The sequence below is a fragment of the Noviherbaspirillum sp. Root189 genome (assembly GCF_001428545.1).
Lineage (GTDB): Bacteria > Pseudomonadota > Gammaproteobacteria > Burkholderiales > Burkholderiaceae_D > Noviherbaspirillum.
The window spans coordinates 1-57671 of sequence record NZ_LMHZ01000004.1 but is presented as its reverse complement, the minus strand read 5'-3'; the positions used below and the strand labels follow the sequence as shown (position 1 = coordinate 57671).

The 57671-nt window shown below is 55.9% G+C and carries 51 protein-coding genes, 4 tRNA genes and 1 pseudogene (1 of these 56 running past the window's edge); 34 read left to right on the top strand and 22 right to left on the bottom strand.

The features are described from left to right. On the bottom strand, positions 1–272 hold the beginning of the coding sequence (locus tag ASE07_RS03275; protein WP_057289376.1) for a RecQ family ATP-dependent DNA helicase. The gene continues 1465 nt to the left of window position 1, outside the view; 272 of the gene's 1737 nt are visible here — the first part of the coding sequence; its start codon is at positions 270–272; the stop codon falls past the left edge of the window. A gap of 318 nt (positions 273–590) precedes the next feature. Between ASE07_RS03275 and ASE07_RS03270 the strand changes: the two genes are divergently transcribed. Further along, positions 591–794: a cold-shock protein gene (locus ASE07_RS03270; RefSeq protein ID WP_057289375.1), complete on the top strand. Its 204-nt coding sequence runs from the start codon at positions 591–593 to the stop codon at positions 792–794. A 118-nt stretch (positions 795–912) separates the two neighbouring features. Here ASE07_RS03270 and ASE07_RS03265 read toward each other — a convergent pair whose 3' ends face one another. After that, complete coding sequence (locus tag ASE07_RS03265; protein ID WP_057289374.1) at positions 913–1818, bottom strand: LysR family transcriptional regulator; 906 nt, start codon at positions 1816–1818, stop codon at positions 913–915. Between the two features lie 111 nt (positions 1819–1929). Between ASE07_RS03265 and ASE07_RS03260 the strand changes: the two genes are divergently transcribed. The 3 genes from ASE07_RS03260 to ASE07_RS03250 are packed head-to-tail and all read left to right on the top strand — an operon-like array spanning position 1930 to position 3865. Further along, positions 1930–2694, top strand: coding sequence for a haloacid dehalogenase type II (locus tag ASE07_RS03260; RefSeq protein WP_156396349.1), 765 nt, complete (start codon positions 1930–1932; stop codon positions 2692–2694). Continuing rightward, a complete protein-coding gene (locus ASE07_RS03255) occupies positions 2691–3449 on the top strand; it encodes a sulfite exporter TauE/SafE family protein (protein ID WP_057289373.1) in 759 nt (252 codons plus the stop codon). The genes ASE07_RS03260 and ASE07_RS03255 overlap by 4 nt, the downstream gene beginning before the upstream one ends. Before the next feature lie 44 nt (positions 3450–3493). Further along, complete coding sequence (locus ASE07_RS03250; RefSeq protein WP_057289372.1) at positions 3494–3865, top strand: hypothetical protein; 372 nt, start codon at positions 3494–3496, stop codon at positions 3863–3865. A gap of 78 nt (positions 3866–3943) precedes the next feature. Here the strand turns inward: ASE07_RS03250 and ASE07_RS03245 are convergent, their stop codons facing one another. Beyond that, positions 3944–4543 carry a MarC family protein gene (locus ASE07_RS03245; RefSeq protein ID WP_057289371.1) on the bottom strand — a complete coding sequence of 200 codons (600 nt, stop codon included), beginning with the start codon at positions 4541–4543 and terminating at the stop codon, positions 3944–3946. 95 nt (positions 4544–4638) lie between these two features. Here ASE07_RS03245 and ASE07_RS03240 point away from each other — a divergent pair, with 95 nt between their 5' ends. Then, entirely contained in the window at positions 4639–6894 is a 2256-nt protein-coding gene (locus ASE07_RS03240) for a xanthine dehydrogenase family protein molybdopterin-binding subunit (RefSeq protein ID WP_057289370.1), read from the top strand. A gap of 203 nt (positions 6895–7097) precedes the next feature. Here ASE07_RS03240 and ASE07_RS03235 read toward each other — a convergent pair whose 3' ends face one another. After that, positions 7098–7532: a thioredoxin family protein gene (locus ASE07_RS03235; protein WP_057289369.1), complete on the bottom strand. Its 435-nt coding sequence runs from the start codon at positions 7530–7532 to the stop codon at positions 7098–7100. Positions 7533–7624: 92 nt separating this feature from the next. After that, a complete protein-coding gene (locus tag ASE07_RS03230) occupies positions 7625–7822 on the bottom strand; it encodes a YjfB family protein (RefSeq protein WP_057289368.1) in 198 nt (65 codons plus the stop codon). 78 nt (positions 7823–7900) lie between these two features. Between ASE07_RS03230 and tsaB the strand changes: the two genes are divergently transcribed. Genes tsaB through ASE07_RS03210 form a run of 4 tightly spaced genes read left to right on the top strand, consistent with a single transcriptional unit; the run spans position 7901 to position 10884 of the window. Continuing rightward, positions 7901–8599 carry a tRNA (adenosine(37)-N6)-threonylcarbamoyltransferase complex dimerization subunit type 1 TsaB gene (gene tsaB / locus ASE07_RS03225; RefSeq protein ID WP_057289451.1) on the top strand — a complete coding sequence of 233 codons (699 nt, stop codon included), beginning with the start codon at positions 7901–7903 and terminating at the stop codon, positions 8597–8599. Further along, positions 8596–9087: a ribosomal protein S18-alanine N-acetyltransferase gene (rimI, locus tag ASE07_RS03220; protein ID WP_057289367.1), complete on the top strand. Its 492-nt coding sequence runs from the start codon at positions 8596–8598 to the stop codon at positions 9085–9087. The genes tsaB and rimI overlap by 4 nt, the downstream gene beginning before the upstream one ends. Beyond that, positions 9084–9926: a uracil-DNA glycosylase gene (locus ASE07_RS03215; protein WP_057289366.1), complete on the top strand. Its 843-nt coding sequence runs from the start codon at positions 9084–9086 to the stop codon at positions 9924–9926. Before rimI ends, ASE07_RS03215 begins: the two co-directional genes overlap by 4 nt. Next, positions 9910–10884, top strand: a complete 975-nt coding sequence (locus ASE07_RS03210) for a DUF1853 family protein (protein WP_057289365.1) — start codon at positions 9910–9912, stop codon at positions 10882–10884. The genes ASE07_RS03215 and ASE07_RS03210 overlap by 17 nt, the downstream gene beginning before the upstream one ends. A gap of 53 nt (positions 10885–10937) precedes the next feature. On the opposite strand, the gene lplT is transcribed toward ASE07_RS03210, so the two are convergent. Next, positions 10938–12200, bottom strand: coding sequence for a lysophospholipid transporter LplT (lplT, locus tag ASE07_RS03205; RefSeq protein ID WP_057289450.1), 1263 nt, complete (start codon positions 12198–12200; stop codon positions 10938–10940). A gap of 170 nt (positions 12201–12370) precedes the next feature. Here lplT and alr point away from each other — a divergent pair, with 170 nt between their 5' ends. Together alr and radA are read left to right on the top strand one after the other, a co-directional pair. Beyond that, positions 12371–13447 (top strand): alanine racemase, encoded by a 1077-nt coding sequence (gene alr, locus ASE07_RS03200; protein WP_057289364.1) that lies wholly within the window; start codon positions 12371–12373, stop codon positions 13445–13447. A gap of 37 nt (positions 13448–13484) precedes the next feature. After that, positions 13485–14855, top strand: coding sequence for a DNA repair protein RadA (gene radA / locus ASE07_RS03195; RefSeq protein WP_057289363.1), 1371 nt, complete (start codon positions 13485–13487; stop codon positions 14853–14855). Between the two features lie 99 nt (positions 14856–14954). Here the strand turns inward: radA and hpnE are convergent, their stop codons facing one another. Genes hpnE through hpnC form a run of 3 tightly spaced genes read right to left on the bottom strand, consistent with a single transcriptional unit; the run spans position 14955 to position 17972 of the window. Further along, a complete protein-coding gene (gene hpnE, locus ASE07_RS03190) occupies positions 14955–16259 on the bottom strand; it encodes a hydroxysqualene dehydroxylase HpnE (protein ID WP_057289362.1) in 1305 nt (434 codons plus the stop codon). Further along, positions 16259–17092 carry a presqualene diphosphate synthase HpnD gene (gene hpnD, locus ASE07_RS03185; RefSeq protein WP_057289361.1) on the bottom strand — a complete coding sequence of 278 codons (834 nt, stop codon included), beginning with the start codon at positions 17090–17092 and terminating at the stop codon, positions 16259–16261. Before hpnD ends, hpnE begins: the two co-directional genes overlap by 1 nt. 37 nt (positions 17093–17129) lie before the next feature. Then, positions 17130–17972 carry a squalene synthase HpnC gene (hpnC, locus tag ASE07_RS03180; protein ID WP_057289360.1) on the bottom strand — a complete coding sequence of 281 codons (843 nt, stop codon included), beginning with the start codon at positions 17970–17972 and terminating at the stop codon, positions 17130–17132. Positions 17973–18119: 147 nt separating this feature from the next. Between hpnC and ASE07_RS03175 the strand changes: the two genes are divergently transcribed. The 11 genes from ASE07_RS03175 (at position 18120) to ASE07_RS03125 (ending at position 32035) form a co-directional block, all read left to right on the top strand. Further along, positions 18120–19325 (top strand): efflux RND transporter periplasmic adaptor subunit, encoded by a 1206-nt coding sequence (locus tag ASE07_RS03175; protein ID WP_327196037.1) that lies wholly within the window; start codon positions 18120–18122, stop codon positions 19323–19325. Continuing rightward, complete coding sequence (locus ASE07_RS03170; protein ID WP_057289359.1) at positions 19322–22426, top strand: efflux RND transporter permease subunit; 3105 nt, start codon at positions 19322–19324, stop codon at positions 22424–22426. The genes ASE07_RS03175 and ASE07_RS03170 overlap by 4 nt, the downstream gene beginning before the upstream one ends. Before the next feature lie 203 nt (positions 22427–22629). Beyond that, positions 22630–22716, top strand: a tRNA-Leu gene (locus tag ASE07_RS03165). Between the two features lie 28 nt (positions 22717–22744). Beyond that, entirely contained in the window at positions 22745–24094 is a 1350-nt protein-coding gene (gene tig, locus ASE07_RS03160) for a trigger factor (RefSeq protein ID WP_057289358.1), read from the top strand. Between the two features lie 73 nt (positions 24095–24167). Then, entirely contained in the window at positions 24168–24794 is a 627-nt protein-coding gene (gene clpP / locus ASE07_RS03155) for an ATP-dependent Clp endopeptidase proteolytic subunit ClpP (RefSeq protein WP_057289357.1), read from the top strand. A gap of 163 nt (positions 24795–24957) precedes the next feature. Then, positions 24958–26226, top strand: coding sequence for an ATP-dependent Clp protease ATP-binding subunit ClpX (clpX, locus tag ASE07_RS03150; RefSeq protein WP_057289356.1), 1269 nt, complete (start codon positions 24958–24960; stop codon positions 26224–26226). A gap of 245 nt (positions 26227–26471) precedes the next feature. Continuing rightward, positions 26472–28886 (top strand): endopeptidase La, encoded by a 2415-nt coding sequence (lon, locus tag ASE07_RS03145; RefSeq protein WP_057289355.1) that lies wholly within the window; start codon positions 26472–26474, stop codon positions 28884–28886. A gap of 279 nt (positions 28887–29165) precedes the next feature. After that, positions 29166–29438 (top strand): HU family DNA-binding protein, encoded by a 273-nt coding sequence (locus tag ASE07_RS03140; RefSeq protein ID WP_057289354.1) that lies wholly within the window; start codon positions 29166–29168, stop codon positions 29436–29438. Between the two features lie 326 nt (positions 29439–29764). After that, a tRNA-Val gene (locus tag ASE07_RS03135) sits at positions 29765–29840 on the top strand. Between the two features lie 27 nt (positions 29841–29867). Continuing rightward, a tRNA-Asp gene (locus ASE07_RS03130) sits at positions 29868–29944 on the top strand. Positions 29945–30106: 162 nt separating this feature from the next. Further along, positions 30107–32035, top strand: a complete 1929-nt coding sequence (locus ASE07_RS03125) for a SurA N-terminal domain-containing protein (protein WP_057289448.1) — start codon at positions 30107–30109, stop codon at positions 32033–32035. Between the two features lie 92 nt (positions 32036–32127). Here the strand turns inward: ASE07_RS03125 and ASE07_RS03120 are convergent, their stop codons facing one another. After that, complete coding sequence (locus tag ASE07_RS03120; RefSeq protein ID WP_235548335.1) at positions 32128–32778, bottom strand: arylesterase; 651 nt, start codon at positions 32776–32778, stop codon at positions 32128–32130. Between ASE07_RS03120 and ASE07_RS03115 the strand changes: the two genes are divergently transcribed. Next, the gene (locus ASE07_RS03115) at positions 32777–33460 is read left to right on the top strand and encodes an ABC transporter ATP-binding protein (protein WP_057289446.1); all 684 of its coding nucleotides are present in this window, start codon (positions 32777–32779) and stop codon (positions 33458–33460) included. The genes ASE07_RS03120 and ASE07_RS03115 overlap by 2 nt on opposite strands. Here ASE07_RS03115 and ASE07_RS03110 read toward each other — a convergent pair. The 5 genes from ASE07_RS03110 to ASE07_RS03090 all read right to left on the bottom strand — a co-directional run bounded on the left by ASE07_RS03110 (position 33432) and on the right by ASE07_RS03090 (position 39457). Continuing rightward, entirely contained in the window at positions 33432–34385 is a 954-nt protein-coding gene (locus ASE07_RS03110) for a DMT family transporter (protein ID WP_057289353.1), read from the bottom strand. The two genes, ASE07_RS03115 and ASE07_RS03110, sit on opposite strands and share 29 nt — an antisense overlap. Then, positions 34360–35958 carry an NAD(P)H-hydrate dehydratase gene (locus ASE07_RS03105; protein ID WP_082583926.1) on the bottom strand — a complete coding sequence of 533 codons (1599 nt, stop codon included), beginning with the start codon at positions 35956–35958 and terminating at the stop codon, positions 34360–34362. Before ASE07_RS03105 ends, ASE07_RS03110 begins: the two co-directional genes overlap by 26 nt. An 86-nt stretch (positions 35959–36044) precedes the next feature. Further along, positions 36045–37175: an NAD(P)/FAD-dependent oxidoreductase gene (locus tag ASE07_RS03100; protein WP_057289352.1), complete on the bottom strand. Its 1131-nt coding sequence runs from the start codon at positions 37173–37175 to the stop codon at positions 36045–36047. After that, positions 37168–38421 (bottom strand): D-amino acid dehydrogenase, encoded by a 1254-nt coding sequence (locus ASE07_RS03095; RefSeq protein ID WP_057289351.1) that lies wholly within the window; start codon positions 38419–38421, stop codon positions 37168–37170. The genes ASE07_RS03100 and ASE07_RS03095 overlap by 8 nt, the downstream gene beginning before the upstream one ends. A 97-nt stretch (positions 38422–38518) precedes the next feature. Next, positions 38519–39457: a LysR family transcriptional regulator gene (locus tag ASE07_RS03090; protein WP_057289350.1), complete on the bottom strand. Its 939-nt coding sequence runs from the start codon at positions 39455–39457 to the stop codon at positions 38519–38521. 142 nt (positions 39458–39599) lie between these two features. On the opposite strand from ASE07_RS03090, the gene ASE07_RS03085 reads away from it, so the two are divergent. Next, the gene (locus ASE07_RS03085; protein WP_057289444.1) at positions 39600–40619 is read left to right on the top strand and encodes a zinc-binding alcohol dehydrogenase family protein; all 1020 of its coding nucleotides are present in this window, start codon (positions 39600–39602) and stop codon (positions 40617–40619) included. 103 nt (positions 40620–40722) lie between these two features. Here the strand turns inward: ASE07_RS03085 and ASE07_RS28610 are convergent, their stop codons facing one another. Further along, positions 40723–41439, bottom strand: coding sequence for an amidase family protein (locus ASE07_RS28610; RefSeq protein ID WP_156396348.1), 717 nt, complete (start codon positions 41437–41439; stop codon positions 40723–40725). Between ASE07_RS28610 and ASE07_RS28605 the strand changes: the two genes are divergently transcribed. The 4 genes from ASE07_RS28605 to purL all read left to right on the top strand — a co-directional run bounded on the left by ASE07_RS28605 (position 41403) and on the right by purL (position 46314). Beyond that, a tRNA-OTHER gene (locus ASE07_RS28605) sits at positions 41403–41499 on the top strand. The genes ASE07_RS28610 and ASE07_RS28605 overlap by 37 nt on opposite strands. Next, complete coding sequence (locus ASE07_RS28600; protein WP_156396347.1) at positions 41492–41650, top strand: hypothetical protein; 159 nt, start codon at positions 41492–41494, stop codon at positions 41648–41650. The genes ASE07_RS28605 and ASE07_RS28600 overlap by 8 nt, the downstream gene beginning before the upstream one ends. Then, a complete protein-coding gene (locus tag ASE07_RS28595) occupies positions 41650–41859 on the top strand; it encodes a hypothetical protein (protein ID WP_156396346.1) in 210 nt (69 codons plus the stop codon). The genes ASE07_RS28600 and ASE07_RS28595 overlap by 1 nt, the downstream gene beginning before the upstream one ends. 435 nt (positions 41860–42294) lie before the next feature. Further along, a complete protein-coding gene (purL, locus tag ASE07_RS03075) occupies positions 42295–46314 on the top strand; it encodes a phosphoribosylformylglycinamidine synthase (protein ID WP_057289348.1) in 4020 nt (1339 codons plus the stop codon). 342 nt (positions 46315–46656) lie between these two features. Here purL and ASE07_RS03070 read toward each other — a convergent pair whose 3' ends face one another. The 6 genes from ASE07_RS03070 to ASE07_RS03045 form a co-directional block, all read right to left on the bottom strand. Beyond that, positions 46657–47433, bottom strand: a complete 777-nt coding sequence (locus ASE07_RS03070; RefSeq protein ID WP_057289347.1) for a peptidylprolyl isomerase — start codon at positions 47431–47433, stop codon at positions 46657–46659. 55 nt (positions 47434–47488) lie between these two features. Continuing rightward, a complete protein-coding gene (locus ASE07_RS03065; protein WP_057289346.1) occupies positions 47489–47764 on the bottom strand; it encodes a BolA family protein in 276 nt (91 codons plus the stop codon). Then, a complete protein-coding gene (locus tag ASE07_RS03060) occupies positions 47761–48381 on the bottom strand; it encodes a septation protein A (RefSeq protein ID WP_057289345.1) in 621 nt (206 codons plus the stop codon). Before ASE07_RS03060 ends, ASE07_RS03065 begins: the two co-directional genes overlap by 4 nt. Positions 48382–48445: 64 nt before the next feature. Beyond that, positions 48446–48841, bottom strand: coding sequence for a peptide-methionine (R)-S-oxide reductase MsrB (gene msrB / locus ASE07_RS03055; protein ID WP_057289344.1), 396 nt, complete (start codon positions 48839–48841; stop codon positions 48446–48448). After that, complete coding sequence (locus ASE07_RS03050) at positions 48838–50355, bottom strand: protein adenylyltransferase SelO (protein ID WP_057289343.1); 1518 nt, start codon at positions 50353–50355, stop codon at positions 48838–48840. Before ASE07_RS03050 ends, msrB begins: the two co-directional genes overlap by 4 nt. Then, a complete protein-coding gene (locus ASE07_RS03045) occupies positions 50352–51248 on the bottom strand; it encodes a Crp/Fnr family transcriptional regulator (protein WP_057289342.1) in 897 nt (298 codons plus the stop codon). The genes ASE07_RS03050 and ASE07_RS03045 overlap by 4 nt, the downstream gene beginning before the upstream one ends. Positions 51249–51340: 92 nt before the next feature. Here ASE07_RS03045 and ASE07_RS03040 point away from each other — a divergent pair, with 92 nt between their 5' ends. The 6 genes and pseudogenes from ASE07_RS03040 to ASE07_RS30480 form a co-directional block, all read left to right on the top strand. Continuing rightward, entirely contained in the window at positions 51341–52117 is a 777-nt protein-coding gene (locus ASE07_RS03040; RefSeq protein WP_057289341.1) for a class II aldolase/adducin family protein, read from the top strand. Positions 52118–52152: 35 nt separating this feature from the next. Continuing rightward, the gene (locus tag ASE07_RS03035) at positions 52153–52740 is read left to right on the top strand and encodes an HD domain-containing protein (protein WP_057289340.1); all 588 of its coding nucleotides are present in this window, start codon (positions 52153–52155) and stop codon (positions 52738–52740) included. 120 nt (positions 52741–52860) lie between these two features. Further along, the gene (locus tag ASE07_RS03030) at positions 52861–54513 is read left to right on the top strand and encodes a 3-(methylthio)propionyl-CoA ligase (RefSeq protein WP_057289339.1); all 1653 of its coding nucleotides are present in this window, start codon (positions 52861–52863) and stop codon (positions 54511–54513) included. 96 nt (positions 54514–54609) lie between these two features. Further along, on the top strand, positions 54610–55857 hold the full coding sequence (locus ASE07_RS03025; protein ID WP_057289443.1) for a branched-chain amino acid ABC transporter substrate-binding protein: 1248 nt from the start codon (positions 54610–54612) through the stop codon (positions 55855–55857). A gap of 342 nt (positions 55858–56199) precedes the next feature. Continuing rightward, positions 56200–57444, top strand: a complete 1245-nt coding sequence (locus ASE07_RS03020; protein WP_057289338.1) for a branched-chain amino acid ABC transporter substrate-binding protein — start codon at positions 56200–56202, stop codon at positions 57442–57444. A gap of 95 nt (positions 57445–57539) precedes the next feature. Next, positions 57540–57671, top strand: a pseudogene (locus ASE07_RS30480) (branched-chain amino acid ABC transporter permease); the annotation flags it as partial.

Here is a 57671-nt window from a genome sequence, read left to right as displayed (position 1 = left end):
ACGACAACGGTTATGCCTGACATCCTCAATGCCGGCAATTGATAGCATAGCGATTTGCCCGCGCCTGTCGGCATGATGGCAAGCGTATTTTCACGTCGCAGCACGCTGTCGATCACTTCATGCTGGCCAGGGCGAAGTTGATGAAGACCGAATGTTTCACTTAAGGTCTCATGTAATTCATCTTTGGAGACGCGATGACGGCGTTTGCGCAGTAAAGGCGCAGGTCTTTGGCTGCCACTCGCTGGAGCGGGCAACGATGTTTGGATGGACATGGAAAATGATTTTGGATGTACGTGATTTCATGTCGATGCAGCATTCATGCCAAGCTCATTGATAATTCCCCCTGCAGTTTGATTTCTTTCGATTGGCATTTGAACCAGGGAAATAAATACCGCAATGCATGCTTTCCGTCATGCAGTAACGTATTGATAAACGCATTAAAAATTAATTCAACCGTTGATACCTACATGGGTTACAATGGGCTACCGATTGAAGTTTGAGCTAGTAGTGCAGTATTTGTCTGTCATTTCTTTCTTGCTTCAAAGGTTCTACCGGGCATATGCCCAATTCACTGATAGGAAATGTAAGTAATGGCAACAGGTACTGTAAAGTGGTTCAACGACGCTAAAGGTTTTGGTTTCATCACTCCGGACGAAGGTGGTGAAGATTTGTTCGCGCACTTCTCCGCGATCGAATCCAATGGCTTCAAGTCGCTCAAAGAAAATCAGCGCGTTTCGTTCGAAGTCACGACTGGCCCGAAGGGCAAGCAGGCTTCCAAGATCCAGCCGCAATAAGCTGAATCTTACGCTCTAAAAAATCCCCGGCTTGCCGGGGATTTTTTTGCCTTTTACTTTTACTGCTTGCTTCATTTGCACTGCCAGAACGTTAAATGAGCTGAGTCTTATCTACGACTCAAACTTTCCGCCAATAGTCGGTTTGCGCATAAGCATGGCGAAGGAAGTCGACAAAAGCACGTATCCGTAAGGGCAAGTGACGTCGCTGGGCAAAGACCGCATAAATATCGTTGCCAGGCGCCGCATACTCATCAAGAATAGTCATCAACTGGCCGGCTTCGATTGCGGCACCAACTTCCCACATTGAGCGCCACGCCAGACCTTTCCCGGAAAGCGCCCATTCATGCAGCACGGCGCCGTCATTGCACACCATGTTGCCGACCACCTTTAACGTAACGTTTTTTCCATTTTGTCGGAAGGTCCATCCTCGCTGACTGCCTTCGCTGCTCATCGCAAGGCAATTGTGGCGCGCAAGGTCGTCCAGTGACATCGGCGTACCATGGCGTTTCAGATAGGCAGGCGACGCCACTACAACGCGTTTGTTGTCTGCCAGTTTTACCCCGATCAGGTTGGAATCCGACAGGGATGCGATACGAATGGCGACGTCAATCCCTTCGCCGATCAGATCCACCACCCGGTCATTCAGGTTCAGCGTAACCGAGACATCGCGATGCTCAGCCAGGAATGAAGGGATCAATGGAGCAACATGTTGCCGGCCAAAGCCGGCAGGTGCAGAAATCAATAAATGTCCGCTGGCCCGCGCACTTCGTTCCGACACCGCCGATTCCGCATTTTCAAGATCGACGAGAATCTTTTGGCAATCCTCAAGGAATGCAACACCTTCATTGGTTAATGCAATCTTCCGTGTGCTTCGCTGTAACAATTTGACGCCAAGTCGTTCCTCAAGCGCATCTAGGCGGCGTCCTATCATCGCAGGTGCAATACCTTCGGCGCGTGCGGCAGCCGACAAACTGCCTTTGGCGGCGACATCGACAAAGGTCGAGATCTGTTTGAATTGATCCATGGCGAGAAAATAGGGCGGTTTAAACTAAAACGCAATAATAAAGTGATTATTGTTCTGGTTTATATGGATTTTTATTGAATATACTTTAGGTCTTATAGAAGACTGCATTTCATCAAGATGATACAAGCTATTGCTTTCGATGCGTATGGGACACTTTTCGATGTGTATTCGATTGGCGAACTCGCGGAGCGAATTTTTCCAGGGCAGGGGACGCAACTGGCCGATTTGTGGCGAGAAAAACAACTTGAATACACGCGGTTGCGAACCTTGTGCTCGACGTACAAGCCTTTTTGGGAGGTAACACAGGATGCCCTCGTGTTCAGCTGCCGGAAACTCGGACTGGAACTCACGCTGGATGCACAGAACCGGTTAATGGGGCAGTACGCAAAACTGCGGTCTTTTCCAGAGAACCTGGGCGCACTGCGGAAACTGAAGGAAATGGGCTTGAAGATGGCCGTACTGTCCAACGGCAATCCGCACATGCTTGAATCGGCTGTTGAAGCAGCTGGCATGCGCAGCTGCTTCAGTCATGTCTTGTCCGTCGACGCTGTAAAAAAATTCAAGACGGCACCTGAAGCGTATCAACTGGCTCAGGATATATTCGGCCTGCCCGCAAAGAATATTCTCTTCGTGTCCAGCAATTGCTGGGACGCCTGCGCTGCTACCTGGTTTGGCTACACGACCTTCTGGGTTAACCGCAGCCACGCCCCGCTCGAAGAACTGGGTGTCACGCCGGATGCGACCGGTACCGACATGACGTCCCTGCTTCAATTCATACACAACGCACACAACGTGCATAACGTGCATAAGTATCGCGATAGTGATCACGCCGAAAAAAGCGTCAACAATCATAACGATAAGGAAAACAACCCATGAGCGCCTGGCAAATCGCAATGGTAGGAATAGCTGCATTCTGTGCAGGCGCAATGAACTCGGTGGCCGGCGGCGGCACCTTTTTCTCGTTTCCGGCGCTCCTTGCTGCAGGCGTGCCGCCTGTTGCGGCAAACGCCAGTAATTCGGTGGCGCTCTGGCCGGCCAGTCTCTCAGGAGCATGGGCATATCGCCGCGAGTTGTCCCGCTATAAGCGTTATCTTATTCCTATGGGCATCGTATCCCTCATTGGCGGCATTTGCGGCGGCTTGCTATTGCTGGCTACCAAAGATGCGATGTTTTCCAAATTGATCCCTTGGCTCCTGCTGTTTGCGACAGTGTTGTTCGCGTTTTCCGGAAAAATCTCCGCATGGCTGCGCGGACCTGAATCCGGCAAACCAAACAACAGCGTGACCGCGCTTGCGGGACAAGCGGTCGTCTCTGTGTATGGTGGTTTTTTTGGTGCCGGCATGGGCATCCTGATGCTTGCCAGCCTCGCAATGGCTGGTCACGACGATGTTCATGAAATCAACGCGATCAAGAATCTCTTGTCGGCGATCATTTACAGCGTTACGGTTCTGACCTTTGTCATCGCGGGGGCCGTCAGCTGGCCCTACACTCTCATCATGCTGATCACGGCGACCCTGGGCGGCTATTGGGGCGCGACTATCGCCCGCAAGATTCCCGCGCTCTGGCTGCGTCGTTTCATCATCGCTATTGGCTTTGCGCTTACCGCGTTTTATTTCTACAAGACCCTCTGATCGCCTGTCGGGTGTCCTTGGCAAGCTTATGATGAAAGGACTAAATGAACCTGCGCTCCATCGACGCCGAGGCTTTGCTCATCGCTTGCCTGGATAACGTCGGCGACGCTGCCACCGAGCCGGCATACGACAGCAGCCGGCTCCAGGCGGCCCTGTTGTACCCGGTTCACATCGCGGCATCGGGCAGAGCCGATGTGGCCGCCATGACAGTAGCGCATGCACGCGGCATCGTCGAACACCAGCCTTTCCGGGGCGATAATACGCATGCGGCACTGGTGTCCATGGAGCTTTTCCTGGCATTGAACGGGTGGGCCGTAACAGCACCGCGCGACGCCTGGGAGAACATCGTCACGCGGTTCGCCCAAAACTTGTGTACACACGAAGAACTTGCAAACTGGCTACGTGTGAATCTGTAGTTTGGAATCTGTAGTTTGGAATCTGTAGTTTGCTTTATCAATTCATGTTCATGCTTTGCTTTTTGTCTGGTCTTCGCCTTACAAAGACTTGACGTAAGCCCGAATCCCGGCCAGCAGCATCTCCACCGCCATTGCCGTTAGTATCAGTCCCATCAGACGCTCGAATGCCGTCATCACTCTTGGTCCCAAAGCGCGTTGCATACGTTCGGCACTGAGCAGGACGACGAGCCAGACGATTGCAACGGCCGACAGCACGGCAACGTGCAACATCGTCTCGCTGGTGCTGTTGGACGAGAACAGCAGTACCGTCACCAGTGCAGAAGGCCCAGCCAGCGCCGGAATCGCCAATGGCACAATAAACGGTTCGCCCGATTCATCTCCATCCCCGAACACCCCGCCGGGCTGCGGAAACACCATGCGCAACGCAATCAGGAACAGGATGACACCGCCGCCGATGCGTAGTGCGATATCGGTCAGCTGCAGAGCATTCAGGAAATGCCGCCCAAAGAACATGAACAGCAGCAGAAGCAGGAAGGCGATCGTGCACTCCCGCATGATGACTCGGCCACGCCGCTCCGGAGGCACATGTGCCAGGGCGCTGGCGAACAGCGGTACGTTGCCGAAAGGATCGGTGACAAGCAAAAGAATGATGAAGGATTGGAAAAAGTTTTGAGTCATTTTTATAGAGGAATGTCTCGGGAGTCGGCAGCGGCAATATCGCCGCAATTCGCGTAGCATGCCACAACGCCCGCAAAACAAAATACGGAGCAGACATGCCTTCAACCGCGCCCAAAAGGAAATCCCGCCGACGTTTCATCCTTGGTGGCCTTGGCCTCACAGGCGCACTGGTGATCGGATGGGGAGTCATGCCGGCGCGACAGCGCCTGCACATGTCCCATCCCTTGCCCGCAAAGGATGGGGAGGTCATGCTGAACGGCTGGATACGGATTGCCCGTGACGGCATCGTCACCGTAGCCATGCCGCAGTGCGAAATGGGACAAGGAGTGTTTACCGCGCTGCCGATGCTGGTTGCGGAAGAACTCGACATCCCGCTCTCGATGGTCAGGATTGAACAGGCGCCGATCGACAAGATTTTTGGCAACATGGCCATGCTCACCGATGGCCTGCCGTTCCATCCCGACGGCGCCGGCACCTTTAAAGAGGCCACACGCTGGCTGACCGGCAAGGCTGCACGTGAGCTGGGCCTGATGATTACCGGTGGCTCCTCTTCGATAAAGGATATGTGGATGCCGATGCGCGAAGCTGGGGCGACCGCACGCGCCATGCTGATTGCCGCCGCCGCAAAGCAGTGGAAGGTGCCGATCGCCGAATGTACGACCGAGGCCGGTACCGTATGCCATGCAAGCGGCAAGCGAGCCACTTACCCGGAACTGGCGGCAAGGGCAGTGGACAGTACACCATCCGATATCCGGCTCAAGCAGCCGCAAGAATTCAAACTGATCGGCAAGTCCGAGCCACGACGCGATTCAGCCGCCAAGGTCAACGGCAGCGCAGGCTTCGGCCTCGATGCGAGGCCGGAAGGATTGCTCTATGCGGCGGTGAAGATGGCTCCGACGATCGGCGGCACGATACAGCGTGTCGACAAGGATGCTGTCAAGGCGCTGCCTGGCGTCGTGTCCGTGATCGATTTTACCGGGGTATTTTCTGGCATGGCCGGACTTGCCGTGCTGGGGAAAACTTACTGGCAGGCAAAGCAGGCGGCAGCGGCACTGCCGGTCACCTGGAATGAGGGGCCCAATGCAACCCTGAGCACCGAGGCTGTTTTCGATCAATTAACCAGGCATATCGATGCCGAAGCGGGCTTCCTATATCACCAGGCTGGCACACCGGATCCGGCGCGCGCGATCAAACATCTCAAGGCGGAGTACAAGGCGCCATTCCTTGCGCATGCAACCATGGAACCCATCAATTGCACCGCGCAGGTCAAGGATGGCAAGGTCATCTTGTGGGCACCGACGCAGGTCCCCAGTCTTGCCGTCAGCACGGCCGCTACCGTCGCCAAGGTCGATAATGCCAATGTGATTCTGCATGTCACTTACATTGGTGGCGGCTTCGGACGCCGACTTGAAGTCGACATGATCGCGCAAGCCGTCGCTATCGCGATGCAGGCAGGCGGTGCTCCCGTTCAGGTCATCTGGAGTCGCGAAGAAGATATGACGCATGACGTCTACCGCCCGGCTGCGATAGCACGCTTTGCCGCAGGTCTGGACAATGGCGGAAATGTCGTCGTCTATGATAACAAGCTTGCATCAGGCGCGATTACGCATCAGGTCCTGGCACGTACCTTTGGCCTCAAAGGTGTCGGTCCGGACAAAACGACGGCTGAAGGCGCATTCGACATGCCGTATGAGTTCGTCCATCAAAGCATCGCCCATGTCACTGTGCCGACGCCCGTGCCGATTGGTTACTGGCGCTCCGTTGGGCATTCGCATAATGCGTTTTTCAAGGAGAGTTTTGTCGATGAACTGGCCCATGCGGCGGGCAAGAACCCGGTTGAATTCAGGCGTGGCGTGCTGAAACGCCATCCGCGCCATGTTGCCGTGCTTGATGCGGCAGTAGCGCGCGCCGGAAATCCGGCGCCAGGTCGCGCACATGGCGTCGCGCTGCACCACTCCTTCGGTTCGATTGTCGCCCAGGTAGCCGAAGTCTCGATCGAGGGCAGCGAGATCCGGGTTCACAAGGTAACGTGCGCCATCGACTGCGGCATTGCGGTCAATCCGAACATCATCGCCCAGCAAATGGAGTCCGGTGTGATATTCGGATTGAGCGCGGCCCTATTCGGCGAGGTGACGATCAAGGATGGAAAGGTCGAGCAGCAAAATTTTCATCACTATCCGGTCCTGCGCATGAACCAGGCGCCTGAAGTGGAAACCATCGTGATCAAGAGCGCCGAACCACCTGAAGGCGTCGGCGAACCTGGCACACCCCCTATCGCGCCTGCAGTGGCCAATGCGGTATTTATCCTGACAGGAAAGCGCCTGCGCAGTCTGCCATTGCGGCTTGCGTAAACGATATGCTGAGCCGCTGACTAAACAAACCAATCAGCGGAGCTATAACGTGACAAATGAGATCGATGGATTTTTTTGACTGGCAAGGCGCAGGAGGAGTCAATAGCGAGCTATTGACGACGAGTGCAACGCAGGCAGACGGCTCGGCGCCCCCGGAAAAAGACGCGATCTCATGGTGCGTTATGGGTTGGGATTGGTATTACTTAGCCTGCGGCTTCTTCCAGCAAGACATGAAGATTGCACACACGTTGCCATGTCTGACGTTCCGGGGAGACAGTGGATTCTGCCCTCAGTTGTTTATCTGTTTTTTCAGCTTGTGACCGAACGAGCCGATCAGCGAGCTTGAGATCGGGTAGCACCGTTCCGAAAAATGCGACAGAGTCGCCTTTCTGCATTAGCAGGGTAGGGAAGTTTTCGACGTCGATATCGCCGATGAAATCGGACTGATCCTCGATATCGATCCATGCGAAACGTTTATCGGGATGCAGCGCGGCCAGCTTTTCAAAACTGGCGCGGTATGCCTGGCAAGTGTCGCACCAGGCGGCGCACAGGCAGGCGATGACCCATGCATCCTGTTCCAGCCATTCAGCCAGTTGAGCGCGATTGTTATTGTCGAGTGTGAAGCCGGTCCAGGACATGGAGGCAGATGCAGCAAGTGCAAGTCGGAATCAGCTGTTATTGTAAGGGAAGTGCGCTGCCGCTGCTCGCGGGATAGTTCGCACTCCTTGCTTCAAGCAGTTGTGTTGATGTTTTGCCCAAGATGCGGCGGCAGATTCTGGCTCGACACCGAAGGAATCGCTGCCAGCAGAGCGGATGCGTTGCTTGACTGGATATCCATCGCTTTTTTTAACACGGCAACACTAACCGCATCCTTTGTCGCTGTGCTCGACATTGTGGTGGCAATACTGGCGATCGTGGACACATCCATGGATTTTCCTTTGTCTGATGTTCCGTTAACGGCATGACTTGCTACTTCTTTAGCAGCATTGGCGCGGTAAAATACTGCATGCGTACTATTCTTGCCATCGAAACATCCTCCGAACTTGCTTCTGCGGCCTTGTCCTATCAGGGCAAGGTCATTGCGCGCGATACCTGCGGAGTGCAAACTCATTCCCAGTCTGTGCTGCCGATGGTCCAGGACATTCTGGGTGAAGCCGGAATTTCCTTATCGCAATGTGACGCGATTGCCTTCGGCGCGGGGCCGGGATCGTTTACCGGAGTCAGGACCGCATGCGGCGTTGCGCAAGGCTTGGCCTTCGGAGCGGACCTGCCTGTTGTCCCGGTTAGCACCTTGCAAGCAATGGCCCAGGCCTGCCGCGATGCCACAGGCGCTTCGGATGTGCTGGTATTGCTGGATGCTCGCATGGAAGAAGTCTATTGGGCGCAGTATCGTTTTGATAACGAATGGCAGACTCTCATTGCACCTGCTTTATCAGCCGCTTCGGCCGTCACGCCTGATGGCACACATGGGAATGTACAAGCCTGTGGCAACGGGCTCGCCGCGTATGCTTCCGTCTTCGCCGCCATGCCATTTGCCGCAAGCGGGCGCAGCGACATCATGCCGCACGCCGCTCAAATTGCGGTGCTGGCTCAACATGAATTTTCGATGGGGCACGCCGTCCATGCCCGCGATGCCCAGCCGATTTACCTGCGCAACAAGGTTGCGCTGACTACGGCCGAACGTGCCGCAAAGGTGCACGCATGAGTGCCGTGTACAAGGTGACGGCGCAATCTCCCGCCTTATCCAGCCTGCGATTTGCGCCGATGCAGATGAACGATATTCCCGACGTGTTGGCCATTGAAAACGATGTCTATCCGCATCCATGGACACGTGGAAATTTTCTTGATTCGCTTTATACCGGTTACGATACCTGGACGCTGCGTGAAGAATCCGGTCCGCTCGCCGGCTATTTTTTGCTGATGATGGCGGTTGATGAATCCCATCTGCTCAACATCAGCGTGCGCCGCGACCTGCATGGTCAGGGTGTGGGCCGCATGCAACTCGACAAGGTGGTCCAGCGCACACGGGAAAACGGAATGCAATCTGTCCTTCTTGAAGTCAGGCCATCCAACCAGCGCGCCCTGGCAGTTTACCAACGTTACGGCTTTCTTGAAATTGGTCGGCGCAAAGGCTACTATCCGGCCGCGAACGGGACGCGAGAAGACGCCATCGTCATGAGGTTCCAGTTATGAGCAGTAACGCGGGCCGCCGTGCGGTCTTTCTGGATGAAATGGGGGTTGGGCCACTCTGGACGCGTCGCGATGCACATGTCGCACGAGTCGAGGACACAGCGGCTTCAGCAGATACAAACTCACCCGATACAGGCACCGCGGCTGACCAGCCTCGCATAGCCTCGACCACAGCGATGCCGGCAACGGTCGACATGGACGATCTGCCATGGACAGACGTGCAACTCGATGGGCCACCCAAGGCGCCGTCCGCACCCGAAGTGGCGCAGATGAACTGGATACAGCTCAAGGCCAGTGTCGCGGGTTGTGTCAAATGCGATTTATGCCAGGGACGAACCCATACCGTTTTTGGCGTGGGCGATGAAAAGGCAAAATGGCTATTCATTGGCGAAGGCCCCGGTCGCAACGAGGACTTGCAAGGTGAGCCTTTTGTCGGCCAGGCGGGCAAACTGCTCGACAACATGCTGCGTGCCATCGGTCTGCAGCGTGGCCAGAATGCCTACATTGCCAACATTGTTAAATGCCGCCCCACCGACGCCAGTGGCAAGGACCGGCCGCCCACCGCGCAAGAAACCGAAGTCTGTCTTCCTTATCTGGAACGCCAGATCGCACTGATTCAACCAACCGTGCTGGTAGCGCTCGGCAAGACGGCGGCACTTACCTTGCTTGGGCTGGATCCGGACACACCGGTATCGCGGCTGCGCGGAAAAGTTCATCGTTATGCGGACCGGCCTCTCATCGTCACTTACCACCCAGCCTACCTGCTGCGCAACATGCCCGATAAACGCAAAGCCTGGGAAGACCTGAGCCTGGCCATGCAGATCTATGCGGGCGCCGACTGACGTGTCGGCCCAAGGGCCTGAAAGCCACCAGGAACAGTTTCACCGTCGCTGGAATCATCTTGACGACCAGCATGTCCGCACCCTGGCATGGTTGCTGGATGCTCCCGACCTGCTCGATGCGGGAGCAAGGGAGTGGGCAGGGCGGGTTGCCAGCTTCGGGCCTGTCGAGGTATCGACCGCGGAGTGGCTCAGTGCGCTCGACCGATCTCCTCAACCTCTGCATGACTATCTGGGCAAACATCCTTTTGCGCGACTTGGACGTTATGCGGAACAGTTGGTTGCCTTCTATCTTGCACATTGCGACTTGCTGTTCGCCCACGGCGTGCAGGTACGTGCCGGCAAGAATGCCACGATAGGCGAATTCGACTTCCTGCTGCGTCGCGACGATGCACTGGTACATTGGGAATTTGCCACCAAGCTGTATCTGCTTGAGGCCAATGAACAAGGCCGGCAGGCCGACTATTTTGTCGGTCCCAACCTTGCCGATACCCTTGGCGCAAAAGTGCGGAAAATCATGGATCAGCAGCTGGCATTGTCACAGCATCCTGCTGCGCAAGCCCACCTGCCGTTACCGATCGCGGCGGCCCAGGCTTTGGTAAAAGGCTGGCTCTTCTATCAGGGTCGAACGCCTTTCCCGACGCATCCACCCGGCATATCTGCCGCGCACTGCCGGGGTTTCTGGTGCGCTCTCAATGATGTCGGAAAGCTCGATGCCGTGCATTACCTGGTATTGCCAAGGCTGTCCTGGCTGGCGCCGGCGAAAACGACTGCGGAACAGGTACTCGACCGCGCCGGATTGGCTAGGGTGCTTGAGGAACATTTTTCAGGGAATGCGTCGCCGGTCCTGGTCGCCTTGCTAATCCCGCAAGGCAAATGGCTGCTGGAGAAGGACCGGGGTTTTATTGTGCCCGATGACTGGCAAAGCCGGGCGGAAGTGCGTATCAGACGGATGGCCTGAGCGAAACTCTCTGCTTTTACTGGGAGCCCTCTGTAAAGGGGCTGACAATCGTCTTAATGCTTGTGCTCGCCAATCAGCGCGAGCGAGTCATGCTCTCGCTGATTGGCCGCATGCTTGCGCATGGCGAGGAACATGGTGCCCGAGACGAAGAGGCCGAACAACACAATAACGATGTTGATATCGAGATTCAGTTTCACCATCAGTGCATACAGCATCAGCATGGTGAGAACGGACAGGTTCTCGTTAAAGTTTTGCACGGCGATCGAATGCCCAGCACTCAACAGCACGTGTCCACGATGTTGCAGCAAGGCGTTCATTGGTACTACAAAGTAACCCGACAATACACCTACCAGGATCAGCAAGGGATAAGCAAACCAGACGGAATGCACCAGGGTCATTGCGATCACGATCAGACCCATTGCGACGCCGAGCGGCATGACGCTGAGAGAGCGCTTCAGTGGAACAAAGCGAGCGGCAGCGGTAGCGCCCACAGCAACACCCACGGCAAACACCCCCTGCAGAATTGCTGCCTTGTCGAGCGGCATATTGAGGGATTTTTCAGCCCACTTCAGCACGATAAACTGCAAGGTCGCTCCGGCTCCCCAGAACAAAGTGGTGACGGCCAGTGAAATCTGCCCGAGCTTGTCTTTCCATAGCGTGGTAAAGCAGACAGAAAAGTCGACAATCAGCTTAATGGGATTACGCTCCTGATGCGGGTAGCGTGCGCCTGTATCGGGAATTTTCAGATTAAAGCCTGCGGCGATGAAATAAATCACCATGATGACTGACAGTGCGGCTTCCGCTGCTGTATCGATGCCGGTATTGATTAATGGAAAATCGAATGCAAGCAGGGATCCGGAAATTTGTGTATTAACCAAGGCGCCGCCCATGACGGTGCCAAGGATGATCGACACAACGGTGAGGCCTTCGATCCATCCATTGGCCGCAACCAGTTTTTCAGGCGGCAGCAATTCCGTGAGGATGCCGTACTTGGCGGGCGAGTAAGCCGCTGCGCCGAAACCTACAACCGCGTAGGCAAAAAGGGGGTGGACATGGAAAAACATCAGACCACAACCCGCAATCTTGATCAGGTTGGTCACAAACATGACGCGGCCTTTGGGCAGCGAATCCGCAAAGGCGCCGACGAACGCGGCCAGCAGGACATACGACAGCACAAAAAACAATTTCAGCATCGGCGTCATCCATGCCGGAGCCTTCATACTTGTAAGGAGTGCAATTGCAGCGATAAGGAGAGCATTGTCGGCAAGCGATGAAAAAAACTGCGCCGCCATGATGGTGTAAAAACCGCGATTCATCCGCATATTGAGGTGTACCCGTGTTTCCCGTATGTCTCCGGCTTGCTTTATACCATGAAAATATCGGCTGGAAGCGGATTTGATGACCGGCGTCAATAAGCCCTCCGGTAAAATGTAGTGTCGCAATAGTGCAACTCTGTTGTGCAACTCTGTTTCTCTTGATTACATCTATGCCTAGACCGCTTGTCGCAACTATTCATTCCGCAGCATTGCGTCACAATCTTTCCGTCGCTCAAAACGCCGCGCCGCAATCCAGAGTGTGGGCCATCGTTAAAGCCAATGCCTATGGCCATGGACTAGCCCGTGGCCTGCGCGCATTCGCGCAGGCGGACGGTCTCGGACTGATCGAAGTCGATGCTGCTTTGCAGCTGCGCGACATGGGTTGGACCAAGCCGGTTTTGTTGCTGGAAGGATTCTTTGATGAGTCCGATTTGCCCGAACTGGCGATGCGTGATATCCAGTTTGCCGTCCATTGTAGTGAGCAAATTGATATGCTTGCCAAAGCAGCACTGCCATCAACCGTCCACGTGCACCTGAAAATGAACAGTGGCATGAACCGCCTCGGCTTTGTAGCTGAAAAGCTTCAGGACGCTTACCAACGTTTGAAAGCCATCCCGCAGGTCAGGCAGATCACACTGATGACGCACTTTGCCAATGCGGACGATAGAGAGAATGCCCATATGCCGCTTGCCGAACAGGTCAGGCGGTTCCATTCCGCGACTCAAGGACTGGCCGGCGAACGCAGCCTTGCTAATTCCGCCGCAGTATTGAGTCATCCCGATGTGGCGGCGGACTGGGTCCGACCAGGAATCATGCTATATGGCGCTACCCCGGGCGGCAAGACCGCTGCCGAATTTGGCTTGCAAGCCGCCATGACACTTAACAGTGAAATCATTGGCATGCAAACAATTAAGCCCGGAGACGCGATCGGTTACGGCAGCCGTTTCGTTGCTGAAAAGGTTATGACCATCGGGGTGGTGGCCTGTGGTTATGCCGATGGCTACCCACGTCATGCGCCGGCGGGTACCCCTGTCATGGTCGATGGCATCCGCACCCGAATTGTCGGTCGGGTATCGATGGACATGCTCAATGTGGACCTTACCGATGTACCCGGTGCACATGTAGGGAGCAAGGTTGAACTCTGGGGGAAACATGTGCCGATCGACGAGGTCGCGAATGCTGCCGGAACGATTGGTTATGAGCTGATGTGCGCGGTTGCGCCACGCGTTGCCGTTGTCGAAGACTAAACCAGCAGATAAAGCAGCTTAGGGCAGCTTAATAAATATGGCTAAACAGAAAACCAATTACACCTGTACCGAGTGCGGTGGCGTGAGCAGCAAATGGGCTGGTCAGTGTCCTTCATGCGGACAGTGGAACACGCTAGTCGAAACCGTCGTCGAAAGTGCCGGCAACCGCTTTTCTGGTCAGCATCAGGGTCTGGCGCAGACCTCGCCGGTGCTGAGCCTGGCCGACATTGAGGCGATCGACGTGCCGCGTTTCGGCACCGGCATTGAAGAATTCGACCGTGTGCTTGGCGGTGGGCTTGTTCCTGGTGGTGTTGTACTGATTGGCGGTGATCCCGGTATCGGCAAGTCGACCTTGCTGCTGCAGGCGCTTGCCAATATGTCAAAGATCAAGAAGACTCTGTATGTCAGTGGTGAGGAATCCGGTTCGCAGATTGCCTTGCGTGCAAAGCGCCTTGCCGTCGACGCAAAGGATTTGCAGCTGCAGGCCGAGATCCAGCTTGAAAAAATTCTCAATACGCTGGCTGAGCATAAGCCGCAGGTGGCGGTGATTGACTCGATTCAGACGATCTATTCGGATGCACTGACGTCGGCGCCGGGTTCGGTTGCCCAGGTGCGTGAATGTGCAGCACAGCTGACCCGGGTTGCCAAACAATCGGATATCACCATCATCATGGTTGGCCATGTCACCAAAGAGGGCGCATTGGCCGGTCCGCGCGTGCTGGAGCATATCGTTGATACCGTGCTGTATTTCGAAGGCGATACGCATTCGAGCTTCCGCCTGGTGCGTGCATTCAAGAACCGCTTCGGCGCGGTCAATGAACTGGGCGTGTTCGCGATGACGGAAAAAGGACTCAAGGGCGTGTCCAATCCATCGGCCTTGTTCTTGTCCCAACACGACAATCAAGTTCCTGGCTCCTGCGTGATGGTTACCCAGGAAGGCACGCGGCCTCTGCTTGTTGAAATTCAGGCGCTGGTCGATACCTCACATGTCCCGAATGCACGACGCCTGTCGGTCGGCCTTGAACAAAACCGTCTTGCCATGCTGCTTGCGGTGCTGCACAGGCATGCCTCAATAGCCGCTTTCGATCAGGACGTCTTTATCAATGCGGTGGGTGGCGTCAAGATTACGGAACCGGCTGCCGACCTCGCGGTATTGCTGGCGATTCATTCGTCGATGCGCAACAAGCCTTTGCCGCGTGGCCTGGTGGTCTTCGGGGAAGTTGGTCTTGCGGGCGAAATCCGTCCTGCACCACGTGGCCAGGAGCGCTTGCGCGAAGCCGCCAAGCTTGGCTTTTCCATAGCACTGATACCCAAGGCGAACGCACCCAAGCAAAGTATTGAGGGCTTGAAGGTCATCGGTGTGGAGCGTATAGATGAAGCACTCAATCGGGTAAGGGATGAGGTTTAGTAAGGTGCCGAAAAGCGCTTGAGATGCACGTCTTGCCAGCTTGAGTTATTGATCCGTGCCGACCGCTCCAATGACTGGTGCGGGACAACACGGATCACGCTAATTCAGTGTGATTGCCCGACTGGCCTGCACACCGCTGCGCACTGCCGCTTCGAGCGTAGCCGGGTAATCGCTGGCAGTGTAATCGCCTGCCAGTACCAGGCCATCAAGTCCTGTAAGGTTCAGCGGGCGTTGCAGTCCGGGCGTACACGAAAAGGTCGCACGTTTTTCCGATATCACTTTGGTCCAGTGTGGAGCCGACAGTTCAGGGCGTGCGAATACTTCGGCAAGTTGTTGTGCAATAGAATCTGCAAGGACATTGTGTCCCATTGCAATCGCTTCTGTTGACGTACTGACGACAACCGCCAGCAAGCCAGCCTGCGCTGCATCGAGTTGGCCGCGGTCGAACACGAATTGACCCCAGCGCTTCAAGTGGGCATCGTCTACCAACGCATAGAAAACATGGTCCAGCGCTACGCCAGGATCGTACTGCAGATAGCAAGTTGTGATTGGCTCATAGTTGAACGTCTCCAGCCCGACGGTATCGATCAGGCCATTCAGGAGCCGTGCCGCTTGCGCAGCCGGAATTGCCACCACCACTGCGTCAAATTCTTCTTCAATATCCTGCACCGAGACGGCCCATCTCCTTCCTTCGGCGTGCAAGCCGGTCACCATGCTGCCGCAGGCGATCCGTCCGCCATGGGCTTCAATATGGCGAGCCGCGTTGGTCGGAAAAAGCCCGCTGAGATCCACCTTGGGGATGAGCATGTCGGATGCAGCACGACGTGCGCCAAGGCTGTCGCGCAGGACATTGAGAAAGACCTGCGCCGAAGCGCGTTCCGGCGGCGTATTCAAGGCCGCGATGCATAGCGGACGCCACATCAGTTGCACAAGCGTATCGGTCTGATCGAAGCGATTCAGTAGTTCGCTCACACTGCAATCCGTGTTTATCCGCCAGTCCATCCATCGGGCCGTCGTTGAAAACCGTGCCAGCGAAAGTTTGTCCTCGCGCCGCAAGCCCTTTGCCCTGAACAATCCGGCCAGCATGTGCAGAGGAGCAGGCAAACGTGGTGTGACGAAGTCCATCCCACTGCCGTTTGGGTAGCGCATTTGCAGGGGCAGGTGGAGCAACGTGTCGTTGGCATCGACGCCGACGCGTTTGAGCAGCTTAAGCGTTTCGCTGTAGGCGCCAAGAAGAATGTGCTGGCCGTTATCCAGCGGGACCCCATTGACCTCGACCATGCGAGCGCGTCCGCCCAGGTTACGCGCGGACTCGAACAGGGTGACCGTCGCGCCGCGATCAGCCAGCTCCACCGCGGCAGCGCAACCCGCCCAGCCACCGCCAATAACCGCAACCTTATGCATCAGCCACGCACATAGGTTTTCCACGCCAGCCACAACTTGCGAATTGGCGTCAGTGAGGTTTTCTGCGCCAGCACATGGAAATTGTCACGCTCGATTTCGTCCAGCAGAGCGCGGTAGATTGACGCCATGATCAAGCCTGGACGCTGGGCGCGCCGGTCCTCGGCGGGAAGCAGAGCAAAAGCTTCTTCGTACAAGGCCTTGGCACGGGCGGCCTGGAAATGCATCAGCTTTTCAAAGTTCTCGCTGTGCCGTGCATTGAGAATATCGGCAGCGGTGACATTGAACTGCTGGAGTTCACTGACAGGTAAATAAATACGGCCTTTGCGCGCGTCTTCACCAACGTCCCGGATGATGTTGGTGAGCTGGAATGCCAATCCCAGCTTCTCCGCATATTGCAGCGTCTCGGAGCGTGTCACGCCAAAGATGCTGGCCGACAGGATGCCGACGACGCTGGCGACATGCCAGCAGTAACGCTTAAGTCCTGCATAGTCGAGATAGCGCGTCTGGTCCAGATCCATTTCCATGCCATCGATGATCGCCTGCAGGTGCTTTCCTTCCAGTGCATACGTGGCCATATGCGGCTGCAGCGCCTTGGTCACGGGATGCGTAGGCGCGCCGTCGAGCATGGCCTGGATTTCGCGGCGCCACCAGGCTAGCTTGTTGCGCGCGATGGAAACATCGGTGCATTCATCGACCGTATCGTCTACCTCGCGACAAAACGCGTAAAGCGCAGTGATGGCGCGACGGCGCTCGCTGGGAAGAAACAGAAAGCTGTAGTAAAAACTCGAGCCGCTTTGGACGGCTTTTTGTTGGCAGTATTCGTCGGGAGACATGAAAGAGCGTGACTCAGGGTAATCGGAAGCCGCTATGCTAGCCGACATGCGCCATGTGCGACAAACTGATTTTCATGCGGCTGGCCCGCCATACCATGCAGCCCCAGTCGGCGAGACCCAAACGCGGCCGATGGTTGAAAACATCGTAGTCGGCGGCTTCGATACGTTCGAGGATACGTAGTCCGCCTTGCACCACCATGCGTAACTCCCAGCCGATGCGGCCCGGCAGGCGTAACGCGAGCGGGGCACCTGCCAGCATCAGGGCGCGGGCGCGGCCAACTTCAAATCTCATGAGTTCCTTCCAGGCCTGGTTTGTGCAGGCATCGGCAATTTGTCCTTCGGTGACACCGAAGCGGCGCAAATCTTCCAGCGGCAGGTAGATACGCGACTTTTTCCAGTCCACAGCAACGTCTTGCCAGAAATTGATCAGTTGCAGCGAAGAGCAGATGGCATCGGAATCGCGAAGATTGCGCGCATCGGCTGCGTCATACAACTCAAGCATCAGCGTCCCTACCGGATTGGCGGAACGTCGACAATAATCCAGGAGGTCCTGGAAGCTTTCGTACCGCACCGTGACCACGTCCTGCTTGAATGCGGACAATAAATCGTGGAAGGGCTGCATTGACAAGCGGTATTGCTGAACAACACATGCCAGTTTGTCAAATAGCGGTGAAAAGTTGGAGCGCCCGGCTTTTATGCCAATAAGTTCCTCTTCATACGTATGCAATGCCGCAAGGCGTTCATGGGGGGCGGCATCTCCCTCATCGGCAATATCGTCTGCGCTCCGCGCAAAGGCATAAATTGCCTCGACGGCAGGGCGCAAATGGCGGGGCAGGAGCACCGACGCCACGGGAAAGTTTTCATAGTGTTCAACTGGCATGGCACTCTAATTGACCAAAAAGTCATATGCAACGGCAAACGATCTGCTTATAATTACTAACCGCTCGGTCAGTAAAAAATTAAGTACAGGAAATGCCACAACTACCCCAGGCAATTCAGTAATAGCCCGAATACTAAAGGAAAAATCGTGGCCGCTTTGACAAATGAACGCCAAATGGCACCTCAGGAATTCACGTTCGGCCGGGTCGCGCTGGTTGCTTGCACTGCGCTGGCACTGCTCGCCGGTTGTTCCAAGCCTGTAGAAAAAACCGAGGACATCCGTCCGGTGAGGACTGTCCAGGTAGCCGCCGACAATGTCGATGTGGTGGCCGAATTCTCCGGCGACGTTCGGGCGCGCTACGAATCCAGGCTTGGGTTCCGCGTTGGAGGCAAGATCGTGTCCCGCAAGGTCGATGTCGGGACCATGGTCAAGCGTGGTCAGTTGCTGATGCAACTGGATCCACAGGATCTGAAACTTGCCCAGGCACAGGCAAATGCCGGCCTGCAGGCCGCCGAAAGCAACCGTGACCTGGCCAAGGCAGAGTTGAAGCGTTACCAGGATTTGCGCGAAAAGAATTTCGTGAGCCAGGCTGTTCTGGACAGCAAGCAAACCGCCTTCAAGGCCGCCCAGGCCAGTTATGACCAGGCGCTCGCCGCCTACCGCAACCAGTCCAACCAGGCTGGTTATTCCGCATTGATTGCTGACGTTGACGGTGTTGTCACCAGCATTGATGCTGAAACCGGGCAAGTCGTTTCCGCCGGCACACCGGTGGTCCGCGTTGCGCAATTGGGCAACAAGGAAATTGTCATCGGCATACCGGAAGATAGAGTAGACGCATTACGCAAGGTCAGCGATGTGCGCGTGCGTACATGGGCCAAGCCTGACGCCATCATCCCGGGCAAGATTCGTGAAGTCTCGCCGGTTGCCGATACCGCGACGCGCACCTACACAGCCAAAGTATCCATTCCCGAGTCTGCGGATGTGAAACTCGGCATGACCGCCTATGTTTCTTTCGCCGAAAAGAGCGCCAATCCGGCCATCAAGCTGCCGATGACCGCGCTGCACAGGGACAAATCCAATACGGCAGTGTGGGTAGTCGAAAATGGCACGGTCAAGCTGGTGCCCGTACAGATCGCCGGTTCGGTTGGCAATGACATCCTGGTGGCTGGCGGTGTCGCCCCCGGGCAGACGGTTGTGACAGCAGGCGTCAACTTGCTGCAGCCTGGGCAAAAGGTCAAGATACTTGGCGAAGAGGTTGCGCTTGCCGACCGCCAGACGCAAGCCAGGCCGGCTCCGACACAGCCGGCAGTCGAGCAGGGAGCCAATGCGCAGGCAGGGGGAGCGACCAAATGAAGGGCGGCTTTAATCTGTCGCGATGGGCGCTAGAGCATATCCCGCTTACCCGTTATCTGATCGTTGCTTTGCTGATCGGCGGCATCATGAGTTACGGCCGTCTCGGCCAGGACGAGGATCCGCCGTTCACCTTCCGTGCCATGGTGGTGCGGGCGATCTGGCCAGGTGCCACCTCGCTGCAGATGGCGGAGCAAGTCACCGACAAGCTGGAAAAGAAGCTGCAGGAAACGCCTTACATCGACAAGATCCGCAGTTATTCCAAGCCGGGTGAAACACTCATCATTCTGCAGTTGCGTGAATCAACGCCGCCGAAAGACGTTCCGGGCGCGTGGTACCAGGTCCGCAAGAAGATAGGCGATATCCGTAGCACCTTGCCGACCGGAGTTCTCGGTCCATTCTTCAATGACGAATTCGGTGACACCTACGGTTCGATCTTCGCCGTATCCGGAGACGGCTTTAATTACGCAGAGGTCAAGGACTACGCCGACTTCGTGCGACAGCAGCTCTTGCAGGTGCCCTCGGTATCCAAGGTCGAAATGTTCGGCGTGCAGGACGAAAAGATCAACATCGAGTTTTCACACAAAAAATTTGCCCAGCTTGGCATTCCCTTCGAATCGATCGTCAATCAGCTGAACGCGCAAAACTCGGTGGAATCCACCGGCGTCCTTGTCACGCCGACCGACAATCTGCAAGTCCGCGTGACTGGCGCCATGAAGTCGCCCAAGGATTTCGAGTCACTTGAATTACGGGCCAATGGAACGACCTTCCGCCTGGGCGATTTTGCGAAAGTAAAGCGCGAGTACAAGGATCCTCCGCAGGACAAAATGCGTTTCAATGGCAAGGAAGTCATCGGCCTGGGCATTTCCATGGAAAAGGGCGGTGACATCATCCAGCTCGGGAAAAATCTGGAAAAGACTGTCGGCGATCTCAAGGTCAAGCTCCCGGTAGGTATTGAGTTGCAGCGCGTCTCGGACCAGCCAAAAGCGGTAGCGTCTTCAGTCCATGAATTTCTGCAGACACTGGCGGAAGCAGTTCTGATCGTACTCGCAGTCAGCTTCGTCGCGCTCGGCCTGCACACCAAGCCTTTACGCCTTGACGTCCGGCCAGGCCTCGTGGTCGCACTGACCATACCGTTGGTACTAGCCATCACTTTCCTCTTTATGAGCATCCTCAGCATCGATCTGCACAAGATCTCGCTGGGCGCGCTGATCATTGCTCTCGGCCTGCTGGTGGATGATGCCATCATCGCTGTTGAAATGATGGTGCGGAAAATGGAAGAGGGCTTCTCGCGCTTCGACGCGGCGACCTTTGCCTATACCTCAACCGCGATGCCGATGCTGACCGGCACCCTGATTACCGCTGCCGGCTTCCTGCCGATTGGCCTTGCCAAGTCGGCAGCGGGAGAATATACCTTTTCGATGTTCTCCGTGAACGCACTGGCGCTGATCATTTCATGGTTCGTGGCTGTCCTGTTCACACCGTACATCGGGTACATACTGCTCAAGGTGAAACCTTCCTCACATGCGGACGGCCAGCATGAATTGTTCGACAGCCCGTTTTACTCGCGCTTCCGGCGTGTGGTCAACTGGTGCGTGGAATGGCGCAAGACGACGATCCTGCTGACCCTGGGTGTATTCGCACTCGGTATCCTCGGATTCCGTGTCATCGAGCAGCAGTTCTTCCCTGATTCGAGCAGGCCGGAACTCATGGTCGAACTCTGGATGCCGGAAGGTAGTGCGTTTGCCGCTACCGAAGCACAGGCGAAGAAGTTTGAAAGTTTTATTCGCAAGCAGGACGGCGTTGAAAACATTACCACCTACGTCGGAACGGGCAGTCCGCGTTTCTACCTGCCGCTGGATCAGATTTTCCCGCAGACGAACGTCTCGCAAGTCGTCGTGCTGGCGAAGGATCTGAAGGCAAGGGAAGCCCTTCGACTGAAAATTGTCGATGTCTTCAAGAATGATTTTCCGGGTGTGCGAGGTCGCGTCAAACTGCTGCCGAATGGGCCTCCGGTACCGTATCCGGTCCAGTTCCGCGTCACCGGTTATGAAGTCGATAAGGTGCGTGCAATCGCTGATCAGGTCAAGGAGGTCATGCGCGCCAATCCGAATGCAGTCGGCGTCAATGACAACTGGAACGAATCGGTCAAGGTATTGCGACTCGACCTCGACCAGGACAAGCTGCGCGCGCTTGGGCTGAGTTCGCAAACTGTGATGCGTGCCGCAAATACGATTCTTACCGGAACGACGATTGGCCAGTATCGTGAGGACAACAAGCTGATCGATGTCGTGGTCCGCCAGCCGGTGGAAGAGCGCTCGACAATTACTGCGCTGAACGAGGCTAGCCTGCAGACTCCCGGCGGCAGGGCGATTCCCTTGTCGCAGGTGGCCCGTGCCCAGTTCGTGTGGGAGCCGGGCGTTGTCTGGCGCGAGGGACGGGAATGGGCGATCACTGTGCAGTCGGATGTCGCGGATGGCATTCAGGGACCGACCGTGTCGAGCCAGATCAGTCCGCAACTCGACAAGCTGCGTGCAGCGCTGCCTGCCGGTTACCGCATCGAGCTTGCCGGTGCGGCGGCTGACAGCGGCAAGGCGCAGGAATCGATTGCGGCCAATGTCCCGCTGGTGATTTTTATCATCTTCACGCTGCTGATGCTCCAGCTGCATAGCTTCTCGCGTGCCTTGCTGGTTTTTCTTACCGGGCCCTTGGGCGTGGCTGGCGCGGCAATGGCCTTGCTGCTTTTGCAGCGTCCCTTTGGTTTCGTCGCGCAGCTCGGTGTAATTGCACTGTTCGGTATGATCATCCGGAATTCGGTCATCCTGATCGATCAAATCGAGCATGACATCCGCGAAGGCATGCCGCCATGGAATGCCATCGTGGAATCCGCGGTACGCAGGTTCCGACCGATCATTCTGACCGCTGCGGCAGCCGTACTGGCGATGATTCCCCTGTCACGATCCGTGTTCTGGGGCCCGATGGCGGTTGCCATCATGGGTGGGCTGATCATTGCGACTGCGCTGACTTTACTGTTCTTGCCCGCGCTATATGCCGCATGGTTCCGGGTGAAAAAGCCAGAACCTGAAGTTGCGGTGATTCCGTAAGAGAGCAGGGGCCGCAAATCGGTCTCTGTTCGGTTGTACTTGCCGGCTCGTGAAAAATCGGGACAGCCGGATGAAAAATCCAGTAAAATGCCGGGTTGAAGTTGAAGAGCTACTAACAATGGCATTTTAGGGCGACCAGATATTCACTTCATGGTCGCCCTTTGCTTTTGTGCAAAACATCGCGAATCAGCAAGCAAATTCCCGCGAGGATGGCGAAATTGGTAGACGCACCAGGTTTAGGTCCTGACGCCAGCAATGGTGTGGGGGTTCGAGTCCCCCTCCTCGCACCACAGAATATTTATTTTTTGGACGATTCACATGGCAACTGCAGTCGAAACTTTGGAAAAACTCGAGCGCCGCATCACCATCACAGTGCCGCTGGCCGACGTACAGGCAGAAGTGGAAAAGCGCCTGAAAATCCGCGCTCGCACAGCTAAGGCACCGGGCTTCCGTCCAGGCAAAGTACCGATGAAGATGGTCGCCCAGCAGTACGGCTACCAGGTTGAGACCGAAGTGTTGAACGACAAGGTCGGTCGCGCATTCAGCGAAGCCGCGAGCGAGAACAACCTGCGTGTTGCCGGCTATCCGCGTATCGAGCCGAAGAATAGCGAAGGCGCCGCTGAAGGCACAGTTGCATTCGACGCGACCTTCGAAGTCTATCCGGAAGTGAAGATCGGCGACCTCGCTACTGCTGAAGTCGAAAAGGTCACGAGCGAAGTAACCGACGCCGAGATCGACAAGACCATCGACATTCTGCGCAAGCAGCGCGTCCACTACCATACCAAAGGCGAGCAAGGCGCGCATGGCGATGGCGGTGCAGACCAGTCCGCACAGAACGGCGATCGCGTCACTGTCGACTTCGTCGGCAAGATTGATGGCGTCGAATTCCAGGGCGGCAAGGCGGAAGACTATCCGTTCGTCCTGGGCGAAGGCCGCATGCTTCCTGAGTTCGAATCTGCAGCGATCGGCTTGAAAGTTGGCGAGTCCAAGACTTTCCCGCTGCCGTTCCCGGAGGACTATCATGGTAAGGACGTAGCAGGTAAAACTGCAGAGTTCACGATCACCATGAAGAAAATCGAGTGGGCGCACCTGCCGGAAGTCGACGCTGAATTTGCGAAATCGCTTGGCATTGAAGACGGAGACCTGAGCAAAATGCGTCAGGACATCAAATCCAATCTCGAGCGTGAAGTGAAAGGTCGTGCCAAGGCCAAGACCAAGGACAGCGTGATGAACGCACTGATCGCTGCTGCCGAACTCGACGTGCCGAAGGCACTGGTCGACCAGGATGTCGAGCGACTGATCGAAATGGCACGCCAGGACATGGCGCAGCGTGGCATGAACGTCAAGGATATGCCGTTCCCTCCGGAACTGTTCACCGCGCAGGCAGAACGCCGCGTCCGCCTCGGTCTGATTCTGGCTGAAGTGGTGAAGGAGAATAAGCTTGAAGCGACGCAAGACCAGGTCAAGGCACAAGTGGAAGAATTTGCACAGAGCTACGAAGATCCGCAGCAAGTGCTGAAGTTCTACTACAGCGACCGTCGTCGTCTTGCTGAAGTCGAGGCTCTTGTTTTAGAAGAAAACGTCGTTAACTACGTACTTGGCAAGGCGAAGGTTACCGAGAAGTCGGTAGGCTTCGACGAATTGATGGGCAATAACGCGCAAGGCTGAAACGGGTAGGGGATGGGCATACCCATCCCTTGTTAAAATGTCCGCTCTCTTGCGCACTCCTTAAGGAAAGCACATGTCAGGCATGATTAAAAATTCGGCACTCGATACGGAAATGCTCGGTATGGTGCCGATGGTGATTGAACAGAGCGGCCGCGGTGAGCGCGCGTATGACATTTACTCCCGCCTGCTGAAAGAGCGTGTCATTTTCCTGGTAGGTCCGGTCAACGATCAGTCAGCCAACCTGATCGTCGCTCAGTTGCTGTTCCTCGAGAGCGAAAATCCGGACAAGGATATCTCGCTGTACATTAACTCCCCAGGTGGCTCCGTATCTGCCGGTATGGCGATTTACGATACAATGCAGTTCATCAAGCCAGACGTTTCGACCCTGTGTACCGGCCTGGCCGCGTCCATGGGCGCGTTCCTGCTGGCCGCCGGCGCCAAGGGCAAGCGTTTCTCGTTGCCGAATTCGCGGATCATGATCCACCAGCCGCTGGGCGGCGCCCAGGGGCAGGCCAGCGACATTGAAATCCAGGCACGTGAAATTCTCTATCTGCGCGAGCGGCTGAATGGCATTCTGGCGGAAAAAACCGGCCGGAGCGTGGAACAAATCAGCAAGGATACAGACAGAGATAATTTCATGTCTGCTGCGGAAGCGGCCGATTATGGCATGATTGACAAGGTGTTGACCAACCGGGTCTGACACCACTCGTCCAAGCGAAAAACGCCCGGGCGGTCATGCGTTCGGGCGTTTCGTTCTTCTGGCGACGAATTTCCCTCAGAATTCTCAAATTATTGAGCGGCGTCGTGACGAACACCGAATTCGCGGGTAATATCGAATCAATTCTCCACCCACACTTTGCTCTATGTCTGACAAAAAATCCTCCAGCGGCGAAAAATTGCTTTACTGCTCCTTCTGCGGTAAGAGCCAACACGAGGTGAAGAAACTTATCGCAGGTCCGTCGGTTTTCATCTGCGACGAGTGCATTGACCTGTGTAACGACATCATTCGCGACGAGGCGTCGAGCATCGAGTCCGTCGCGGGGCCAAAGTCGGATCTCCCGACTCCCCAGGAAATTTTCGAACTTCTCGGACAGTATGTTATTGGCCAGGAAACTGCCAAACGCATTTTGTCTGTGGCCGTCTACAACCATTACAAGCGACTCAAACATCTCGGCAAGAAGGACGACGTCGAACTGGCAAAGAGCAACATTTTGCTGGTCGGTCCCACTGGTTCCGGTAAAACGCTGCTGGCGCAGACACTCGCCCGGATGCTGAATGTTCCTTTCGTGATTGCCGATGCGACCACCTTGACCGAAGCCGGTTATGTTGGTGAAGACGTCGAGAACATCATTCAGAAGTTGCTGCAGAACTGCAACTACGAGGTTGAGAAGGCTCAGAAGGGTATCGTCTATATCGACGAAATCGACAAGATTTCCCGTAAGTCCGACAACCCATCCATTACCCGCGATGTGTCCGGCGAAGGCGTGCAACAGGCATTGCTGAAGCTGATTGAAGGGACGATGGCTTCGGTGCCGCCTCAAGGCGGCCGCAAGCATCCGAACCAGGACTTCGTGCAGATCGACACGACAAATATCATGTTCATCTGCGGTGGCGCTTTTGACGGCTTGGCAAAGATTATTTCCAATCGCTCCGAGAAGAGCGGCATTGGTTTCTCCGCCAGCGTAAAAAGCCAGACTGAACGTAATGCAAGCGAAGTATTGCTTGATGCGGAGCCTGAGGATCTGATCAAGTTCGGACTCATTCCGGAGCTGGTTGGACGTCTGCCTGTCGTCGCCACACTGAGTGAACTAAACGAGGAAGCCTTAATCCAAATCTTGCTTGAACCCAAGAACGCCCTGATTAAGCAGTACGCGAAGCTGCTGCAGATGGAGGGTGCAGAACTTGAAGTTCGGCCAGCAGCATTGCACGCAATTGCCAGAAAGGCGCTAGAACGCAAGACTGGTGCACGCGGCTTGCGCTCTATCCTGGAACATGCGTTGCTCGAGGTGATGTTTGAATTGCCGAGCCAGCAAAATGTGGCCAAGGTGGTGATCGATGAGAACACCATCGTTAATGGAGCGAAGCCATTGTTGATCTACCACGAGCAGCCAAAAGTTTCCGGAGCAAAATAATTGAGCATCCGTAACAGGCAACCAAGGTTGTAAGCCCGTTTTTTCCTAGAAGCAGTACAATTTGAATTACAGGAATCACTTCAGGCTTCCATAGCAAAGCCACCCGAGGGAGACTTCGTGTGTGGCTTTTTTTATTAGGAAACCTGAATGTCAGTAATATGACAAGTGATTTTTGTTGCTGCTTGGACTTGAGTTTTAGGCTGTTCGTGCCTACATCATTAACAAGCTCTTAAATAAGGTTCGCCATGACGACTTCTACAACATTAACCGAACAAACCCAACTGCCGCTATTGCCGTTGCGGGACGTTGTTGTCTTCCCGCATATGGTGATCCCGCTATTCGTTGGTCGCCCAAAGTCGATCAAGGCTCTTGAAGCAGCAATGGAGCAGGGCAAGAGCATCATGCTCGCCGCCCAGAAAGCCGCCGCCAAGGATGAACCTTCCGCTGACGATATTTATGAAATCGGCTGCGTGGCCAACATCCTGCAAATGCTCAAGTTGCCTGATGGCACCGTAAAGGTCCTTGTGGAAGGTGCACAACGTGCCCGTATCCACAACATCACAGAACTCGACACGCATTTCGTCGCGGAACTGACTCCGGTTGAATCCGAGTCTGGCGATGAATCCGAAGTGGAAGCGATGCGTCGCGCGATCGTTCAGCAGTTTGACCAGTACGTCAAACTTAACAAAAAAATTCCACCTGAAATCCTGACTTCCCTTGCTGGAATCGATGATGCCGGCCGTCTCGCCGATACTATTGCTGCTCACCTTCCGCTGAAGCTGGAGCAGAAGCAGGTAATCCTTGAGATTTTCAACGTTGCCAAGCGTCATGAGCATCTGCTCGGGCAACTCGAGGGCGAGCTCGACATCCTGCAAGTGGAAAAGCGCATCCGTGGCCGCGTCAAGCGCCAGATGGAAAAGTCTCAGCGCGAGTATTACCTGAACGAGCAGGTCAAGGCGATCCAGAAGGAACTCGGCGAAGGCGAAGAGGGTGCCGATCTCGAAGAACTCGAGAAGAAAATTATCGCTGCCAAGATGCCAAAAGAGGCACGCGAAAAAGCACAGGCCGAACTGAAGAAGCTCAAGCTGATGTCGCCGATGTCCGCTGAAGCGACCGTCGTGCGTAATTACATCGACACCATGCTCAGTCTGCCATGGCGCAAGAAATCCAAGGTCAACAACGACTTGGCCAATGCGGAAAAAGTCTTGGAAGGCGAGCATTACGGCCTGGACAAGGTCAAGGAACGCATTCTTGAATATCTTGCCGTACAACAGCGCGTTGACAAGGTAAAGGCGCCGATCCTGTGCCTGGTTGGGCCTCCGGGTGTCGGTAAGACGTCGCTCGGCCAATCGATTGCCCGTGCGACAAACCGCAAGTTTGTGCGTATGGCGCTGGGTGGTGTACGCGATGAAGCGGAAATCCGCGGCCATCGTCGTACCTATATTGGTTCAATGCCTGGCAAGATTCTGCAGAGCCTTGCAAAGACCGGCGTGCGTAATCCGCTGTTCCTGCTCGATGAGGTGGACAAACTCGGTCAGGATTTCCGCGGTGATCCGTCCTCGGCACTGCTTGAGGTGCTGGACCCTGAGCAGAACCACACATTCTCGGACCACTACATTGAAGTCGACTTTGACTTGTCCGATGTGATGTTCGTCGCGACGTCAAACTCGCTGAATATTCCGCCAGCGCTGCTTGACCGTATGGAAGTGATTCGTCTGTCGGGTTATACCGAAGACGAGAAGACCAACATTGCGACACGTTATTTGCTGCCGAAGCAGATCACGAACAATGGCCTCAAGGAAGATGAAATCAACGTTGCCGAATCGGCGATCCGCGACATCATTCGATATTACACACGTGAGGCTGGTGTCCGTTCGCTGGAGCGCGAGATCTCCAAGATCTGCCGCAAGGTCGTGAAAATGCTGCTGCTGAAAAAGCAGGATCGCAAGATCATTGTCACGTCCAAGAACCTGGATAAATTCCTCGGTGTACGTCGCTACGATTTCGGCATGGCCGAAAAAGAAAATCAGGTTGGCCAGGTGGTCGGGCTTGCATGGACTGAAGTGGGCGGCGATCTGCTGACCATTGAAGCGATGACCATGCCGGGCAAGGGCGACGTGATCCGTACCGGTACATTGGGCGATGTGATGAAGGAATCGATCGAAGCAGCACGTACCGTCGTGCGCAGCCGTGCAAAACGCCTTGGCATCAAGGCTGACTTGTTTGGCAAGAGTGACATCCATATTCACGTGCCGGAAGGTGCGACACCGAAGGACGGTCCGTCCGCCGGTATCGCCATGACAACCGCACTGGTCTCTGTGCTTACCGGTATTCCGGTGCGCGCTGATGTTGCGATGACAGGTGAAATCACCTTGCGTGGCGAAGTTCTTCCGATCGGTGGTTTGAAAGAAAAGCTGCTGGCTGCACACCGCGGCGGCATCAAGACTGCATTGATTCCCGAGCAGAACGTGAAGGATCTTGCAGACATTCCGGACAACGTGAAAAACAAGCTGGAAATCATTCCGGTGCGCTGGATTGACAAGGTGCTGGAAGTGGCACTCGAGCGACAGCCCGAGCCTTTGTCGGATGTTGACGCGCCGGTTGATACAGCAGTCGCGCAAAGCACCGGCCAAGCCGATCCGAACGTGGTTAAGCATTGATGTTCTAGTTGGTTGAACGCCGGTACAGCAATAATAAAACGCGCTTTTCGAAGCGCGTTTTTTATTATCTGTTCAATTTGAGTGTCTTGTTTCTAAACACTCTGAAGTGCAATGCAACCAATTGTGTGGAATCAAAGGGAAACCGCTTGACACAAGGGTTTGCCGCTTGTTAAATAGCCCTTGCAGAAGTTTCTTTTCTGCATTTTTTTCGTCCTTGCCTGCAGTGTAAAAATCTAACAAATATGCAGAGCATGTTCCAACATCTAAGAGGGGGCACTAGTGAATAAAACTGAGTTGATCGATCATATCGCGGGTAATGCAGACATCTCGAAAGCTGCCGCAACGCGCGCGCTTGACGCATTGATCGGTGCAGTCAAAACAACCTTGAAGAAAAATGGGTCCGTAACATTGGTAGGTTTCGGTACTTTTACGGTAGGCAAGCGCGCCGCACGCACCGGACGCAACCCACGCACCGGTGACGCCATCAAAATCAAAGCTGCCAAGGTGCCGAAGTTCCGTCCCGGTAAAGGCCTCAAAGACGCGCTCAACTGAACGGCAAAGATTGCACTTGCTTAATGCATAAAGCGGCAGAGACGACTATCGATTCCGGCCCATAAACGAAAAATGAGATCGCGTCTTTTCTCGCCTGACTGCACGGTAGTCAATAGCAATTCCTCTTGCATCTTGTCAGTCCAGAAATCCATCGATTTCATTCGTTACATTACAAATAGGCGTTAGGTAAAAGCGGGTCAAGTTGTACAGTGAGAAATGCAGGAAGTTTGCATTTTCTAGTGCAACGAAATAAAAGATCCTATATAATCTTGTTTTTCTCGACGTGGTGACAAACGTCTGGGAAGTTTGGCTGACTAAGTGGATCCGGGTGCTTAGCTCAGTTGGTAGAGCGGCGCCCTTACAAGGCGTAGGTCGGGAGTTCGAGCCTCTCAGCACCCACCAAAACAGCCAAGCATGCAGCAAGTATCAGGAGTGGTAGTTCAGTCGGTTAGAATACCGGCCTGTCACGCCGGGGGTCGCGGGTTCGAGTCCCGTCCACTCCGCCAAAAACCGAAAAAAGGCGAACGCGAGTTCGCCTTTTTTCATATGTGGCAATGCTTTTTGCAAAGTGCGGCAAATGCTTCTTTCTCTGCCATCCGGCCAGGCCGTGTCAAGCGGTACGAACGGTGCAAATGGTATTTCCGCAATCCGTATTTTATGGACTGAATATGTTTGAATTCATTCGTACGCATCGGCGCCTCATGCAGTTCGCGCTTCTGCTGTTTATCTTCCCGTCTTTTGCATTTTTCGGTCTTGAGGGTTACACGCGTTTTCGCGAAGGAGGCAATGCGATTGCGAAAGTGGCTGGGCAAACCATCACTCAGCAAGAATTCGATAACGCACAACGCGAGCAGATGGAACGTCTGCGACAAATGTTTGGTGGGCAGTTCGATCCCAAACTTCTGGATACGCCTGAAGCGAAACAAAATATCCTCGATGGGTTGATTGCGCAGCGTGTGATCGCAGCCGAGGCAGCCAAGAATAATCTGGCGGTCAGCGACCAGGCTCTCCAGCAGAATATTCTTGCGATTCCCGGACTGATTGGCGCGGATGGGAAGTTCGATGTCGAGCGTTACAAATCCCTGCTGGCTGCACAAGGCATGACTCCCGCAATGTACGAAGCGCGGTTGCGCCAGGACTTGAGCCTGCAGCAGGTAAGCAGTGGCGTGCAGGGAACTGCGTTTGCGCCGAAGACCGTCGCGAATCGACTTTCGGATCTGAACGATCAGCAGCGCGAAGTTCAGGAAATCCTGTTCAAGGCATCGGATTTTGTCTCCCAAGTTAAAGTGACCGACGAGATGCTGAAGGCATACTACGAGAAGAATGCCAAGCAGTTTGAAATTCCGGAGCAAGTCAAGGCCGAGTACGTCGTGCTCAATAATGATGTCGTCGCTTCGCAAATCACGGTGAGCGACGCGGACATCAAGTCCTACTACGATCAGAACGCGTCCCGCTATGGCGAAGAAGAGCAGCGCCGTGCCAGCCACATCCTGATCAAGGCTGACAAGAGTGCTTCTGCTGCCGACAAGGCTGCTGCGAAAGAAAAAGCCGAAAAACTGCTGGCTCAGGTCCGGAAGAATCCGGCCGACTTTGCCAAGGTTGCCAAGGAAAATTCGCAGGATCCCGGCTCCGCCGAGCGTGGTGGTGATCTCGACTTCTTCGGCAAGGGCATGATGGTCAAACCATTCGAGGACGCCGCCTTCAAGCTCAAGCAGGGCGAGATCAGCGACGTCGTCGAATCGGATTTCGGCTATCACATTATCCAGCTGATGGCTGTGAAACCTGCAACCGCCAAGACATTGGATGAGGTGAAGGAGCAAATCGCTGCCGACATCAAGAAGCAGCTCGCTGCAAAGAAATTTGCTGAACTTGCCGAGCAGTTCAACAATACGGTTTACGAACAGGCAGACAGCCTCAAACCAGTTGCTGACAAGCTCAAGCTGAAGATCGAAACGGTTAGTGGCTTGACACGTACTCCCAATCCGGCAACTGCTCCGACCGCGCCGTACAATAATCCCAAGTTCCTCGCGGCCTTGTTCTCGGATGAGGCAATCAAGAACAAGCGCAATACCGAGGCAGTTGAAGTCGCGCCGAACACCCTGATTGCAGGCCATGTCATCGAGTACAAACCAGTGACACGCCGTCCGTTTGAGGAAGTCCAGGCTGCCGTTCGCGAGCGCGTTGTGCAGGAAGAAGCTGCAGCACTCGCCAAGAAAGCTGGAGAGTCGAAGCTCGCCAAGTTGAAATCAGGTGACGATGCAGCAGGTTTTGGCGAAACAAAAGTGGTGTCGCGTACCAAGGCACAAGGTATTACCCCCGCTGCAATTCCGGTTGTCATGAAGACTGATACGACCAAGCTGCCTGCTTTTGCCGGTGTTGACCTTGGTGCACAAGGATATGGCGTCTATCGTATTACCAAGGTGTCTCAGCCCGCCACAACCGATACAGCGCGCCGCCAGGGCGAACAGCAGCAGATCGGGAATGCGTTGGCACAGCAGGAAGCGCTTGCCTATCTGGAAGCCTTGAAGAAAAAGTCGAAAGTCGAAATTCTGAAGCCGGTTGGTACCACGCCTGCAGAGGGAGTGGAAACCAAGTAAGCGACGATTGCGCTTTAGCGCACCTTTGCAAAAGCCGCCTTAAACAGGCGGCTTTTGTTTTGTGGCACAACAGTTTTCACATCCTCTCAACATTACTTACTTAACAGCGGCTTTAAATATGGCCACACGTTGTCGAGCATGATGGGTTGTGCTTCCGCGACCGGGTGGATCCGGTCCGATTGGAACAGCGTAGGATCATCTGCTACGCTCTGGAGTAGAAAGGGCGCTAGTCCGACCTTGGTTTCCTTCGCCAGTTTTTCATACATCCCGGTAAAGCGCTGCGTATACTCTCGTCCGTAATTTGGCGGTATCTGCATCCCTATCAGCAGTACTTGGGCGTTCGTAGCCTTTGATGCTTTTATCATGTCACTCAGGTTGCGTTCAGCAGATGCGACGGGTAGTCCGCGCAAACCATCGTTGGCACCGAGTTCGATCAGGACGACGTCCGGTCGGTGCTGGGTCAGCAATGCGGGAAGGCGAGCCTTTCCTCCACTGGTCGTTTCTCCGCTGATACTGGCGTTGACAACGTTCACATTGAGTTTTGACTGGCGGATACGCTGCTCGAGAAGCGTAACCCAACCGCTTCCACGTGCAAGACCGTATTCGGCAGAAAGGCTATCGCCGAGCACGAGCACTGTTTTTGATGCAGAATGAGCACAGGTGGCAAACAATACGAGCGATAATGCCGCCAACCACCGCATGCTCGCGGCCTTCATTCCATGTTTCTTCCAGTTATTCTGCATGCACGGTCCTTCTTCCTTGTCAGCTGCTATTGAAGTCATTCGATTGAGCAAACGCGTCGCCGATGCGACCGGTGAACTCACCATCCTCCATGAAATCGATTTTACCGTGCGGCCGGGAGAGACGCTGGCGATCGTCGGCGCTTCGGGGTCCGGCAAGTCGACCTTGCTAGGATTGCTTGCTGGCCTTGATACCCCTTCGGAAGGAACCGTCAAGCTGGACGGGGTCGATATCTTTGCATTAGACGAGGATGGCCGCGCAGGGTTGCGTCAAGCCAAGCTGGGATTCGTGTTCCAGTCGTTTCAGCTTCTGGCGCATCTCACCGCCCTGGAAAACGTGATGCTTCCATTGGAGTTACGGCGCGATGATGAAGCGAAACAAAAAGCGGAGGCCATGCTTGGCCGCGTAGGGTTGTCCAGCCGCTTGCGTCACTATCCCAAGTACATGTCCGGTGGCGAACAACAGAGAGTGGCGCTGGCGCGTGCTTTCGTGACCGCGCCGCCTTTACTGTTTGCCGACGAGCCTACCGGCAGTCTGGATGCCGCGACAGGCGACTCGGTGATCAAGCTCATGTTTGAACTGAATGAGGAACGCGGCTCGACGCTGGTCCTTGTCACACACGACCCATCGATCGCCGCACGCTGCAAGCGCACGATTACGATTGCGGCCGGTCGCCTGAGCTGACTCGGAGCTCGGCGGTTCCGGCGCGTTGTGGATGACCGCGCCGATGCTCGACATAGGCGATACCCATGCCGCTCGCACAAATGATGCCGATGCCCAGCGCGGTCAGGCTATCCGGTAACTGGTTGAACACCAGCCAGCCCATGACGGTGGCAGAAATAATCTGCAGATAGAAGAAAGGTGTCAACAGAGAAGCTTCTGCATGCTTATAGGCGCTGTTGACGAAGTAATGCCCGATGGTGCTGGTGATCCCCGTGGACGCAAGGATCAGCCACTCCCGTGTGGTCGGCATATGGGAAGACCAGAAGAAGGGCACCATCAGGCTGCTGGCGATCATGCCTACCACACCGCCATAAAACAACGTTACTAGAGGATGGTCAGTCTGGTTGGTTTTGCGGCTCAGTACCGAGACGCCCGCGAAGATGACTGCGGAGGCTGCGCCAAGCAACACGCCCGCAGGCACGATGCCGCCCCCGGGGCGCATCACGATCAGCATCCCCATGAAGCCGACTGCCACGGCGACCCAGCGCGAGGGGTAGGATTTCTCTTTTAGCAGCCACGGCGATATAGCCAACACAATCAATGGTGCGCAAAAATTCATTGCCGTCCCTTCGGACAAGGGTACGATTTTCAAGACCGAGAAGAACACGATCGTCGAGAGCAATAGCATGGCCGCGCGAAAAATCTGCAAGCCCGGTTGTCGAGTCGACAGGATGCTACGTCCAGTCTTGTGCCGGTAAAGCGGCGCCAGGGTCACGGCCATGAAAACGGTATTGATCGTGTAACGCATCCAGGCAATCATTACTACGTGATACCCGGCCTGCGCCAGAAGCTTCCCTGCGGTATCCAGTAGCGAAAGTGTCCACTGGCCGGCGACCAGACAGGCAATTCCAACCCAGAGGCTAGCGCGGGTTGTGGCGCTGTGCATGCTGCTCCGTGAGCTGGTTAAGAATCTGGCGTGCCGCCGGAATCAATTCACCCGCCGTCATGCCAATTGGCCCTACGCCTTGCTTCACCAATGCGTCGGCCGTCTGGCCATGCAGCCATGTGGCCGCCAGTGCCGCTTCCCGGCATGGAAGGGATTGCGCCAGTAATGCGCCGCACATTCCCGCCAGAACATCGCCACTACCAGCAGTGGCGAGCGCCGGATTGCCGGTGGGGTTGATCACCAGCGATCCGTCCGGGGCGGCAATGATGCTGCCCGACCCTTTCAGAATAACGACAGCATTGCATTGCTGCGCCAGGGTACTCGCCGCGGTCAGTCGATCTGCCTGAACCTGATGCGTGTCGGATTGCAGCAGGCGGGCTGCTTCCAATGGATGTGGCGTTAGCATGGCAGGGGCGGTACGTTGCGAAAGCAGCGTGATCAAATCACGGTGCCGCGAAAGCAGGTTGAGCGCATCCGCGTCCAGCACCAGCGGACAGTCACTTTGTAAGACCCGTTCGAGGACTGAGTACGCCTCATCCGATGTCCCGAGGCCGGGACCGGCGACCACAACACCGGTATGAAATTCAAGTTGTACCGCATCGCGGCACATCAATTCCGGATGCAGGAAGTCATACGCGGGCGGGTTATGCAGAAATGCCGTGAAAACTCGGCCAGCGCCACAGTGTGCCGCTGCACGTGAGGACAGAACCGGTGCACCGGCCATCCCTTGTGCTCCTCCCACCACCGTCACATCGCCGTAGCTTCCCTTGTGCGAACTATGGCGACGCTTCCTGAGATGGCTCAGGAACAGCCGCTCGCTGCCAAGGAAGGCCCGTGCAGGAGAAAATGCACTGAGATCAATATCGAGGCCAGCTACCTGCACTTCACCTGCATGATCCCGGCCTTCGTTCGTATGCAAGCCAGGCTTGTTGCCGATGAAGGTCAAGGTATGCGTGGCGACCACGGCGACACCATCGACACCGCCGACAACGCAGCCATTGTCTGCGTCGAGCCCACTGGGGATATCCAGCGATAGTACGGGACAGCGCAGCGCATTGATGGCCTCGACCAGAGCCACAAGAGGGCCGGAGATGGCGCGCGTCAGACCGATGCCGAACAAGCCGTCGACCACGAGATCCCAGTCCACCGGATAACGGATGGCTTCGGCGCTGGGAGCAATCAATCGGATACCGACCGCCTGCGCACGTTCGAGCGCGCGTTGCGCATCCTCCGGCTGGCGGGCAGGATCGGCGCAGACCATTACGGTTGGATGCAGGCCGGCATCAGCCAGCAAGCATGCCATGACGAGCGCATCACCTCCGTTATTACCTGGGCCTGCAACGAGCAGCACCTTTGCCGATCCGGGTGGCGGCTTCAAGAGCGATAGCGCCATTGAAGCGGCGGCCTTGGCGGCGCGCTGCATCAGGGTGCCCGGAGGAATGGAGGACAGGGTCGCGCGTTCGATGTCGCGAATCTGCGCCACGGTGTACAGCGCTGTGGGATCATGCAGAGAGGAACTGCCGGCGCCGTTGGCAATGTTGGCAACGCGTGGGCTGGGCAAGTGGTCTGTCATGCGATGTATGAATGGGTTGTCGAACAAACTGGTGGCCTTTGTCGCAAGGCGGTATGGCGCGTTACGGCAATGCGGCACGCCTTCACTTACATGCTCCCGACCATCGTCATTATATGCTTTGCAATGGCAAGCGACGCGGTGAGGCCGGGCGATTCGATGCCGTACAGGCCGAGATAATGGCGGCTACCGTGATTGGCGAACATGAAGTCGGCCGCGGGCTCACCAGGGCCGCTGATCTTCGGGCGAACGCCCGAGTACGCAGGTTGCAGGGCATCGTCAGGCAGGGCTGGCCAGTACGCGCGGATCTCACGGTAAAACTTTTCTGCGCGCCGCGGGTCGACACGGTAATCCAGCGCTGTGACCGCGTCGTCCAGCCATTCGACGTCAGGACCAAAGCGTGCCTGTCCGCCCAGATCCAGCGTCAGGTGAACGCCAAGGCCTCCCGCTTCGGGCACCGGGTACACAAGGCGTGAAAAAGGCGTCTTGCCTGCGAGCGAATAGTAGTTCCCTTTGGCAAACCAGGCCCCCGGCGTTGCGCTCTGGTCCAGACCTTGCACCAACCGCGCCAGTCGCGGTGCCCACAAGCCTGCACAGTTCACGACGAACTTTGCATGCAGTTCAATCTCATCACGTACGCCATTGCTATTACTGTCGCTGCTCACCTGTACGACTACGCCTTCTTCACGCAAGATGGCACCCGTTACCTTGCTTCCAAATGCAAACAAGGCCCCCGCGTTTTCTGCATCGCCTTGCAGGGCAAGCATATAAGCATGGCTGTCGATGATGCCCGTATTGGGTGAGGAGAGGGCGGCGACACAATGGATCTCAGGCTCCAGGCGGCGCGCCTCGTGCGCAGCGAGGGGAGCCACTTCGCTGCAGCCATTCGCATGCGCCTGGGCGAGAATCCCGGCGAGTTTGACAGACTGCGTTTCTGACGTGGCGACGATCAGTTTTCCGCAGCGGCGATAAGGAATGCCACGCTCGTCACAATACGCATAGAGTGTGTCGCGTCCCGTCACGCAAAGCCTGGCCTTCATGCTGCCGGTCGGATAATACAAGCCCGCGTGAATCACTTCACTGTTGCGGGAGCTGGTTTCCATGCCAATATCCGCATGTTGTTCGACGACCATGACTTCGCGTCCCGCCAGCGCAAGTTCGCGCGCCACCGCCAGGCCGACCACGCCGGCGCCAATAACGAGGCAGTCGATCTTATCCATAGCGCGCCATGGTCAAGCCATCAAGGTCGATCTCGGGTGTCTGTCCGGAGATCAGGTCAGCGACTACTTTGCCTGAACCCGCTGCCATGCCCCAGCCGTGTGCGCCATGTCCGATATTCACATAAACATTTCTTACATGGGTCGCGCCAAGCAGAGGAGGTCCGTCCGGCAACGTAGGGAGCGTTCCGGACCAGAAATTGGATTTTGCATAGCTCCCGGCATGTGGAAACCAGTCGGTGCCAACTTTGACAAGCGTGCGCAGCGCGTGGTCCTGCAACTCGTCGTTGCGTGGTCCGATTTCCGTAATGCCCGCAAGGCGGATGCGTCCGCCCATTCGAGCCAGACTAACGTTGTAGGCCTCATCGATGATGGCGGCGCGTGGCGCATGGTCGAAGTTCTTGATCAGCGCTGTTGCGGCGTAGGTTTTCACTGGATAAATCGGCACCTGTATCCCAAGCGGCTTAAGCAGGCGCGCGCTTTCAGCGCCTGCGGCGACAACCACCACATCCGCCGAAAAACGCTTGCCGTTGATAAGCAAGCCAACGCCTCCGGCCTCGGGTTCCAGGGCTTCGACCGTGCTGGTAAAGTGGAATTGCACGCCCATGGATGATGCGATGTACTTCATGCGCTTGGCAAACAATGGGCAGTTGCCGGTTTCATCTTCAGGAAGATAAAGCGCCGCGACAAATGGCGTATGTGACGCGAGTGAGGGCTCCACCGTCCTTGCGCCGTCGGCGTCGAGCATCATGAAGGGAATATCATATTCAGCCAGCATGTTGATTGCCGGCCTCGCCAATGCCAGATCTTTCTGAGTCCGAAACAGCTGAAGTACGCCCTGGGTCTGTTCGTAGTTGATTTGATAGTGGTCGCGCATCAGACGCAGAAGGTCACGGCTGTAGAAGGCGATGCGCTGCATGCGGCTGCGATTGATGTGGTAACGATCGACTTCGCATTCGTCCAGCCAGCTGCGTGCCCAGCGCCATAAGGCGCGTTCCGTCGACAGCTTGACACTTACCGAAGACTCGCTGCGAAAGAGCGAGGAAAGAATCTTGCGCGGCATGCCGGGGGCGGCTGTAGGGCCAGTGTAGCCGGGCGCCACCATGCCTGCGTTGGTAAAGCTTGCTTCCTGTGCCACGTTATGATGACGCTCGATGACGACGACATCGTGTCCCGCCTCGGCAAGAAAGTAGGCGGTGCAGACGCCGACGACGCCGCCTCCGATGACGGCAACCTGTTTTTGTGTCACGTAGTATCTACCTGGTAATGCTGTTAAATGTGTATGGGTCAGAAGCTTTGCTCGGAATGAGTCGTAGACCGCGGGACACATTTCTAGTTCGAGAGCATCATTTTATTCTGTGCCGCGCATTAACGCTGTGATGTGCCGCATGCCACTCTGTCTGCTCAAACTGTTCACGTACAAAGGCTATCAATGCGCGTACCGCAGGCGAAATACTGTTTCGGTGCGGATAGACCCCGCTCAGCGGCGATTCTTCCCCAGCGAAGTCATCAAGGATCGTGACCAATGCGCCGCTGCGGACATCCGGCATGACGTCGAGCCATGATTTATAGGCAATGCCGAATCCTGCCACTGCCCACTCGCGTACGATGCCGCCGTCGTCGGACATGCGATCGCCTCGCACCTTGACGTCAACCGTTTCCTTGCCGGCGCGGAAACGCCAGGTATTGAGCAAGCCCGGCTTCAGGTAGTACAACAGGCAGTTATGCGTGACGAGATCGCGAGGGCTTCGGGGTGAACCGTGTTTTTCAAGATAGGCGGGAGAGGCGACCACCACGCGGTCGTTGTCGGCCAAATGTTGCGACACCAGTGAAGAATCGTCCAGCTTGCCATACCGGAAAGCAAGGTCCACGGGATCGCGCCGCAGATCCAGTACACGATCGGAAAACTGCAAAGTCAGCATGACCTCCGGATGCATGGCCTGGAACCGGTTTAGCCATGGCAGCAAGGTGCGGCGCCCAAGATCCGATGGTGCCGATAAACGAACATGCCCCTTGAGGCTGCCATGGTCGGCCATCAGCATGGATTCGCCTTCCTTGAGCAAGGCAAGCGCGTTACGGCAGTAGTCGAGGAATATTTCACCGCCTGGTGTCAGTCGCATGCTTCGCGTCGAGCGCACAAAGAGCAGGGTGCCCAGGCGTTGTTCCAGTCGCTGCAAGGCGGCACTGGCTGCTGCGGGTGATTGATGCTGTTCACGGGCTGCCTTGGAAAGGCTGCCGGTATCGGCAATCCGGATGAACAGCTGCAGGTCGGCGGTGGAGTACATTATCAAATATTTTTTGAAAGTAAATCAATTATCAAGTGGTTTATTCAATAAAACAAGAAAGTCATAATTCCTCCACTACCGGCCTGTCAAATGGCGTATGGCCGGCTCACTTGCCGATACCACGATTCCATCAGGAGAAATCATGAAAGCCGTCGCCCTTACCCAATATCTGCCCATCAGTCATCCCGAGTCTCTGTTCGATACGACACTCGACCGGCCCGTGGCTACAGGACGCGACCTGCTCATCGCCATCAAGGCCATTTCGGTCAATCCGGTGGATACAAAAGTCCGGGCGGCGAAGAGTAATATCGAATCATCACCCCGTGTCCTGGGCTGGGATGCGGCCGGCGTTGTCGAAGCCGTTGGCCCGGAAGTCACGCGTTTTCGTCCTGGCGACCGGGTCTACTATGCAGGCGACATTACTCGTCCCGGTACGAATTCGGAATTCCACCTTGTCGACGAGCGAATCGTCGGCACCATGCCGGCGAGCCTGGAGTTCGATCAGGCCGCGGCGCTGCCATTGACCGCCATCACGGCATGGGAGGCATTGTTCGACCGCCTGCATGTTCCGACACCGCCCCGTGCCTTGCCACGTAAATCCATTCTGATCGTGGGAGGTGCCGGCGGTGTGGGATCGGTTGCAGTCCAGCTTGCGTCTAAAGTGGCCGGCCTGACTGTCATTGCAACGGCATCACGACCGGAATCGATCGCATGGGTGCGCCAGCTCGGTGCGCATCATGTCATCGATCATTTTGGCGATATGCCGGCGCAGTTGAAATCAGCCGGATTTCCAAATGTGGATTACGTGCTGATTCTGAACGACACCGACAGGCACTTTCCGGCTGCTGCAGAGATGATTGCGCCGCAAGGAACCATCTGTACCATTGTGGAAAACAAGGAAGCGCTGGACGTTGGTTTGCTGAAATCGAAAAGCGCCGGCTTTGTATGGGAATTCATGTTTACCCGCTCCATGTACCAAACGGCCGACATGATCGAGCAGGGAAACTTGCTGGGCGAGATTGCGCGCCTGGTTGATACCGGCATCTTGCGCGCCACAAGCAATGAGGTGCTCAGTCCGATCAATGCCGCCAATCTGCGCGAAGCACATGCGCGGATCGAGGCCGGGCACGTCATCGGCAAACTGGTGTTGAAAGGCTTTTAAATCAACTCAAACTAAACTTGACCAAGCGGCACTGGCGATCCGCAGCCCCTCAACAGGGGGCACCCGATCGCCAGGTTGGGATTGGTATTACCTGCCTGTCACATCAGGATTGCAGTGCGCTTTCGATTGCGCGCGCCACTGCCAGCACTTTGCGGTCCGCCATCGCAGGGCCGGCAATCATGAGTCCTACCGGCAGCGTTCCTTCGTCATGACAGGGAACGGATACCGCGCAACCGTCCAGCAGGTTGATGGTCGACGGATTACGCAGCAGAAGTCCGTTTGCCTTGAAAAATGCATCTTCCGACGCTTCCAGTTCGGCAATGGGCGGAGCAACAAGCGGCGTGGTCGGCATGATCAGTGAGTCAAAGGGACCGAGCGCGTCTTCCATGCGCGTGATCCATTCCCTGCGCTTGCGATGCAGATCGATATAGTCGGCGGCACTCATAGCGGCGCCGGTGCGAATACGTTTGGCGACCCGGGCGTCGTATTCCGCTTCCCGGTTTGCCAGCAAACCACGATGCCATGCAAAGGATTCCGCGCCGGAAAATTTGTTGAGATCAGCGGCTTCGTCCAGCAAGGTAAACGGCATGTCGATGATTTTTGCTCCAGCCGCGGATAGGCGCGACAGGGCAGCGGAGAACGACGCGGCTACGTGTGGGTCAAGTGCATCCAGCATTAACGTGGAGGGAACGGCCAGCCTGAGGCCTGCCAATGGCAAGTCAGGAATGGACAGAGCGTTGTCGGCAATGATGCTGTCGACCAGAATGCAGTCCTCGACCGAACGCGTCATGGCGCAGATGGTATCCAGCGTGGTCGACAAGGGGATCGTTCCGGCGCTCGGGACACGGCGCGCCGTCGGTTTGAATCCGACGATGCCGCACAAGGCTGCCGGAATGCGGATCGAGCCGCCGGTATCCGAGCCGATGGCGGCAACGCATAAACCGGTTGCGACCGAAACCGCGGCACCGGACGATGAGCCTCCCGGAATGCGGGCCACCGTGCTGTCGGCCGGATTGACAGGCGTGCCGTAATGCGGGTTCAGGCCGACGCCGGAAAACGCAAATTCCGTCATATTGGTTTTGCCGACGATGGCGGCACCGGCAATGCGCAAGCGCTTCACCACCGGCGCATCAGCTTTGGCAGGTGGCGCATCACGCAGAACGGTAGAGCCCGCCATGGTCGTTTCACCGGCAATGTCCACCAGGTCCTTGATCGATACCGGCAGGCCCGCAAGCGGTGATATCTCAACGCCCGCAGCGCGCATGGCGTCCGCGTGTTCACCGGCGGCACGCGCTGCATCAGGATAGAGACGGGTGAAAATCGATTGGGTTTTTTCTGCTTCTTCGAGGCAGACATCGACCAGGGAGTGGCGGGAATATCGGTCCAGTGCGGGAATCGATTTGGAGGTGAGGGGATTCATGCTGCAAGAACTCGCTTATACAAAATGATCGGCACGGCAACGATAGCATACCGGCCTACGGAGAGTGAAACGGTGCGATGACTATGGTGCGGGACTCAACGTGATGCCCGTGTTGTCCACCATTGCAGGCCGGCAGTGTTGGCAAGTAGATTAGCAGGATGCCATGATGCGGCGTCGCGGTATAATCGCGGTTTCCCGATTTAACCCGCAGCCTGACCGCGATCCGGCCGGAGCTGCATCAAATTTCTCGCCGCCATGTTGATTCTGCCGGGCTCCAATGCCCTGTCTGCCTTCCGTACCCAGCGCCTTTTGGCACAATTGCAAGAAGTTGAGCCGTCCATCGTCGGTGTGACCGGCCGTTTTCTGCATTTTATCGACGCGGCTTCCGCGCCGACTCAGGATGAGATCGGACGACTGGACGCATTGTTGATCTATGGTGAACCGTTCACTGGCAGTGCGGATGGCGATGAATTCGTTGTCATTCCCCGTTTTGGCACGATTTCACCGTGGGCCAGCAAGGCGACGGACATTGTGCACAACTGCGGAATGACGCACATCAAGCGTGTCGAGCGTGGCATTTCCTACCGGATTCAGGTGAAGTCCGGCCTGCTGGGCGGTGCGAGAAAACTGCCGGAAGCAGCTATCCAGCCGATCGCAGCGCTGCTGCACGACCGCATGATCGAAAACGTGCTGCGCGACGCGAACGACGCTGGCCGTCTTTTCCGTGAGCTCGATGCCAAACCGCTGGATTTCGTTGATGTCCTTGGCGGCGGCAAGACCGCGCTGGTCAACGCGAACAGCGAACTCGGCCTGGCGCTGTCGGAAGACGAGATCGATTACCTGCTCAACGCTTTTACCCAGGCTAAACGCAATCCGACCGATGTGGAACTGATGATGTTTGCGCAAGCCAACAGCGAACATTGCCGCCACAAGATTTTCAATGCGGACTGGACCATTGATGGCGTCAGGCAGGACAAGTCGCTGTTTGCGATGATCAAGAACACCCACGAATTGCACCCCAAGGGCACGGTCGTGGCGTACAGCGATAACTCATCGATTATTGAAGGTGCGACCGTATCCCGTTTCTACCCGCGCGGCGCGGCCAGCGGCAACGTGTATGAAGCTTCGGAAGAGCTGACACACATCCTGATGAAGGTAGAGACGCATAATCACCCGACCGCGATTTCTCCTTTCCCGGGCGCGTCTACCGGTGCGGGCGGCGAGATCCGCGACGAGGGCGCCACCGGGCGAGGGGCCAAACCCAAGGCAGGCCTGACCGGATTTACCGTGTCCAACCTGATGATTACCCATGCGGTCCAGCCCTGGGAAAATGCCCGTGACGTGGCAGAACCTGTATCGCAGCGGCCGGCACATGCACAAGGCGGGATTTACGGTAAACCCGACCGCATCGCCTCGCCGCTACAAATCATGATCGACGGCCCGATCGGGGGTGCTGCATTCAACAACGAATTCGGCCGCCCCAATCTTGGCGGCTATTTCCGTACCTACGAACAGAATGTCGGCGGTTCGGTGAAGGGCTATCACAAGCCCATCATGATCGCGGGCGGTATGGGCAATATCTCGGCCAAGCATACGAAGAAGAACGACTTGCCAGTCGGCAGCCTGTTGATCCAGCTTGGCGGTCCGGGGATGCGTATCGGCATGGGCGGCAGCGCGGCGTCATCGATGGCGACCGGCACCAATACCGCCGATCTTGATTTTGATTCAGTTCAGCGCGGCAATCCTGAAATGGAGCGGCGCGCACAGGAAGTCATCAATGCCTGCTGGGCGATGGGTGACGACAACCCCATCCTGTCGATTCATGACGTCGGTGCGGGCGGCCTGTCCAATGCTTTCCCTGAAATCACGAACGATGCGAAGCGCGGCGCGATTTTTGACCTGCGCAAGGTGCCTCTTGAAGAGAGCGGCATGGCGCCCAAGGAAATCTGGAGCAATGAATCGCAGGAGCGTTACGTGCTGGCGATTGCGCCGGATGACCTGCCGTTGTTCCAGTACCTGTGTGAGCGCGAACGCTGCCTGTTTGCCGTCGTTGGTACCGCCACCGAAGAACGTCAGCTCAAGGTGATCGATCCCGAGCACGGCAACAATCCGGTCGACATGCCGATGGAAGTCCTCCTTGGCAAACCGCCCAAGATGCACCGCGATGTGAGCCATGTCAGCAATGAATATCCTGCCGTCGACCTGACCGGCATGGACCTCGTTGAAGTGGCGCAGCGCGTGCTGCGTCTGCCGACGGTGGCTGACAAGTCTTTCCTGATCACCATCGGTGATCGTACGGTGGGCGCCACATCGGTGCGTGACCAGATGGTCGGGCCATGGCAGGTTCCCGTGGCCGACTGCGCCGTCACCACGATGGGCTTCGAAGGCTATCGCGGCGAAGCGATGTCCATGGGCGAACGTACACCGTTAGCCGTCATCGACGCAGCGGCATCGGGTCGAATGGCCGTAGGCGAGGCAATCACGAATATCGCCGCAGCGCCGATTGCCGATATCTCGGACATCAAGCTGTCGGCGAACTGGATGGCGGCGTGCGGTCAACCAGGTCAGGATGCGGCGCTGTTTGATACTGTCAAGGCAATCGGCATGGAACTCTGTCCGGCATTGGGCGTGAGCATCCCGGTCGGCAAGGATTCGCTGTCGATGCGCACCACCTGGAAGGATGAAGGCGGTTCCAAGGAAGTCACCTCGCCGGTTTCGCTGATCGTCTCGGCGTTCGCGCCGGTACCTGATGTACGCCTGTCGCTGACGCCACAATTGCGGACCGATGCCGGGGATACCGTGCTGATCGTCATCGACCTTGGCCGTGGCAAGAACCGCATGGGCGCATCGGCGCTGACCCAGGTGATGCAGCAGATCGGCAATACCGTACCGGACGTGGATAGCGCCGAAGATCTGAAGGCTTTTTTCTGTGCGATCCAGCAACTCACCAACGAACGCAAGCTGCTTGCGTATCACGACCGTTCCGATGGCGGCTTGTTCACCACGCTGTGCGAAATGGCGTTTGCCGGCCGCACCGGCTTGTCGCTGAACCTCGACATCCTCACCATGGAAGGCGAGCATGCAGCCGACTGGGGCGATTCCAAGAATTGGGCGGGGCAGGTCGCCGAACGGCGTAACGAACTGACATTGCGTGCCTTGTTCAACGAGGAACTGGGCGCCGTGATCCAGGTTCGCGCGGAGCAGAAGTCGGATGTCATGACGGTGCTGCGCTCGTATAACCTCGGCGCCTGCAGCCACATCATCGGTAAGCTCAACGATCGCGACGTCGTCGAATGCATGCGCGACGCGAAACTGGTGTACAGCCAGACGCGGGTTGAACTGCAACGCATGTGGAGCGAGACCAGCTGGCGTATAGCGCGGCTGCGGGACAATCCGGCCTGCGCCGATGCTGAATACGAACGCATCCTCGATACCTCCGATCCAGGCATGACGCCGATCATCACCTTCGAACAGCACGTTGACATCGCTGCTCCATTCATCGCGACCGGCGTCAAGCCAAAGGTGGCGATCCTGCGTGAACAGGGCGTCAATTCACATATTGAAACTGCCTATGTCATGCACAAGTCGGGCTTTACGGCTGTGGATGTGCACATGAGCGATCTGATCGCCGGCCGCGCGCGTCTCGCCGATTTCAGCGGCTTTATCGCGGTGGGCGGATTCTCGTATGGCGACGTGCTGGGCGCGGGTGAAGGCTGGGCCAAGACAATTCTGTTCAACGCAAAGCTGGCCGAGCAGTTTTCGGTATTCTTCAATCGCGGCGACACCTTTGCCCTGGGTATCTGCAACGGCTGCCAGATGATGAGTAACCTGAAGTCGATTATCCCGGGCGCACATGCGTGGCCGAAGTTTACACGCAACAAATCGGAACAGTTTGAAGGCCGGTTTGGGATGGTCGAGGTGACAAATTCGCCATCCATTTTCTTCAATGACATGGCGGGAACGCAAAGCCCGATCGCCGTGGCGCACGGTGAAGGGTATGCCGATTTCTCGCAGACTGGCAACATCAAGGAAGCGATCGTCGCCATGCGCTGGATCGACAACAACGGCAAGGCGACCGAAACCTATCCGTACAACCCGAATGGCTCGCCGCAGGGTATTACCTCTGTCACTACGCCGGATGGACGTTTCACTGTCCTGATGCCGCATGCGGAGCGCGTCTTCCGTACCGTGACGCATTCCTGGCATCCGGAAGGATGGGGCGAATACTCGCCGTGGATGCGTATGTTCCGCAATGCGCGGAAATGGGTGGGCTAAAGAGCGGGCTTGGGTCTTCGGGCGGTATACCTTCAGGAAGTTATCTGTAGTATCCGGCCCGAGGCTTGCAAATGAAACCCATAACGCACCATGAGATCGCGTCTTTTTCCGGGGGCGCCGAGCCGCCTGCCGGCGTTGCACTCGTCGTCAATAGCCCGCTATTGACTCCTCCTGCACCTTGCCAGTCAAAAAAATCCATCGATCTCATTTATCACGTTATAGCTTGGGAGTGGTATTAAGCGTAGCCAAGCCAAGCAACGCGGACCAAACAAAAAGCGCTCCAACCGGAGCGCTTTTTGTTAGTAGTGGTTAGTAGTGCCGAGAACGAACCAGCTTACTGATTTACTGTACTTTGGCTTTTTTGCGCAGATCTTCCTGGAAAGCCTGCAACTTCTTCTGCTGCAGCGATTCCGCAATTTGCGGCTTTACTTCTTCCAGCGTCGGGATTTTGGCAGCGCGGACATCTTCCAGCTTGATCACATGGAAGCCGTATTGTGTCTTCACCGGTGTTTCGGTGATCTGACCCTTTTGCAGGCCAACCATTGCATCGGAGAACGGCTTCACGAACGAAGCAGGAGACGCCCAGTCGAGGTCGCCGCCATTGGCCGCGGAGCCCGGATCCTTGGATTGCTTGGCCAAATCTTCAAACTTGGCGCCGCCCTTGAGCTTGGTGATAATCGCCTTGGCGTCGTCTTCCTTTTCTACCAGGATGTGGCGAGCGTGATATTCCTTATCGCCGGCCTGCGATTTGAACTTGTCGTATTCGGCCTGAACTTCGGAATCATTGACCGGATTCTTCTTCAGGTAGTCCTGAACCAGCGCACGGATCGCGATCGACTGGCGGGCAATTTCAACCTGGTTCTTGACGTCCGGGCTGCTGCTCAGCCCGCGTTTGTCAGCTTCCTGGATCAGGATTTCACGGTTGATCAATTCTTCCTTGACCATTGCGCGCAGCTGGGGCGAATCAGGCTGACCTTGAGCAGCCAGCTGCTTGACCATGGCGTCGGCGCGCGACGAAGGAACGGGTTTGCCGTTCACCACGGCGAGGTTTTGCGCCATAACTGGCAACGCAAGGGCAGCGACGAGCAGCATGAGCAGGCGAGCGGGTTTCAATGTCATTTTTATCTGTTCCTAAAATCCGATAAGGTAGGGGTTAAAACAAATTCAGGCGCGTCTAGGTGTTGAGCTCAGAGGGCGCGATGGCGATGATGTTGATGGCGTGTATCTCGCTCTGCATCATGTCGCGGAGGCAATCATACACCAGCCGATGGCGGGCTATCCGATTTAGTCCGGCAAACCGGTCCGACACCAGGCGTAACCTGTAGTGTCCGGCGCCCGTGGAAGCGCCTGCATGACCGGCATGCAAATGGGATTCGTCGTCGAGTTGACATTCGAGCGGCGCAAAAGTTGCAAGCACACGCTCACGAATTTTATCAATCCTTTCGGTCATTGCGGATCCTTGACATGACGCGACAGCAGCAAGCTCTGTGCAATGACGAACGCAAGCATCAGACCGGTGAAGCCGAATAACTTGAAATTCACCCAGAATGCGGTAGAGAAATTAAACGCAATATACAAGTTGACCAATCCCATTGCCCCGAAGAATGCAGCCCAGGACAAGTTGAGCTTTTGCCAGACCGGATCTGGCAGGACCAACTGTTTCTGCATCATCAGGCGGATGAGGTTCTTGTTCAATGCGAACTGACTAATTACCAGGGCCGCACCAAAGCACCAGTAAAGCACGGTTGGCTTCCACTTGATGAAGGTTTCGTTATGGAAGTAAATCGTGGCGCCGCCAAACAAGGTGATGATGGCGAGCGAGACCCATAGCATCACGTCGACTTTCTTGCCGCGCATTAGCAGATAGCCTATCTGGGCAATCGTCGCGACGATTGCCACTGCGGTCGCGAGCATGATGGGCGCTTGGCTTACGGTGGCAGCGCCACCGGACACCAGTCCGGAGAGGTACTGCTGTACCAGGCCCTGCGCCGCTTCTGGATGGCCTTCACCCCATTTGAACATGGCAAAGAAGAGAATGACCGGGAACAGATCGAACAGGAACTTCATATCGGCGGCGGTTCTTTCGCAGGCAAGTGTTGCTTGAGTGGCTAGGAATAAATTACTGCTTGGGCTACTTGGGTTCGAAACGCAAAGACGCGGAATTGATGCAGTAACGCAATCCGGTCGGCGGCGGACCATCCGGGAAAACATGGCCCAGATGCGCGTCGCAGACATTGCAAAGAATTTCGGTGCGTATCATGCCATGACTGCGATCGACACGCTCGGAAACATTTTCCGGGTCAAGCGGTTTAAAGTAGCTTGGCCAGCCGCAGCCCGAGTCGAATTTCGTGTCGGATTCAAATAGCGGCGTGTTGCAACAAATGCAAACATAAATGCCGTGTTCATGATGATCCCAGTATTTTCCGGTAAACGCACGCTCGGTCGCGGCATGACGGGTTACCTGGTATTCAATAGGCTCAAGGGCGGCGCGCCATTCGGCATCGGTCTTGGTTACTTTTTTTGTCATGATGAGCAGCTTACCTCCAGTTCGCTCGCCCAGTCGGGCGGTAATTCAGCATAGTGTTCGTTTTCCGGTTGCTCGTCGAAGGGACGTTCGAGTACGGCAAGTAGTCGGGCGACTTCGGAAAAGTCCTTATTCTGCGCTTTTTCAATCGCAATTTGCGCAAGGTAATTGCGCAGCACAAATTTTGGGTTGACCGCGTCCATCGCCTGTTTTCGCTTAATGTCGTCACTGCTTTCCTGGCGCAGGCGATCACGATATTGTGCGGCCCAAGCGTCGAAGGCCGGTCGGTCAATAAACAAATCGCGGATCGGCTCGTCGCCGGCCGGCGCGTCAAGCTGCAGGTTGCCGAGGCGCCGGAAGAACAGGGTAAAGTCGACATGCGTGTTCTGCATCAGCGTATGCATGTCGTCGATCAGCTTCGAATCGCTCTCCTGGCGCGTCATCAAGCCAAGCTTGGCATGCATGAGCTGATCAAACTTTGCCTCGTAAGCCGGTTTGTAAATCTCAAGCGCGGCTTCCACGTCTTCGACTTCGCCGACGAGCGGCAGCAATGCCTGTCCAAGCGCATAGCAATTCCACTGACCGATGCGGGGCTGCATATGATAGGCATAGCGGCCCTGATGATCGCTGTGATTGCAGATATGCCGGGCGTTGAAAGCTTCCATGAAACCGAAAGGTCCATAGTCAATCGTGAGCCCGAGGATCGACATGTTGTCGGTATTCATCACACCGTGCATAAAACCCACCGATTGCCACTGGGCCATCAGTTCCGCAGTGCGGCGGGCAACTTCGGTGAGCAGTGCACGATAGGGTTGTTCGGCATTGCGCAGTTCCGGGTAAAAGCGCTCGATCACGTAGTCGGTAAGCGTCCGTAGTTCTTCCTTGCGGTCGTTGTAAAACCAGTGTTCGAACGAACCGAAGCGCACAAAGCTTGGTGCCATCCGTGTGGCAATGGCGCTGGTCTCCGCCGTCTCGCGAAAGACTGGCATGTCTGAACCGGTAACGCAAAGTGCGCGCGAGGTCGGAATGCCAAGCGCGGCCATCGCTTCCGAGCAGAGGAATTCGCGAATGGAGGAGCGCAATACAGCTCGGCCATCGCCCATGCGGGAGTAGGGTGTCAAGCCCGCTCCCTTGAGCTGCAGCTCAAGTCGTCCCGGCGGCGATGGTTCGTTCGCAGGGACATCGCCCAGCAAGATGGCGCGACCATCTCCAAGCTGGCCTGCCCATACGCCGAACTGATGGCCTGAATACACCGCCGACAAAGGTTCGGAACCTGGCAGGGTGCGGTTGCCGGAAAACGCGTCGACGGTTTCCGGGCGGGCAAGCTCTTCTACATCCAGGCCGATCAAGGCTGCGGCCGATGCGCTTGCGCCAACCAGATAGGGCGCGGGCACCGGCGTTGCCTGAAGGCGGGTATAGAAGGACGGGGGCAGGCTGGCGTAAGAATTTTCAAAGGGCAATTCGTCCGCGCGATAGCGCAGCTGGCCTCGCAACTGTCCGTCCTGTGGTGCATTCATGGAGCTTCCTTGATTGGGTGGGAGCCGGGAGACGTGCCTGCTGCCTTGCGTGGACTACGTGTTTCGGCCTGATCCGGATAGGCTATCGACGCCAATGCCTCCGGCTGAGTAATTGATATGCGTCCGTATTTGGTTTTTATCAAGCCGTTTTGTTCCCAGACATGTAGCTGCTTGGAAATGCTTTGCCGCGATTTTCCCAGCAGGTGGCCGAGTTCTTCCTGCGTCAGCGGCACTTCGCGTCCCTGCGCGTCGATTGTCGCATTGAGCGGGGATGGCTGGATATGCGCAAGCTCCAGCAGACGACGTGCAAGGCGCTGGGTCAGTGGCGCGATGGCCGCTTCCTCCACCAGATCGAAGGTCGCGCGCAGGCGCATACTCAGCACCTTGGCAAAGCGCTCGTAGATCGCCGGATAACGTGACAGCAAGCGCTTGAAGTCGGTCTTTGCATGGAACAACAGAACGGTTGGCCCTGACGCATGACCGTCATGGGTACGAGGGAGACCATCGAAAAGTGAAATCTCGCCAAAGCAATTTGGTGCGTCAAGAACGGCGATCGTGGTGGCATGCCCGTCCGCGGTCGCACGGGTGAAACGAACACCGCCGCTGGCGATGGTGTAAAACCCGTCCGCCTCCGCGCCACGCGCATGGATCAGCGTGCCGTCCTCCACTTCACGCAGGGTACCGCAGGCTGCAGCGTCTTCAATCACGTCGTCCGGAAAGCCGGATAACCATGAACGCCGTAACACGCTGGCTTTATCGATGTCGTCGGTGCCGCGTTTATACATGTCGAATGTTAAAAAGTTGACAGTGTTGTGCAGTGCGATATGGAGATACTGCCGATAATAACTGCATTGATTCGCAGTGGTTGCCACATCGTCCGGCATAGTTGCCATCAGGTTCTGAATTGGTTTCTGTGCCAAGAGCAAGACCGGGAGCCTGCCGTTGCCGGCAACCCGTTATTCTGACAGAGAAGAGGAGACACCATATGAACGCCCCTGAAAAACTGGCTATTCCATCGTTGAAAGATCGTGTTTCTCCAGAGGAATGGCAGACCCGTGTTGACCTCGCCGCCTGTTATCGGCTCGTTGCGGACTTTGGCTGGAGTGACCTGATCTTTACCCACATTACCGCAAGAGTGCCGGGTACTGAAGACCAGTTCCTGATCAATCCCTACGGCATGATGTTTGACGAGATAACCGCATCGTCGCTGGTGAAGATCGACCTGCATGGCAACAAGATTGAAGAGTCGCCTTTCCCGGTCAATCCTGCCGGCTTTACGATCCATTCGGCGATCCATGCGGTACGGCATGATGCACAATGTGTATTGCACGTCCACAGTATCAATGGCGTTGCCGTTTCGGCTCAGAAGAATGGATTACTGCCACTATCCCAGCAATCGATTTTTGTCCTGTCGAGCCTTGCTTACCATGACTACGAAGGCGTTGCCCTCAACGATGAGGAAAAGCCGCGCCTGGTTGCCGATCTGGGTAACAAGAATTACCTGATGCTGCGCAATCACGGTTTGCTGACGCTCGGCAAGACCATCGCGGATGCATTCGTCAATATGTATGTCTTCGAAGCAGCGTGCATGATTCAGATCCGCGCGCAATCGGGTGGAGGAGAACTGATCGGGATCCCGCCAGGCATTATCAGTGGCGCCCAGCAACAGGCACGCACCGTTACCAAATCGCAGGGCGGTATGCTGGCATGGCCCGGATTGCTTCGACGCCTGGATCGCATCGACCCATCCTTCCGCGATTAAGCCTAACACCTAACAATCAGACTGAGAGAAAACAGATGGAGACAACCGAACAAACGCGCGCGACCTTTCGTGACATGCAGCAGAGCACGGCGGACGACTGGAAAATCATTGGGGCAGAGTTCAAACCGTACGCGGCCGCCTTGCCCGACCGGGTTCTCGCGCACCTGAGATTGCTCGATGGCGACTGCGGCGGTTTTCCGGTGGACCGTCTTACGCATAGCCTGCAAACTGCGACGCGTGCGCATCGCGACGGCAGAGATGAAGAATACGTTATCTGTGCATTGCTGCATGACATCGGCGATACTCTGGGAAGCTTCAATCATCCGGACATCGCCGCAGCCATCCTCAAACCTTTCGTCAGCCCGGAGAATCATGCCATCGTCGAAAAGCATGGAATTTTCCAGGGCTATTATTTCTTCCATCACCTCGGCATGGACCGCAATCTGCGCGACCAGTTCGCCGGGCAAGCCTTATACGACGCCACGCTGGAGTTTTGTGAAAAATACGATGCACCGGCCTTCGACCCGGAATACGACACGTTGCCGCTGGCGTTTTTCGAGCCAATGCTGCGCCGCGTAATGGCTCGGCCTAAAAATACGATTTACAAGACGGTTAGCCCTTAAAAGTCTCTTGCATGACATTGGTGCGGCGCATCATCGAAATTCGTTGACGATTTTAGTACGGTCGTTCAAAAATCATGCTTCAATTAGGATAAGAATTCTAACTACGAGGCAGGAGGCATGATGTCGCAATATCCAAAGAGCCCATTAATGGGCCAAATGATGAGCCAGCCCTTGCTCATCTCCAGCATCATTAAGCATGCGGACCGGTACTACGGCAGCAACGAAATCGTTTCGCGCCGGGTGGAAGGCGATATCCATCGTTATACCTATCGCGACTGTCACCGCCGTGCTCGCCAGATGGCTAACGCCCTGGCCGGGCTCGGCGTAAAGATGGGTGACCGGGTCGCCACGCTGGCCTGGAACGGCTACCGCCACCTGGAGCTATATTATGCGATCTCCGGTTCCGGCGCGGTCATGCACACCATCAATCCACGCCTGCATCCCGAACAGATTGCCTATATCGCGAACCATGCCGAAGACCAGTATCTGTTCTTCGATATGACTTTCCTGCCGCTGGTCGAAGCTTTTGCCGCCCACTGCAAGACCGTCAAGGGCTTCGTGATGATGGGTGACAAGGATCGCATGCCGGCGGAGACCAAGATTCCCAACCTGATGTGCTATGAAGAACTGATTGCGAATAACTCGGATCAGTACGAATGGCCGGAGTTTGACGAAAACTCGGCGTCCAGTCTTTGCTATACCTCGGGTACGACGGGCAATCCCAAGGGTGCGCTGTACTCGCATCGCTCCACGGTACTGCATTCCTACGCCTCGGCGATGCCGGACGCGCTCAATGTGTCGGCGCGCGATTCGGTGCTGCCCGTGGTCCCGATGTTCCACGTCAACGCCTGGGGCTTGCCATACTCGGTACCCCTGACTGGAGCCAAACTGGTATTTCCGGGTCCGTCGCTCGACGGTAAATCGATCTATGAATTGTTCGAGCAGGAGAAGGTGACGTTCTCGGCGGGCGTTCCAACCGTCTGGCTCGGCCTTCTCACCTATGTCGGGCAAAATAACCTGAAGTTTTCTACTTTCAAACGCACAGTGATCGGCGGCTCGGCCTGTCCGCCCGCCATGATGAAAACCTTCCGTCACCAGTACGGTGTCGAAGTGGTGCACGCATGGGGTATGACGGAGATGTCGCCGCTCGGTACGGCCGGCACACTGCAAAGCCATCACATGGATTTGCCAGAAGAGCAGAAGCAGGCAGTCCTTGAAAAGCAGGGCCATGCAATCTATGGCGTGGACATGAAGATCGTTGGCGACGACGGCAAAGAACTTCCATGGGATGGGAAGACCTACGGTAACCTGCTGGTTAAAGGCCCCTGGATCATCAGCAGTTATTTCAAAAACGAAGGCGGTGACGTGTTGCAGGATGGCTGGTTCCCGACCGGCGACGTGGCTACCATCGACCCCGATGGCTATATGCAGATTACCGACCGCAGCAAGGACGTCATCAAGTCCGGCGGCGAATGGATCGGCACAATCGATCTCGAGAATATCGCGATGGCGCATCCTGCCGTTCAGCAGGCTGCATGTATCGGTGTTTTCCATCCGAAATGGGACGAGCGGCCGTTGCTTGTCGTGGTGAAGAAGCCAGGAGCCGAAGTCACCAAGGAAGAACTGATCAAGTTCTATGACGGCAAGATTGCAAAATGGTGGACGCCTGACGATGTGACATTCGTCGATGCCTTGCCGATCGGCGCCACCGGCAAGGTACTGAAAAACCGCATTCGTGAACAGTTTAAGGAGTACAAGCTACCCACTGCATAAGCACTTGAATAAACTTGCGTATCTGCAACTCACACAACAAGAAGCCGGAAAGGCCGTTGTTTTACATAGCATACCCAACTAAGGATGAGACATATGATGAAGAAGATTCGCCCCCTCGTAATGGCCGTTTCCGTCGCTGCTGCGTTCGCCGCCCCGGCGTCCCACGCAGATGTAATCAAGATCGCGATGATCGAAACGATGTCGGGCGCATTTGCCCCGATCGGGCAAAACCAGTTGAACACCTTCCGCATGTTTGCCGAAATGGCGAACCAGCAGAAGTGGGCTGGTAATCACACTGTGGAAGTGGCCGCTTTCGACGGTAAGGGTAGCCCGCAGGAATCGCTGAACCAGCTCAAGACAGTGATCGACCAGGGTTATCGTTACATCGCTCAAGGTAATGGTTCCGGCGTCGCGCTGGCACTGGTCGACGCAGTCAACAAGCACAACGAACGTAACCCGGGCAAGGAAATCGTTTTCCTGAACTACTCGGCGATCGATCCTGACCTGACCAACAGCAAGTGCAGCTTCTGGCACTTCCGTTTCGATGCCAACTCGGACATGAAGATGGAAGCCCTGACTTCCTACATGGCCAAGGACCAGAGCATCAAGAAGGTCTATCTCATCAACCAGAACTATGCCCACGGCCATCAGGTCACCCGCGCAGCGAAAGATTACCTGAAGCGCAAGCGTCCGGACATCCAGATCGCCGGCGACGACCTGCACCCGATCGCGACCGTCAAGGACTTCGCGCCGTATGTCGCCAAGATCAAAGCCTCCGGTGCCGACTCCGTTATCACAGGCAACTGGGGTGCCGATCTCGCGTTGCTGGTCAAGGCAGCCAAGGACGCCGGCCTGACCGCGAAGTTCTACACTTACTACGGTGGCACATCGGGCGTTCCAACCGCGATGGGCAGCTCAGTTGGCGGTATGGTCAAGCAGGTCGCATACTGGATTCCGAACAATGAATCCTTTACCGGTAAGGAAATCGTCGAAGCCTTCAAGAAAAAGTACAACGACGACTTCTACGTTCAGGACATCTACACTCTGGTGCAGATGCTTTCCAAGGCAACCAAGGACACCAACTCGACCGATCCGGTCAAGGTCGCCTTTGCCCTGGAAGGCATGAAGACTAAAGCCATTAACGGTGATGTTGAAATGCGCGCCGCCGACCACCAGCTGCAGCAGCCGCTCTACATTTCCACATGGGAAAAGGTCGACGGCAAGAAAATCAAGTACGATCAGGAAAACACCGGCTACGGCTGGAGCATGGATCAGAAAGTTGAGTCCTACGTTGCAACCCAGCCGCATTCATGCCAGATGAAGCGCCCGGCGCGTCCTTCCTAAGCATTACTTCCCGGCGGCATGGTACCGAAGCGGTCCATGCCGCATTTCGCTGCAACGCGGCGAATGTTTGAATGTTCCAGTAGCAGAGCAGTACCTTATCGCGAAGTGCCGGCCACCTTATCCTTTATCGGCCGGAATGCGAGGACTCAGCACATCCCTTCAAGATAGTGCATCTCGTATGCCAGAACGGTTTCATGCACCAAAATTGCACCGGATTCCAATCACGCGTGAAAGGGAAATGCCATGACAGACACGAGTTAAACTCCTTTGATATCGGTCCTTTACACCGGGTATAACCATAGATATGCTGTAAGCACAAAACACCTATAAAGGAAGAGACAAATGGCTATCCAATTCAAATCCCTTATCATCCCGCTTTCATTGGCCGCAGCATTCGCCGGTCCCGCTACGGCCTATGCAGAGACGGTAAAGATGGCGTTTATCGACCCGCTCTCGGGACCGTTTGCACCGGTCGGGCAGGGCATCCTCAAGAGCTGGCAATACATCGCGGAAACGGCAAACGCCAAAAAATGGGCGGGCGACAATACCTTCGAGATCGTCGGCTTCGATAACAAGGCCAGCCCGCAAGAGTCACTGTCACAGCTGAAGTCAGCTATCGATCAAGGTTACCGCTACATCATTCAGGGCAACGGCTCTGGTGCAGCGCTGGCACTGATCGACGCAATCAATAAGCATAATGAACGCAACCCCGGCAAGGAAGTCCTGTACATCAACTACGCCGCGGTCGATCCCGACCTGACTAATTCCAAATGCAGTTTCTGGCAGTTCCGGATCGACGCAAATTCCGACCAAAAGATGGAAGCCATGACGACATACATGGCTAAGGACCCCAATATCAAGAAGGTCTATATCATCGGTCAGAACTATTCGTTCGGGCACCAGGTGACGCGTGCCGCAAAGGACTACCTGAAACGTAAGCGCCCCGATATTGAGATTGTCGGGGATGACCTGCACCCAATCGGCCAGGTAAAGGACTTCTCGCCATACATCGCCAAGATCAAGGCATCCGGTGCTGATACCGTCATCACGGGCAACTGGGGTGCTGACCTGGCTCTGCTCATCAAGGCTGCCAAGGAGGCGGACCTCAAGGCCAATTTCTACACGTATTACGCCAGCACCACTGGCGTTCCCACCGCGATGGGTGCAGCGGGCGCTGATCGCGTCAAGTATGTCGGTTACTGGAACGTCAACAATGAAAAATTTGTTGGCAAGGAAATCGTCGAAGGCTTCAAACAAAAGTACAACGATGACTACTATGCCATGGCAACGTATACCGGGCTGGCCATGCTTGGCAAGGCAATGAAGGACGCCAAGTCGACCGATCCAGTCAAGGTGGCGTTGGCCATGGAAGGAATGAAGATACAGAGCCTGAACGGTGAGGTCGAAATGCGCAAGAGCGATCACCAGTTGCAGCAGCCTCTGTACATCGCTACATGGACCAAGGTGAACGGCAAGGATGTGAAGTATGACCAGGAAAATACCGGCTACGGCTGGAAGACCGACGTCAAGCTTGACGCCTTTGTCGCTACCCAGCCGACATCCTGCCAGATGAAGCGTCCGCAGTAATTCTGTCCCCGGTAGCGTGTCGCCTGACGACACGCTACTTTTTTATTGTCGCAAAAAAGTACGGTCGTACAAGAATTTGAAATAGGGGTTGTCTCGTGGAGTTTACTTTAATTACCTTGCTTAACGGTCTGAGCTACGGGCTCCTGCTGTTCATGCTTTCATCCGGTCTGACGCTGATCTTCAGCATGATGGGCGTGCTCAATTTTGCGCACGCCAGCTTTTACATG

Excerpts from the sequence above, each read along its gene's own strand:
- clpX (WP_057289356.1), top strand. The coding sequence starts at position 24,958 with ATGTCTGACAAAAAATCCTCCAGCGGCGAAAAATTGCTTTACTGCTCC.
- tsaB (WP_057289451.1), top strand. The coding sequence starts at position 7,901 with ATGCGTACTATTCTTGCCATCGAAACATCCTCCGAACTTGCTTCTGCG.
- ASE07_RS03030 (WP_057289339.1), top strand. The coding sequence starts at position 52,861 with ATGTCGCAATATCCAAAGAGCCCATTAATGGGCCAAATGATGAGCCAG.
- purL (WP_057289348.1), top strand. The coding sequence starts at position 42,295 with ATGTTGATTCTGCCGGGCTCCAATGCCCTGTCTGCCTTCCGTACCCAG.
- ASE07_RS03100 (WP_057289352.1), bottom strand. The coding sequence starts at position 37,175 with ATGGATAAGATCGACTGCCTCGTTATTGGCGCCGGCGTGGTCGGCCTG.
- ASE07_RS03125 (WP_057289448.1), top strand. The coding sequence starts at position 30,107 with ATGTTTGAATTCATTCGTACGCATCGGCGCCTCATGCAGTTCGCGCTT.
- tig (WP_057289358.1), top strand. The coding sequence starts at position 22,745 with ATGGCAACTGCAGTCGAAACTTTGGAAAAACTCGAGCGCCGCATCACC.
- ASE07_RS03085 (WP_057289444.1), top strand. The coding sequence starts at position 39,600 with ATGAAAGCCGTCGCCCTTACCCAATATCTGCCCATCAGTCATCCCGAG.
- ASE07_RS03230 (WP_057289368.1), bottom strand. The coding sequence starts at position 7,822 with ATGGATGTGTCCACGATCGCCAGTATTGCCACCACAATGTCGAGCACA.
- ASE07_RS03090 (WP_057289350.1), bottom strand. The coding sequence starts at position 39,457 with ATGTACTCCACCGCCGACCTGCAGCTGTTCATCCGGATTGCCGATACC.
- ASE07_RS03245 (WP_057289371.1), bottom strand. The coding sequence starts at position 4,543 with ATGACTCAAAACTTTTTCCAATCCTTCATCATTCTTTTGCTTGTCACC.
- hpnE (WP_057289362.1), bottom strand. The coding sequence starts at position 16,259 with ATGCATAAGGTTGCGGTTATTGGCGGTGGCTGGGCGGGTTGCGCTGCC.
- ASE07_RS03255 (WP_057289373.1), top strand. The coding sequence starts at position 2,691 with ATGAGCGCCTGGCAAATCGCAATGGTAGGAATAGCTGCATTCTGTGCA.
- rimI (WP_057289367.1), top strand. The coding sequence starts at position 8,596 with ATGAGTGCCGTGTACAAGGTGACGGCGCAATCTCCCGCCTTATCCAGC.
- ASE07_RS03045 (WP_057289342.1), bottom strand. The coding sequence starts at position 51,248 with ATGGCAACTATGCCGGACGATGTGGCAACCACTGCGAATCAATGCAGT.
- lon (WP_057289355.1), top strand. The coding sequence starts at position 26,472 with ATGACGACTTCTACAACATTAACCGAACAAACCCAACTGCCGCTATTG.
- ASE07_RS03070 (WP_057289347.1), bottom strand. The coding sequence starts at position 47,433 with ATGACATTGAAACCCGCTCGCCTGCTCATGCTGCTCGTCGCTGCCCTT.
- ASE07_RS03035 (WP_057289340.1), top strand. The coding sequence starts at position 52,153 with ATGGAGACAACCGAACAAACGCGCGCGACCTTTCGTGACATGCAGCAG.
- clpP (WP_057289357.1), top strand. The coding sequence starts at position 24,168 with ATGTCAGGCATGATTAAAAATTCGGCACTCGATACGGAAATGCTCGGT.
- ASE07_RS03040 (WP_057289341.1), top strand. The coding sequence starts at position 51,341 with ATGAACGCCCCTGAAAAACTGGCTATTCCATCGTTGAAAGATCGTGTT.
- ASE07_RS03265 (WP_057289374.1), bottom strand. The coding sequence starts at position 1,818 with ATGGATCAATTCAAACAGATCTCGACCTTTGTCGATGTCGCCGCCAAA.
- ASE07_RS03240 (WP_057289370.1), top strand. The coding sequence starts at position 4,639 with ATGCCTTCAACCGCGCCCAAAAGGAAATCCCGCCGACGTTTCATCCTT.
- ASE07_RS03050 (WP_057289343.1), bottom strand. The coding sequence starts at position 50,355 with ATGAATGCACCACAGGACGGACAGTTGCGAGGCCAGCTGCGCTATCGC.
- ASE07_RS28595 (WP_156396346.1), top strand. The coding sequence starts at position 41,650 with ATGCGGGTTCAGGCCGACGCCGGAAAACGCAAATTCCGTCATATTGGT.
- ASE07_RS03210 (WP_057289365.1), top strand. The coding sequence starts at position 9,910 with ATGCGGGCGCCGACTGACGTGTCGGCCCAAGGGCCTGAAAGCCACCAG.
- ASE07_RS03020 (WP_057289338.1), top strand. The coding sequence starts at position 56,200 with ATGGCTATCCAATTCAAATCCCTTATCATCCCGCTTTCATTGGCCGCA.
- hpnD (WP_057289361.1), bottom strand. The coding sequence starts at position 17,092 with ATGTCTCCCGACGAATACTGCCAACAAAAAGCCGTCCAAAGCGGCTCG.
- ASE07_RS03215 (WP_057289366.1), top strand. The coding sequence starts at position 9,084 with ATGAGCAGTAACGCGGGCCGCCGTGCGGTCTTTCTGGATGAAATGGGG.
- ASE07_RS03105 (WP_082583926.1), bottom strand. The coding sequence starts at position 35,958 with ATGACAGACCACTTGCCCAGCCCACGCGTTGCCAACATTGCCAACGGC.
- ASE07_RS03120 (WP_235548335.1), bottom strand. The coding sequence starts at position 32,778 with ATGCAGAATAACTGGAAGAAACATGGAATGAAGGCCGCGAGCATGCGG.
- ASE07_RS03025 (WP_057289443.1), top strand. The coding sequence starts at position 54,610 with ATGAAGAAGATTCGCCCCCTCGTAATGGCCGTTTCCGTCGCTGCTGCG.
- ASE07_RS03060 (WP_057289345.1), bottom strand. The coding sequence starts at position 48,381 with ATGAAGTTCCTGTTCGATCTGTTCCCGGTCATTCTCTTCTTTGCCATG.
- ASE07_RS28600 (WP_156396347.1), top strand. The coding sequence starts at position 41,492 with ATGCCGCACAAGGCTGCCGGAATGCGGATCGAGCCGCCGGTATCCGAG.
- lplT (WP_057289450.1), bottom strand. The coding sequence starts at position 12,200 with ATGAATCGCGGTTTTTACACCATCATGGCGGCGCAGTTTTTTTCATCG.
- hpnC (WP_057289360.1), bottom strand. The coding sequence starts at position 17,972 with ATGCCAGTTGAACACTATGAAAACTTTCCCGTGGCGTCGGTGCTCCTG.
- radA (WP_057289363.1), top strand. The coding sequence starts at position 13,485 with ATGGCTAAACAGAAAACCAATTACACCTGTACCGAGTGCGGTGGCGTG.
- ASE07_RS03170 (WP_057289359.1), top strand. The coding sequence starts at position 19,322 with ATGAAGGGCGGCTTTAATCTGTCGCGATGGGCGCTAGAGCATATCCCG.
- ASE07_RS03115 (WP_057289446.1), top strand. The coding sequence starts at position 32,777 with ATGCACGGTCCTTCTTCCTTGTCAGCTGCTATTGAAGTCATTCGATTG.
- ASE07_RS03270 (WP_057289375.1), top strand. The coding sequence starts at position 591 with ATGGCAACAGGTACTGTAAAGTGGTTCAACGACGCTAAAGGTTTTGGT.
- ASE07_RS03250 (WP_057289372.1), top strand. The coding sequence starts at position 3,494 with ATGAACCTGCGCTCCATCGACGCCGAGGCTTTGCTCATCGCTTGCCTG.
- alr (WP_057289364.1), top strand. The coding sequence starts at position 12,371 with ATGCCTAGACCGCTTGTCGCAACTATTCATTCCGCAGCATTGCGTCAC.
- ASE07_RS03110 (WP_057289353.1), bottom strand. The coding sequence starts at position 34,385 with ATGCACAGCGCCACAACCCGCGCTAGCCTCTGGGTTGGAATTGCCTGT.
- ASE07_RS03235 (WP_057289369.1), bottom strand. The coding sequence starts at position 7,532 with ATGTCCTGGACCGGCTTCACACTCGACAATAACAATCGCGCTCAACTG.
- msrB (WP_057289344.1), bottom strand. The coding sequence starts at position 48,841 with ATGACAAAAAAAGTAACCAAGACCGATGCCGAATGGCGCGCCGCCCTT.
- ASE07_RS03065 (WP_057289346.1), bottom strand. The coding sequence starts at position 47,764 with ATGACCGAAAGGATTGATAAAATTCGTGAGCGTGTGCTTGCAACTTTT.